At 70.2% G+C, this 56,828-nt stretch carries 49 protein-coding genes and 4 pseudogenes (2 of these 53 only partly in view); 21 read left to right on the top strand and 32 right to left on the bottom strand.

Annotated elements, in window-relative coordinates; genetic code table 11:
* The 4 genes from ACGFYQ_RS34600 to ACGFYQ_RS34615 all read left to right on the top strand — a co-directional run.
* Positions 1-246, top strand: partial view of a VOC family protein gene (locus ACGFYQ_RS34600; RefSeq protein WP_393750172.1) — the 3' portion only. Its footprint begins 162 nt before the window's first position; the window shows 246 of its 408 coding nt (coding positions 163-408); the start codon falls outside the window, past its left edge; its stop codon occupies positions 244-246.
* A gap of 94 nt (positions 247-340) precedes the next feature.
* Positions 341-571 (top strand): DUF6296 family protein, encoded by a 231-nt coding sequence (locus tag ACGFYQ_RS34605; protein ID WP_393750173.1) that lies wholly within the window; start codon positions 341-343, stop codon positions 569-571.
* Between the two features lie 184 nt (positions 572-755).
* Positions 756-1,376, top strand: coding sequence for an L-threonylcarbamoyladenylate synthase (locus ACGFYQ_RS34610; RefSeq protein WP_393750174.1), 621 nt, complete (start codon positions 756-758; stop codon positions 1,374-1,376).
* Between the two features lie 13 nt (positions 1,377-1,389).
* Entirely contained in the window at positions 1,390-1,908 is a 519-nt protein-coding gene (locus ACGFYQ_RS34615) for a MepB family protein (RefSeq protein WP_393750175.1), read from the top strand.
* A 20-nt stretch (positions 1,909-1,928) separates the two neighbouring features.
* On the opposite strand, the gene ACGFYQ_RS34620 is transcribed toward ACGFYQ_RS34615, so the two are convergent.
* The 7 genes from ACGFYQ_RS34620 to ACGFYQ_RS34650 form a co-directional block, all read right to left on the bottom strand.
* Positions 1,929-3,410, bottom strand: coding sequence for a UDP-N-acetylmuramoyl-L-alanyl-D-glutamate--2,6-diaminopimelate ligase (locus ACGFYQ_RS34620; protein WP_393750176.1), 1,482 nt, complete (start codon positions 3,408-3,410; stop codon positions 1,929-1,931).
* A 213-nt stretch (positions 3,411-3,623) separates the two neighbouring features.
* Entirely contained in the window at positions 3,624-3,752 is a 129-nt protein-coding gene (locus ACGFYQ_RS34625; RefSeq protein ID WP_393750177.1) for a hypothetical protein, read from the bottom strand.
* A 99-nt stretch (positions 3,753-3,851) separates the two neighbouring features.
* Entirely contained in the window at positions 3,852-5,027 is a 1,176-nt protein-coding gene (locus tag ACGFYQ_RS34630; RefSeq protein ID WP_393750178.1) for a hypothetical protein, read from the bottom strand.
* 133 nt (positions 5,028-5,160) lie between these two features.
* On the bottom strand, positions 5,161-5,421 hold the full coding sequence (locus ACGFYQ_RS34635; protein ID WP_393750179.1) for a hypothetical protein: 261 nt from the start codon (positions 5,419-5,421) through the stop codon (positions 5,161-5,163).
* Between the two features lie 167 nt (positions 5,422-5,588).
* Positions 5,589-6,257, bottom strand: a complete 669-nt coding sequence (locus ACGFYQ_RS34640) for an alpha/beta fold hydrolase (protein WP_393750180.1) — start codon at positions 6,255-6,257, stop codon at positions 5,589-5,591.
* Entirely contained in the window at positions 6,254-8,233 is a 1,980-nt protein-coding gene (locus tag ACGFYQ_RS34645; protein ID WP_393750181.1) for a helix-turn-helix domain-containing protein, read from the bottom strand. The genes ACGFYQ_RS34640 and ACGFYQ_RS34645 overlap by 4 nt, the downstream gene beginning before the upstream one ends.
* Before the next feature lie 39 nt (positions 8,234-8,272).
* Complete coding sequence (locus ACGFYQ_RS34650) at positions 8,273-9,667, bottom strand: MFS transporter (RefSeq protein WP_393750182.1); 1,395 nt, start codon at positions 9,665-9,667, stop codon at positions 8,273-8,275.
* Positions 9,668-10,730: 1,063 nt separating this feature from the next.
* On the opposite strand from ACGFYQ_RS34650, the gene ACGFYQ_RS34655 reads away from it, so the two are divergent.
* The 4 genes and pseudogenes from ACGFYQ_RS34655 to ACGFYQ_RS34670 all read left to right on the top strand — a co-directional run.
* On the top strand, positions 10,731-11,288 hold the full coding sequence (locus ACGFYQ_RS34655; RefSeq protein ID WP_393750183.1) for an AAA family ATPase: 558 nt from the start codon (positions 10,731-10,733) through the stop codon (positions 11,286-11,288).
* A gap of 321 nt (positions 11,289-11,609) precedes the next feature.
* Positions 11,610-11,741, top strand: coding sequence for a hypothetical protein (locus tag ACGFYQ_RS34660; protein ID WP_267824546.1), 132 nt, complete (start codon positions 11,610-11,612; stop codon positions 11,739-11,741).
* Between the two features lie 74 nt (positions 11,742-11,815).
* Complete coding sequence (locus tag ACGFYQ_RS34665) at positions 11,816-12,451, top strand: VOC family protein (protein WP_393750184.1); 636 nt, start codon at positions 11,816-11,818, stop codon at positions 12,449-12,451.
* 87 nt (positions 12,452-12,538) lie between these two features.
* Positions 12,539-13,144 (top strand): annotated as a pseudogene (locus ACGFYQ_RS34670) (IS5 family transposase); the annotation flags it as partial.
* Positions 13,145-13,902: 758 nt separating this feature from the next.
* Here the strand turns inward: ACGFYQ_RS34670 and ACGFYQ_RS34675 are convergent.
* A complete protein-coding gene (locus ACGFYQ_RS34675; protein ID WP_257552307.1) occupies positions 13,903-14,529 on the bottom strand; it encodes a TetR/AcrR family transcriptional regulator in 627 nt (208 codons plus the stop codon).
* Between the two features lie 40 nt (positions 14,530-14,569).
* Between ACGFYQ_RS34675 and ACGFYQ_RS34680 the strand changes: the two genes are divergently transcribed.
* From ACGFYQ_RS34680 to ACGFYQ_RS34690, 3 genes are all read left to right on the top strand, one after another.
* Complete coding sequence (locus ACGFYQ_RS34680; RefSeq protein ID WP_393750185.1) at positions 14,570-15,301, top strand: 2-oxoglutarate/malate transporter; 732 nt, start codon at positions 14,570-14,572, stop codon at positions 15,299-15,301.
* 76 nt (positions 15,302-15,377) lie between these two features.
* The gene (locus tag ACGFYQ_RS34685; RefSeq protein ID WP_393750186.1) at positions 15,378-16,043 is read left to right on the top strand and encodes a DUF4267 domain-containing protein; all 666 of its coding nucleotides are present in this window, start codon (positions 15,378-15,380) and stop codon (positions 16,041-16,043) included.
* A 265-nt stretch (positions 16,044-16,308) separates the two neighbouring features.
* The gene (locus tag ACGFYQ_RS34690; protein ID WP_393750187.1) at positions 16,309-16,518 is read left to right on the top strand and encodes a beta-ketoacyl synthase N-terminal-like domain-containing protein; all 210 of its coding nucleotides are present in this window, start codon (positions 16,309-16,311) and stop codon (positions 16,516-16,518) included.
* Between the two features lie 31 nt (positions 16,519-16,549).
* Here ACGFYQ_RS34690 and ACGFYQ_RS34695 read toward each other — a convergent pair.
* From ACGFYQ_RS34695 to ACGFYQ_RS34705, 3 genes and pseudogenes are all read right to left on the bottom strand, one after another.
* A pseudogene (locus tag ACGFYQ_RS34695) lies at positions 16,550-17,275 on the bottom strand (DUF317 domain-containing protein); the annotation flags it as partial.
* Positions 17,276-17,532: 257 nt separating this feature from the next.
* Complete coding sequence (locus ACGFYQ_RS34700; protein ID WP_393750188.1) at positions 17,533-17,820, bottom strand: hypothetical protein; 288 nt, start codon at positions 17,818-17,820, stop codon at positions 17,533-17,535.
* Positions 17,821-17,825: 5 nt separating this feature from the next.
* Positions 17,826-18,332 carry a DUF2269 family protein gene (locus ACGFYQ_RS34705; RefSeq protein ID WP_393750189.1) on the bottom strand — a complete coding sequence of 169 codons (507 nt, stop codon included), beginning with the start codon at positions 18,330-18,332 and terminating at the stop codon, positions 17,826-17,828.
* A gap of 88 nt (positions 18,333-18,420) precedes the next feature.
* On the opposite strand from ACGFYQ_RS34705, the gene ACGFYQ_RS34710 reads away from it, so the two are divergent.
* The 5 genes from ACGFYQ_RS34710 (at position 18,421) to ACGFYQ_RS34730 (ending at position 21,462) form a co-directional block, all read left to right on the top strand.
* Entirely contained in the window at positions 18,421-18,762 is a 342-nt protein-coding gene (locus tag ACGFYQ_RS34710; protein ID WP_393750190.1) for a PadR family transcriptional regulator, read from the top strand.
* The gene (locus ACGFYQ_RS34715; protein WP_393750191.1) at positions 18,759-19,439 is read left to right on the top strand and encodes a hypothetical protein; all 681 of its coding nucleotides are present in this window, start codon (positions 18,759-18,761) and stop codon (positions 19,437-19,439) included. The genes ACGFYQ_RS34710 and ACGFYQ_RS34715 overlap by 4 nt, the downstream gene beginning before the upstream one ends.
* A gap of 516 nt (positions 19,440-19,955) precedes the next feature.
* Complete coding sequence (locus ACGFYQ_RS34720; RefSeq protein ID WP_393750192.1) at positions 19,956-20,150, top strand: hypothetical protein; 195 nt, start codon at positions 19,956-19,958, stop codon at positions 20,148-20,150.
* Between the two features lie 218 nt (positions 20,151-20,368).
* Complete coding sequence (locus tag ACGFYQ_RS34725; RefSeq protein WP_393750193.1) at positions 20,369-20,653, top strand: DUF1540 domain-containing protein; 285 nt, start codon at positions 20,369-20,371, stop codon at positions 20,651-20,653.
* Positions 20,654-20,985: 332 nt separating this feature from the next.
* Entirely contained in the window at positions 20,986-21,462 is a 477-nt protein-coding gene (locus ACGFYQ_RS34730; RefSeq protein ID WP_393750194.1) for a cupin domain-containing protein, read from the top strand.
* Positions 21,463-21,693: 231 nt separating this feature from the next.
* Here ACGFYQ_RS34730 and ACGFYQ_RS34735 read toward each other — a convergent pair whose 3' ends face one another.
* The 6 genes from ACGFYQ_RS34735 to ACGFYQ_RS34760 all read right to left on the bottom strand — a co-directional run bounded on the left by ACGFYQ_RS34735 (position 21,694) and on the right by ACGFYQ_RS34760 (position 33,390).
* Entirely contained in the window at positions 21,694-22,137 is a 444-nt protein-coding gene (locus ACGFYQ_RS34735; protein ID WP_393750195.1) for a hypothetical protein, read from the bottom strand.
* A 286-nt stretch (positions 22,138-22,423) separates the two neighbouring features.
* The gene (locus ACGFYQ_RS34740; RefSeq protein ID WP_393750196.1) at positions 22,424-26,239 is read right to left on the bottom strand and encodes a hypothetical protein; all 3,816 of its coding nucleotides are present in this window, start codon (positions 26,237-26,239) and stop codon (positions 22,424-22,426) included.
* On the bottom strand, positions 26,236-26,907 hold the full coding sequence (locus tag ACGFYQ_RS34745; RefSeq protein WP_393750197.1) for a hypothetical protein: 672 nt from the start codon (positions 26,905-26,907) through the stop codon (positions 26,236-26,238). The genes ACGFYQ_RS34740 and ACGFYQ_RS34745 overlap by 4 nt, the downstream gene beginning before the upstream one ends.
* Before the next feature lie 107 nt (positions 26,908-27,014).
* A complete protein-coding gene (locus tag ACGFYQ_RS34750) occupies positions 27,015-31,436 on the bottom strand; it encodes a hypothetical protein (protein ID WP_393750198.1) in 4,422 nt (1,473 codons plus the stop codon).
* Between the two features lie 14 nt (positions 31,437-31,450).
* The gene (locus ACGFYQ_RS34755; protein WP_393750199.1) at positions 31,451-32,044 is read right to left on the bottom strand and encodes a hypothetical protein; all 594 of its coding nucleotides are present in this window, start codon (positions 32,042-32,044) and stop codon (positions 31,451-31,453) included.
* A 5-nt stretch (positions 32,045-32,049) separates the two neighbouring features.
* The gene (locus ACGFYQ_RS34760; protein ID WP_393750200.1) at positions 32,050-33,390 is read right to left on the bottom strand and encodes a hypothetical protein; all 1,341 of its coding nucleotides are present in this window, start codon (positions 33,388-33,390) and stop codon (positions 32,050-32,052) included.
* 555 nt (positions 33,391-33,945) lie between these two features.
* On the opposite strand from ACGFYQ_RS34760, the pseudogene ACGFYQ_RS34765 reads away from it, so the two are divergent.
* Positions 33,946-34,335 (top strand): annotated as a pseudogene (locus tag ACGFYQ_RS34765) (CobW family GTP-binding protein); the annotation flags it as partial.
* Positions 34,336-34,403: 68 nt separating this feature from the next.
* Positions 34,404-35,240: pseudogene (locus ACGFYQ_RS34770) on the top strand (hypothetical protein).
* Positions 35,241-35,598: 358 nt separating this feature from the next.
* On the opposite strand, the gene ACGFYQ_RS34775 reads toward ACGFYQ_RS34770, so the two are convergent.
* The 10 genes from ACGFYQ_RS34775 to ACGFYQ_RS34820 form a co-directional block, all read right to left on the bottom strand.
* Positions 35,599-37,098: an ABC transporter ATP-binding protein gene (locus ACGFYQ_RS34775; protein WP_393750201.1), complete on the bottom strand. Its 1,500-nt coding sequence runs from the start codon at positions 37,096-37,098 to the stop codon at positions 35,599-35,601.
* Positions 37,095-37,904 (bottom strand): ABC transporter permease, encoded by an 810-nt coding sequence (locus tag ACGFYQ_RS34780; RefSeq protein WP_393750202.1) that lies wholly within the window; start codon positions 37,902-37,904, stop codon positions 37,095-37,097. The genes ACGFYQ_RS34775 and ACGFYQ_RS34780 overlap by 4 nt, the downstream gene beginning before the upstream one ends.
* Positions 37,901-38,848, bottom strand: coding sequence for an ABC transporter permease (locus tag ACGFYQ_RS34785; RefSeq protein WP_393750203.1), 948 nt, complete (start codon positions 38,846-38,848; stop codon positions 37,901-37,903). Before ACGFYQ_RS34785 ends, ACGFYQ_RS34780 begins: the two co-directional genes overlap by 4 nt.
* Positions 38,845-40,410: an ABC transporter substrate-binding protein gene (locus tag ACGFYQ_RS34790; protein WP_393750204.1), complete on the bottom strand. Its 1,566-nt coding sequence runs from the start codon at positions 40,408-40,410 to the stop codon at positions 38,845-38,847. Before ACGFYQ_RS34790 ends, ACGFYQ_RS34785 begins: the two co-directional genes overlap by 4 nt.
* Before the next feature lie 119 nt (positions 40,411-40,529).
* Positions 40,530-41,384: a class I SAM-dependent methyltransferase gene (locus tag ACGFYQ_RS34795; protein WP_393750205.1), complete on the bottom strand. Its 855-nt coding sequence runs from the start codon at positions 41,382-41,384 to the stop codon at positions 40,530-40,532.
* Complete coding sequence (locus tag ACGFYQ_RS34800) at positions 41,381-42,637, bottom strand: MFS transporter (protein ID WP_393750206.1); 1,257 nt, start codon at positions 42,635-42,637, stop codon at positions 41,381-41,383. The genes ACGFYQ_RS34795 and ACGFYQ_RS34800 overlap by 4 nt, the downstream gene beginning before the upstream one ends.
* A 14-nt stretch (positions 42,638-42,651) precedes the next feature.
* Positions 42,652-43,710 (bottom strand): dipeptide epimerase, encoded by a 1,059-nt coding sequence (locus ACGFYQ_RS34805; protein ID WP_393750207.1) that lies wholly within the window; start codon positions 43,708-43,710, stop codon positions 42,652-42,654.
* A complete protein-coding gene (locus ACGFYQ_RS34810; protein ID WP_393750208.1) occupies positions 43,707-44,828 on the bottom strand; it encodes a PLP-dependent cysteine synthase family protein in 1,122 nt (373 codons plus the stop codon). The genes ACGFYQ_RS34805 and ACGFYQ_RS34810 overlap by 4 nt, the downstream gene beginning before the upstream one ends.
* Positions 44,825-45,658: a Rossmann-like domain-containing protein gene (locus tag ACGFYQ_RS34815; protein WP_393750209.1), complete on the bottom strand. Its 834-nt coding sequence runs from the start codon at positions 45,656-45,658 to the stop codon at positions 44,825-44,827. The genes ACGFYQ_RS34810 and ACGFYQ_RS34815 overlap by 4 nt, the downstream gene beginning before the upstream one ends.
* The gene (locus tag ACGFYQ_RS34820; RefSeq protein ID WP_393750210.1) at positions 45,655-46,941 is read right to left on the bottom strand and encodes an ATP-grasp domain-containing protein; all 1,287 of its coding nucleotides are present in this window, start codon (positions 46,939-46,941) and stop codon (positions 45,655-45,657) included. Before ACGFYQ_RS34820 ends, ACGFYQ_RS34815 begins: the two co-directional genes overlap by 4 nt.
* Before the next feature lie 183 nt (positions 46,942-47,124).
* Between ACGFYQ_RS34820 and ACGFYQ_RS34825 the strand changes: the two genes are divergently transcribed.
* Positions 47,125-47,712 carry a GNAT family N-acetyltransferase gene (locus ACGFYQ_RS34825; protein ID WP_393750211.1) on the top strand — a complete coding sequence of 196 codons (588 nt, stop codon included), beginning with the start codon at positions 47,125-47,127 and terminating at the stop codon, positions 47,710-47,712.
* Positions 47,713-47,849: 137 nt separating this feature from the next.
* Here the strand turns inward: ACGFYQ_RS34825 and ACGFYQ_RS34830 are convergent, their stop codons facing one another.
* The gene (locus ACGFYQ_RS34830; protein WP_393750212.1) at positions 47,850-48,773 is read right to left on the bottom strand and encodes a helix-turn-helix transcriptional regulator; all 924 of its coding nucleotides are present in this window, start codon (positions 48,771-48,773) and stop codon (positions 47,850-47,852) included.
* A 293-nt stretch (positions 48,774-49,066) separates the two neighbouring features.
* Between ACGFYQ_RS34830 and ACGFYQ_RS34835 the strand changes: the two genes are divergently transcribed.
* Positions 49,067-49,834: an SDR family NAD(P)-dependent oxidoreductase gene (locus ACGFYQ_RS34835; protein WP_393750213.1), complete on the top strand. Its 768-nt coding sequence runs from the start codon at positions 49,067-49,069 to the stop codon at positions 49,832-49,834.
* Positions 49,835-49,903: 69 nt separating this feature from the next.
* Positions 49,904-50,755 carry an SDR family oxidoreductase gene (locus ACGFYQ_RS34840; protein ID WP_393750214.1) on the top strand — a complete coding sequence of 284 codons (852 nt, stop codon included), beginning with the start codon at positions 49,904-49,906 and terminating at the stop codon, positions 50,753-50,755.
* A gap of 393 nt (positions 50,756-51,148) precedes the next feature.
* Here ACGFYQ_RS34840 and ACGFYQ_RS34845 read toward each other — a convergent pair whose 3' ends face one another.
* The 4 genes from ACGFYQ_RS34845 to ACGFYQ_RS34860 all read right to left on the bottom strand — a co-directional run.
* On the bottom strand, positions 51,149-53,362 hold the full coding sequence (locus ACGFYQ_RS34845) for a sulfatase-like hydrolase/transferase (protein WP_393750215.1): 2,214 nt from the start codon (positions 53,360-53,362) through the stop codon (positions 51,149-51,151).
* 73 nt (positions 53,363-53,435) lie between these two features.
* Positions 53,436-54,578 (bottom strand): LLM class flavin-dependent oxidoreductase, encoded by a 1,143-nt coding sequence (locus tag ACGFYQ_RS34850; protein ID WP_393750216.1) that lies wholly within the window; start codon positions 54,576-54,578, stop codon positions 53,436-53,438.
* An 11-nt stretch (positions 54,579-54,589) separates the two neighbouring features.
* Positions 54,590-55,636: an LLM class flavin-dependent oxidoreductase gene (locus ACGFYQ_RS34855; RefSeq protein WP_393750217.1), complete on the bottom strand. Its 1,047-nt coding sequence runs from the start codon at positions 55,634-55,636 to the stop codon at positions 54,590-54,592.
* Positions 55,633-56,828, bottom strand: partial view of an NtaA/DmoA family FMN-dependent monooxygenase gene (locus ACGFYQ_RS34860; RefSeq protein ID WP_393750218.1) — the 3' portion only. Its footprint extends 187 nt past the window's final position; only the last 1,196 of its 1,383 coding nucleotides appear in the window; the start codon falls outside the window, past its right edge; the stop codon is at positions 55,633-55,635. The genes ACGFYQ_RS34855 and ACGFYQ_RS34860 overlap by 4 nt, the downstream gene beginning before the upstream one ends.

The following is a 56,828-nucleotide window of genomic DNA, read 5'->3' on the forward strand; positions in this document are numbered from 1 at the left end:
ACGATCGACTACTACGAGAAGCGCGACGAGCCGATCCAGTCGCAGCACTACGCGTTCCTCGTGCCCGTCGCGCAGTTCGACGCCATGATCGCCCGGCTGGAGGCGGTCGGCATCACCTATTACGCCGATCCGAGCCACACCGAACCCGGCCGGATCAACCGCCTCTTCGGCGGTCGCGGCGCTTACTTCGACGACCCGGACGGCCACAACATGGAGATCATGACGCGGCCCTACGCGCGCCCGTAGGGAGGCTGCTCACTCCCTGTGACCGCACGCCGATGCGGTCTCGGCGCTCGGCCCGCATGATGAAGCTGCGGGGCGGGCTGCCGAAGGGAGCGAAATGCACGCGGAGCGGTACGAGCTGGTGATCCCCGACGGCGTCGAGGACGGTCAGGACGTGGTGGTCGTGACCCGTACGGACCGCAGCGGCCCCGGCGGGCATCCCGTCTACTCCGACGAGACCGGCATCGTCCAGGCGGAGATCAGTGACCAGGGCGAGGTCCGCATGCTCCCGTCGAGCAGCCAGCAAGTACCCGCCCACGGGGTCCAGGCCCGCCCGCTGCCGGACTGACGGGGCACGACGCCCCGGGCCCGGACCGGTGTCCTCGCGGGCTCAGCCCGTGAGGACACCGGAGAGCGAGGTGACCGGGCCGCAGCAGCGCCCCCCCACCTGGTGAAACGGGGTAGGGGACGCCGGCTCCATGGCCGTCGGGCCGCGGCTCGGACCCGCCGTCCGATCCCTGTACGCTCGGTGGATGGCGAAGTACTTCGACGTGCACCCCGAAAATCCCCAGCCGCGCACCATCGGCAATGTCGCGGACAGCATCCGCTCCGGCGCGCTCGTCGCGTACCCCACGGACTCGTGCTTCGCACTCGGCTGCCAGGTGGGCAACCGCGACGGCATGGCCCGGATCCGGTCGATCCGGAATCTCGACGACCGGCACCACTTCACCCTCGTGTGCCAGAACTTCGCGCAGCTGGGTCAGTTCGTGCACCTCGACAACGACGTGTTCCGTGCGATCAAGGCGGCCACGCCGGGCCCGTACACCTTCATCCTCCGCGCGACGGGCGAGGTACCGCGCCAGCTGCTCCACCCGAAGAAGAAGACGGTCGGAGTCCGGATTCCCGACCACGTCGTCACTCAGGCCCTGCTCGCCGAACTCGGTGAGCCCCTGCTCTCCAGCACCCTGCTGCTGCCCGACGAGGACGAGCCCATGACGCAGGGCTGGGAGATCAAGGAACGGCTCGAGCACCTGGTGGACGCCGTTCTCGACTCGGGTGACTGCGGAACCAAGCCCACCACCGTCATCGACTACTCCAGCGGCGAGGCCGAGATCGTACGCCCGGGGGCGGGCGACACCTCGCGCTTCGAGTAGACCGGGTGACGGGATGACGACGATGAACGCTCCGGCCCACAGCGATTTCCTTGCGGCGAAGGCGCTCGTCTACGACCCCTGCGGGTTCAGCTGCTCGCCGCCGGTCCCCGAACCCGAGTCCGCCGCGTACGCCGCCTGCGAGTTCACCCTTGACGGCCGCTCCGTCCGGTTCCGCGCGGCCAGGACGACGCCCACCAAGGTCGGCCAGTTCGTCACCGTGTGGAAGAGGTCTCCGGGCGGTCCGATCCAGCCCTTCGACGCGGCGGATCCCATCGACCTCTTCGTCATCGGCACGCACGACCAGGATCATTCCGGCCAGTTCGTCTTCCCGCCGGAGGTGCTGCGCCGACGAGGCGTCGTCTCCACGGACGGCATCGGCGGGAAGCGGGCCTTCCGCGTCTACCCGCCCTGGGTGACCACCGCCAACCGCCAGGCCGGCGCCGCCCAGGCATGGCAGCTGGACCACTTCCTGAGTCTCGACGGGCCCGTGGAGACGGCCCGCGCCCGGGAGCTGTACCGGGCCCGTCACTGACCTCCGCGACCGGACGGCGGCTACGCCTGCGCGAGTTCGCGCACGGTCGCCATGTCGCTGAAGGGAATCAGCTCTTCGCCGACGATCTGGTGCGGCTCGCTCCCCTTGCCTGCGATCAGCACCGTGTCGTCGGGGCCCGCGACGGACAGCGCGAAGGCGATCGCCTGCCGGCGGTCGGGGAAGCGTTCGAAGGGCGTACCGGTCTCCACGAGGCCGGGGGTGATCTGGTCGAGGATCGCCTCGGGGTCCTCGTTGCGGGGATTGTCCGAGGTGAGGACGCACAGGTCGGACCTGGTCCCGGCGATGCTTCCCATTTCGGCGCGCTTGGTGGTGTCCCGGTCCCCGCCGCAGCCGAAGACGGTGATGACCCGGCCGCAGGCGAAGCCCCGGATCGTGGTCAGCACCTTGTTCAGGGAGTCCGGTGAGTGCGCGTAATCGACGATCACCGAGGTGCCGAGGGGGGTCCGGAAGCGCTCGAACCGGCCGGGGACGGGCGGCATCCGGTCCAGGGCGGCGACGAGGGGGCCCAGCTCGTGGCCCAGGCGGTGGCAGGCCGCCAGGGTGCCCAGCGCGTTGGCCACCGAGAACCGGCCCGGGACGGGGATCGAGGCCGGATACGCGCGCCCGCCGTGGTGCAGGGTGAACCGCGTGCCGGAGGCACTCACGACGAGGTCGGTGGCCCGGTAGTCCGCCGGGGCGTCCAGGGCGTACGTGGTCACCGCGCCCGGCATCATCGCGGGGATCCGGGCGCCCACCGGGTCGTCCACGTTCACCACCGCGTGCCGGCACAGGCCCTGGAACAGGCGCAGCTTGGCATCCCGGTAGTTCGCCATCGTGCCGTGGTCGTCCAGATGGTCCTGCGTCAGGTTGGTGAAGACTCCGACGTCGATGAAGGTCCGGTCCACGCGGTGGTTCAGCAGCGCCATCGACGTGGCCTCGAGCACCACGCTGCCGGTCCCGCGGTCGCGCATGTATCCCAAGAGGTATTGGAGGTCCGGCGATTCGGGCGTCGTCAGCACGGATCGCGGCATCGGGATGAGCTCGTCGCCGATCCGGCTGCCCGCCGTCCCGATCACCCCCACCTTGGCCCCCTCCGAGATCCGCAGGACGGACTCGACCATGTACGACACCGACGTCTTGCCGTTGGTACCGGTGATCGCCACCATGTCCATCTGCCGGCCCGGTTCGCCGAAGTAGCGGGAGGCCACGACCCCGGCGGCCGTCCGGGCGCTCGGCACCCGCACGGCGCACGCGTCGGCGGGCCACGTCGGCACGGGGCTGTCCGGTTCGCCGCCGTCGACGAGCACCGCGGCGGCGCCCCGTGCGAGGGCGGCGGGGACCGAGCCGGGACCACCCTCCTCGTGACCCGGCACGGCGATGAACACCGACCCCGGCATCACCCGTTCCACGTCGAAGGTGACTCCCGCGGTGATCGGTGTCTTCTCCGGGTCACCCCGGAGAACGTGGTGCTCCTGCCCGGCCAGCAACTCGCTCAGCTTCACAATGATCCCTTCGAGGCGGCTCGGCCCCGATCGTGCGGGCCGCGGCCGGGCGGCGGTCTCCGACGGCACGCCGGGGACCGCGGTGGTACATGAGCCGGAGCCGGAACCGGACGTGGCGGCTCGTCGCGGCGGGAAAAGGCCCTGCCGGACGTACGAGATACGAGAAGAGCGGCGGACCGGCAGCGGAGACCGGTACGGACCCGCGGGAAATCGCTAGCCGTGGCCGTGCAGAGCGATACGGCGCGTCTCGGGCGCCTCGACCTCGGCCGGGGCCGAGGTCGAGGGGCGCAGCGCGGAGGCGGCCCGCGGCGGGCACTGCCTCGACCTACGTGTGCGACCCATGGGCCGAGTGTACGGCTGGCAAGGCGGTCCGAAATCCACCCGGCGGTCGCGAGCCTCGGTGACGGCTGGACGGTCGGGGACCGGTCCCGGCCTGTGGTATCAGTGCTCGTAGTTCGTGAGGACGCAGCCCTCGACCTGGGACTTCTCCAGTCGGTAGCCCGCCGGGGCGCTGAAGCCGGGCTCACAGTTCAAGGAGAGGAACTGCAACTGGTAGAGGCCGTGCCGGATCTCCCGGCTGTTGGTCTCCACCGCGATGTTCTCGCCGACGAGGAGCCTGCTGGCGGTGGCCTTGAGCCGGCCGTCGTCCTTCAGATCGGCCTGCTGGGCGGCCTTCGCCTTGAGCTGGAGGGTCTTCATGTCACGGACGACATCCAGCCAGTTCAGGTTGTGGGCCCGCCGCTCCCCCGCCGCCTCGCCGCACACGGCGCGTTCCTTGACGCCCCATCCGAGCTGGTCCCCGACAACGACCGGCAGGTAGTCGATCGACTGGACGGCGACGGCATCGGGAGCGGTGGACATGTTCGTGCAGTCGACGGTGTGCGGGTGGACCAGCTTCTTCAGCTCGTCGAGGCTGCCGGCCCGGGGCAGGCCGAGGCTGCCCTGCGCCGGCTGGCCCGGCTTCTCGGACTCCCGGCCCGCGGCGGCCGGGTCGTCCTGCGGGGTTTCGAAGTTCGGGCTGCCGCTGCCGTCCGTGCTCCCGACGAAGTCGCTGAGCACGCAGCCGTCGACCAGTGCCTTCTCCTTTTTGTACCCCTTGGGCACGCCGAAGGTCGGGTTGCAGGTGAGGATGCGCAGGTCGGACCGGGCGAGGGCGAGGGCCGTCTTGGTCTCGGTCGGGGTGACGGCGTAGTTCTTGCCGACGAACACCCGGCTGTTCAGGCCGTACGTCGCCTTGCCGGCCGCGATCTGGTCCATGACCCGCTGCTTGTAGCCGGCCTGGAACTCCTTCATGTCCGAGGCCATGTAGAAGATGATCTCGCCGTGCTCGACGCGGTCGCTGCACACTCCCCGCTCGGTCACGGACCATTTCCCGACCGTCGTGAGGTCGGTCAGTGGCAGCCGGCTGTCGTCCGGCTGCGTGCCCATGTTCTCGCACGACGCGTACCGCTGGACGTACTTCTGCGCTTCGGCCAGCGATGCCGGCGGCGCTTCCGGGGCGCCGGCGATGCCTGTCGGTACGACATCCGCCGCGCCGGGCTCGGCGTCCTCGCACGCGGCGAGTGCGGGGAGGGAAGCGAGGAGGGCGGTCACGGCGAGTATCCGCTTGATGCGCATGTGCTGCTTTCGTGGCGATGGGCACGCAGAGGGCGTCTGGCGTGCACATGCTAGGCCGCGGCACCGAAGTCGATCAAAGCCGGCGGACCGGGCGACGGTCTCATGTCCCCTGGCGGTGAACGGCGTTCTCCGCTCAGCGGCGGAGCGCCGCCTCCGCTCCCGCGATGACGGTGCCGACCGAGCAGGTGAGCATGACGGCTCGCAACCTGCCGGCGTTACCGCAGGTGAGGGCGGACTGGAGCCGGTCCAGCAGCCCTTCCTGACCGGGCTCCGGCACGGCGTCCGGAGCGTCGGCGCCGAGCGGGCAGCGGGCGCAGTGGGCTCGGTCACCGTCGGTGTCGTCGAGCCAGTAGGCGCCGTCGAGCACCGCGTACGTCTCGTGGATGGCTTCCATGCCCCTGCAACTGCCGCGGGTACGCGTCGGGCACGACCCGGCCGACGGTCGCAACCGAATCGGTATCAGCCCACTGCCCGAGCGCCCCTGCTCGCCGGGAATCCGGTAGGTGTCGGCCGCGCCGTCGGCCACCGCCACGCGGCGGCCGCGAGTCGGCCCGGGCATGGTCAGGCGGCAGCGGTCAGGACCTTCAGGAGCTCGTCGGGGGCGTCCCGCATCACGTTGTGGCCGGAGGCCACGGCATGGGTGCGCCACGCCGGGTCGCCCTGCAGCCGTTCGTACAGCTGGGTGAAGGGGGACGGTCCGTCCCATCCGGTGGCGTAGACGTAGTCCCTGCTGCGGTAGCGGTCCAGACCTCCCTCCAGGCGGACCGACTGGAGAAGGGAGGCCAGGGGGTGCGGGGTGGCGCGGGGGTCGAAGAAGGGCAGCGGCGCGCTGGTGTAGCCCGTGGCGCCCACCCCGTCGAGGTACCAGGCGCGCTCGTGGTCGGTGACCAGGGACCAGCACGAGTCGCCGTCCTCGGGGACCACGGCGTCGATGTAGACCAGGCCGGACACCCGCTCGGGCACGCGGTCGGCGGCGCCGGTGATGACCATGCCGCCGTAGCTGTGTCCGACCAGCACGGCGTCGGTGATCTGCTGGTCCGTCAGGAGATTGACCACGTCGTCGATGTGGGTGTCGAGGTTGACCGAGGCGGTGAGCAGGTGCCTGCGGTCCCCCACTCCGGTGAGGGTCAGGGGGTAGGCCTGGTGGCCCTGGTCGCGCAGCTGCCGTGCCAGGGGTTCGAAGGTCCACGCGCCGTGCCAGGCGCCGGGTATGAGTACGAAGGTGGTCATCGTGATCCTCCGGTGTGTGTCCAGCCGTGACGGTGAGGACGGTCTTGCCGGAAGGCTATGCCCTGTCCGGTGCGGGCCGCCGACACCTGGTCGATGCGCAGGGCCAGTTGGAGTTCCAGTGCCCGCTCCGGGAGCTGCCAGTCCCGTCCGAGCAGGCGGCCGATGCGGTCCAGGCGCTGCACCACCGTGTTGACGTGTACGTGGAGTTCCGCGCTGGTCCTGGCCTGGCTCATGCCGAGCGCGAAGTAGGTCCGCAGGGTGCGGGTGAGGTCGGTGCCGCGCTTCGCGTCGTATTCGAGCAGCGGGCCCAGGGTCTGGTGTACGTAGCCGCCCAGGTCCGTCTGGTCGCCGAGCAGTATGCCGACGAAGCCCAGGTCGGCCAGGGCGGCTCCGGTCCCCCGGTTGCCGAGGGCGTGCAGGGCGGCCAGGCAGCGCCGCGCTTCCGCGTACGCGTCGGCGAAGTCGGGCGGACCGCTCACCGGGCGGCCCGCCGCCCCGACGGTGACCGGTACGGCCACGGCCTGGCCCAGCTCCGCGGCGAGCGAGGCCGCGCTCGTACTGGGGTCCTCCGAGGGGCAGATGAGGACCACGTCGTCGTGGTGCTGCCCGGCCAGCCCCTTGCGCGCCTGCGCGGTACGGGCGGCCGCGGCCAGCAGCCGCGGGCGGGGGACGGCGTCCGCGTGGAGGACGAACACCGCGTGCGGCTGGCCGAGGCTGACGCCGAGCCGGCGGGCGCGGGCCGACAGACCGGCGGGGTCGGCCGCTCGGTTGAGGAGGTCGCCCAGCAGTTCGCCGCGCACGCGGTCCTCCGTCTCGGCGACCGACCGGCGCAGGAGCAGGAGCAGGGCGGTGACGACGCTGGCCCGTTCGAAGAGCCGGCGGTCCTCGTCGGTGAGGTCTGGGCGGCCGGTGAGGGCGATGCTGCCGAGGATTTCGTGTCCGGCGAGGACCGCGCACACCCAGGTGCCCTGCACGGGAACGGCGCGGCCACCGGCCCGGGACGTGGCCACGGCCTGGGGTGGCGGGGGCTGCGGGTCCGCGCCCGCCCGGGCGAGTTCGGTTCCGTCCGCGTCGTGGATGAGCATGCCGCCCTGCAGGACGGCGCCGATGGCGGTGGCCACGTCGGTGATGCCCGCTCCGCGCAGGACCAGGTCGGTCAGCCGGTCGTGGGCGTCCTCGGCCCGCCTCATGGCCTGGTTGTGGGCTTCGATCGTCTGGGAGGCCGCGTTCAGGTCGACGAGTGCGGTACGCGTCTCCTCCAGGAGCCGGGCGCTGTCGATGGCGATGGCGGCGTGGTCGGCGAGGGAGGCGAGCAGGGCGACCTCGTCCGGTGTGAAGGTACGGGCGGTGCGGTCGGCCGCGTAGAGGACGCCGATCACCCGGGTGCCCAGGCGCAGCGGGACGCCGAGGATGGCCCGTAGTCCCTCTTCGGCGACGGCGCTGTCGATGGCTGCGGTGTGCTTGAAGCGCGGGTCGTCGCGGTAGTCCCCGGTGGTGTACGGGCGGGCCGTCTCGGCGACCAGCCCGCCCAGGCCCTCCCCCATGCCCAGTCGTACCTGCTGGAAGGCGGCGGAGACCGAGCCGTCGGTCACCCGCATGTAGGTGTCGCCGGCCTCGTCGTCGTTGAGGGACAGGTAGGTGACGTCCGTGCCGAGCAGGAGCTTGGCCCGGTGGACGATGGCCCGCAGGACGGCGTCCGGGTCGCGCAGCGCCGCGAGGTCGCCGGCGGTGTCGAAGAGGGCCGCCAGTTCGGCTTCCCGCCGGCGGTGCTGGCTGAGGGTGCGGCGGATGGCGAGCGCCACCCGGGTGGCCTCGGTGATCGCCTGCGTCCGCGACGCGGAGAGGCCCGCCTGCCGGGCCGCTTCGGCCGGCTGCGCGAAGTCCTCGGCCGGTGCGCCCCGCGCCAGCAGGTCCAGCAGCTGGCGCAGGGCGGTCCATGCCTCGCCGTCGCCGGGGCTCTTCGCGGTGGTCGGCATGTCGGGCTTCTCCGTGCTGCTGGACGCGGGGCGGTACGGCTAGATCCTGTCGGCGGGCACCGAATCGGCGCCGGCCTGGCGGTGGCCGGGAACCCCAACGGGGGTCGGGCTGTACGACCGGGCCAGGCTACGCCCGCGGGTCTCCTTTGCCGCGAGGACGGTCGCGCTCGTGATCACCGCCGCCGCGGCGAGGTAGACCGAGATCGGCAGGGAGGAGTCGTAGTCGTCGAGCAGGGCCACCGCGATGATCGGGGCGAGGGCGCCACCGATGATCGAGGCGAGCTGGGAGCCCATCGAGGCACCGGAGTAGCGGACCTCGGTGTCGAACATCTCGGAGATGAAGGCCGCCTGCGGTCCGTACATCGCGCCGTGGAAGAGCAGCCCGATGGTGACGGCGGCGGCGATGACCGGGAAGGACCTGGAGTCGAGCATCGCGAAGAACGCGAACGCCCAGCCGGTCATGCCGATGGACCCGATGAGTGTCACCGGCCGGCGGCCGATCCGGTCGGACAGGGCTCCCCATGCCGGGATGGTGACGAAGTGGACGGCGGAGCCGATCAGCACGGCGTTCAGGCCGTCGCTCTTGGACAGTCCCAGGTGGGTGGTGACGTAGACGAGCAGGAAGGCCGTGAGGATGTAGTAGGAGATGTTCTCGCCGAGGCGGGTGCCGACCGCGGTGAGGACTCCTCGCCAGTTCGTACGGAACACCTCCACCACGGGCGGCTTCTCCCTGGCGCCGGCGGCGGCCTGTTCGGCGGCTTTGGCCTGGGCTTCGAGGAAGAGCGGGGATTCGGAGACCGACACCCGGATCCACAGGCCGATCACCACCAGCACACCGGAGAGCAGGAACGGGATCCGCCAGCCCCAGGCGAGGAAGGCCTCGTCGGACTGGACGGCGGCCAGCAGGGCGAGGACGCCGGTGGCGAGGAGGTTGCCGCCGGGGGCGCCGGCCTGGGGCCAGGAGGCCCAGAAGCCGCGGTTCTTGTCGTCGCCGTGCTCGGAGACCAGCAGGACCGCGCCGCCCCACTCGCCGCCGAGGGCGAATCCCTGGACCAGGCGCAGCAGGGTGAGCAGGACCGGTGCGCCGACGCCGATGCTCGCGTGGGTCGGGAGCAGGCCCATGGCGAAGGTGGCGCCGCCCATCATGAGGAGGCTGAGTACCAGGAGCTTCTTCCGGCCGATCTTGTCCCCGTAGTGGCCGAAGACCAGGCCGCCGAGCGGGCGGGCCGCGAAGCCGATCGCGTACGTGAGGAAGGCGAGGAGCGTGCCGACCAGCGGCTCGCTGCTGGGGAAGAACAGCTTGTTGAAGACGAGCGCGGCGGCGGAGCCGTAGAGGAAGAAGTCGTACCACTCGATGGTGGTGCCGATGAGGCTGGCGCTGATGATTCGCGCGATGCCCGACCGGGCCGGCGCAGCCGTTGCGGGGGAGACCATGTGCACCACTTCCAGGTGGTCGCGGGGGACGTTCCGTGTCGGCACAACGTAGAAGTCCGCTGGTCAGCGGCATATGTGGTCGACCATCACAATCAGGCAACCACTCATGTGCCGGGCGACCACACCGCGGGAGCGAAGCCGCCCGGCGTCCTTGACGGAGGGCCGACAGGCCCTGCCGGAATTGCAGAGTTGCGCCTGATTTGGATGTGTGGTGCTGGTTCGGTGCTGACCCGAAATCCCACGTCAGCACCCCTCATCACCGATCCCGTGCTGGTTCGGTGCTGACTACGGAGCGTTGAGTGCGGCCCGATTGTGGGCGAGGGGCGCAAAACGGGTGGGCAGAGAAGCCGAGAACCACTCTTGCCTCACAGGCCTGCTTCCTGAACAAGCCTCAGCCCTGACCCGTGTCCGGCTCGAGCGAGACGGTCGCCTGGGCACCTTGGACATGGCGACCTTGCCCGGACGAGGGGCCGGCCACGCTCGGCGCGGACGAGACTGCCTGCGACGGGGCCGCCTTGCCGGGCCGACGCGACCGGACCTCCTATTCCATCCGCCGGGGAAGTCCTTGACCTCCAGGCCGCGCTCACCGCGTGGCTCCGACTGCAGCCCCGGGGCTCAGTTGGCTGATCCCCAACGACCGCCGGTCCGTCCGCCTGCTCGGCCTGCAAGGTGTGTCGCGTCCGCACCCTGGCCGAACTCGCCCGCGTGCTGCGCCCTGACGGCCGGATCATCATCTCCACCAGCCACCCCACCGCCGACTGGCTCGCCGACGGCGGCAGCTTCGACGCCCGGCGAGCAGAGGAAAACTGGTCCAATGGCATGACTCACCGCTACTGGCGCCAGCTCCTCCAGGCATGGGTGCGAGTTCTCCGCAGCCGGACTCGCTATCGACCGCCTCGTCGAACACCGACCCGCCGCCTCAATGCCCCACCAGCACCCGGCCGATTACGAGAACCTGAGCCGACAGCCCGGGTTCATCGCCTGCCAGCTCATCAAGACCCCGGCCCGGTCCCTCGCCTGACCAGGCGCCGACGTACCGGCTCACCCCTCGGGAGCTCAGCAAATGCCAACACGGCCGACCCTCGTGGTGGTCAGCGGTCCACCCGCCAGCGGAAAGACCACCCTCGCGCACAGCCTCGCCCACGAACTCGGCTGCCCCGCGATCATCCGTGACGAGATCAAGCAGGGGATGGTCCTAAGTACCGCGGCGGCCTACCAGCCCGGCACGGACGACCCCCTCAACATCCCTGCCATGCACGCCTTCTTCGGCACCCTCAGCGTGCTCCTCGAGGCCGGCGTCACCGTCGTCGCCGAGGCCGCCTACCAGGACCGGCTCTGGCGCCCCGGCCTCGTACCCCTAACAAAGATCGCCGACCTCCGAATCATCCGGTGCACCACGCCAACACCAACCATCATCGAGCGCATGACCGAACGCGCTGACTCGGACAGGCATCGCGCCGCCCACGGCGACCGCCAGCTCCTCACCGACATCGCCGTCGGTGCCTACAGCCCCGAAGGGTTCGTCGACATCTCCCTCGACGCGCCTACCCTGCTCGTGAACACGTCCGACGGCTACGAGCCAGCGATCTCACAGCTCATGGAGTTCATTCGAACTCCATGAGCTCGCGGGCTTCCAAGCTCTCCAGCGCAGGAGGTCCAGACGATCAGGGGCGACCGGCTCGCGTCAGTCGCCCCTTGAGTCCGCCAGCGAACCGCCGCGACCTGCACTGACGGCATCCCAGCCGCTGAGAGGGAGACTCGTGGCGCCGCCGGTACGCGGGGCGTAGACCTGTGGCGAACTGGAGGTAGTTCGAGGCGGTGTCGAGGCTCGCTACGCCAAGGCCGACGTCCGCTCCGAGTACGTCACGGGCATGACCATCGTCCTCGAGCCTGTCTCTTGGAAGTGCGGTGCGCATGGTGCTGCATGCCGGATCGAAATCCTGTGGCAGCAGCGCTCGCCCCGCAGCGCCTGATCGAGCGGGTCGTGGGCCTCGACGAGGCGGCAGCGCTGCTGCCTGGCTTCGACCGGGCCTCTCCCGCCGGGATGACGATGATCGATCCGCTCCACGGCTGAATCCACGGCGGACGCGGCCGGGGCGGCGGGCGTGGCGTCGGGATTTGTACGGGTTGTCGGGTGATGATGGCGCAGTGCGACTTGATCACGTGTCCTATGCGGTGGCCCGCGACAGCTTCGTCTCGACCGTTCAGTGGATCGGATCGGCCCTCGGCGCCGGGTTCGTCGACGGGGGCGTGCACCCGCGATTCGGCACCCGCAATTTCATTCTCCCGCTGAGCGGCGGCACCTACGTCGAGGTCGTCACCACACTCGACCACCCCGCCGCCGACCGCGCACCCTTCGGCCAGGCGGTCGCGCGCCGCGCCGCCGAGGGCGGCGGCTGGCTCGGTTGGGTGGTCTCCGTCAACGACATCGCCCCGGTCGAGGCCCGCCTCGGCCGCACCTCGGCCGAGGGCCACCGTGTCCGCCCCGACGGGTTCGACCTGAGGTGGAAGCAGATCGGCCTGCTGGAACTGCTGGAGGACCCGCAACTGCCCTACTTCCTTCAGTGGTTGGTCCCCATCGAGGAGCGCCCGAGCGCCGGCCCGCGCACCTCCACCACCATCCACGGGGTCTCCATCGCCGGCGACGCCGCCTCCATCGCCGAATTCCTCGGCGAACCGGCCGACCACCCCCTCGACCAGATCGACGTCACCTGGGTCGAGGATGAGGAACCGGGCCTGGTCTCGGTCGAGTTCGCCACCGCCCACGGCCCGGTCACGATCTGACCAGGGCCCGACTGCCCCGCGGGAGCAGCCGGCTGGGGTCTCCTGGCTAGCGCGTGTCTCTTTGATGGGTTGGTCAGTTGATCGGATGTGTCTGCCCGATTAGTGATCACTGATGCGATGTGGTGCCGGATCGAGCCGCTGATGCCGGCCGATCCGGTCCGTGAACATCCTGACCGCCGTGCTGGCGGCCGCGGACGCCGGTGACGACATCGGCTGGACCGTCTCGGTCGACTCCACCGTCGTCCGCGCCCACCAGCATTCCGCCGGAGCACGCAAAATGGGGCCGAAGGCCGCAGCTAGCCCGCCGACCACGCCCTCGGACGCTCACGCGGCGGCCTGAGCACCAAGGTCCACCTGGCCGCCGACGACCGTGCACGGCCCCTGGCCCTGACCGTCACCGCGGGCCACGCCGGCGACGCACCCGCCTTCGAAGCGGTCATGGCCCGCATCCGCGTGCCACGAAGCGGGCCCGGCAGGCCCCGAACCCGGCCGTTGGCCGTGCTCGCGGACCGGGCCTACTCCTCCCGTGCCATCCGGTCCCACCTGCGACGACGCGGGATCCGCGCGGTCATCCCGCAGCCGTCCGACCAGATCGGCCACCGCCTGCGGCGAGGACGCCGAGGCGGCCGCCCGCCCGGCTTCGACGCCGAGATCTACAAGCAGCGGAACAGCGTCGAACGCTGCATCAACCGCGAACACGGAGGGGTGAACACCGTCGGCCGACCGGTCGAGACCCCCAACGGCGTGCGCACGGAACCCGTCCGCTACCTGGAGATCGACGGTGCGCCGGAAGGCCGGGTCGGCGTCGTTGCCGACTTGGACCCGGAATGCCAGCACACCCGTCACCTCGACCATCCCAACGGCGCCCAGGACCTCGTCGAGGCGGTGCTGTGCGTACCTGACGGACAACTCCCCCTGGTTCATGAGCGGTACGAGCGGTATATGAGCCGGCCGATCTCCGCAGAGGGGCCGGTTACCCTCGTGACCGAGGCCGACCTCCCGGATCTGCTGCCGGGTGAGCTCGCGCCCGCGCTCCCGGCGTTTGTCGCCTGCACAGTTGCCGTCCCTGACATCGCTCGGGTGCGTGCGCTGCTTGCAGAGAACGGGCTGCCCGTACGCGAGACGGCCCGAGGGGAGATTTTCGTTCCGGCCAGCAGCCCTGGGCGCAGCTCTGATCTTCCGGGAGATCTGAGAGGGGGCATGGGGGCATTGGGTTCCCGAAGGTACGCCTCGTGGTCAGGGGACGTCAGAGCTGCATGGTTCCGCCTCGCCTCGGCCTGGTGCGGCTGAGGAATCAGCATGAGCAGGTCTGTCCACCCCCTGAGCAGGGGGTGGGGAGTTTCAAGGTTCTGGCCGTTCTTCCGTGACGGCTACGCCAGAGACGGCCCTGCATCCAGGCCAGGCATTCGGGGGCGCCAGGCGGGGTGAAGACGGAGGTGTTCGGCGTATGTCTAACTCAGAAGCTCGCGGACCAGCGCCTGGCCCCACCACTCCTCGATACGACCGGGTAGCCAGCCACGTTCGGTGGTGAGTGTGGTGTAGACGTCGATGTTGCAGATGGCTGCGTAGATGTCGACGGCAGACCCCAGGTCCAGGTCGCGTCGAAGGGTGCCGTCCGGCCAGGACGAGAAGACCTGAACCCGGGTTTCGTCGCCCCGTTCGCGGCCGTCACGGTAAGCCGTGGCGAGCTTGGGTTCGCTGCGGCCCGCTTCGCGGATCAGCATGATGACGTCGCCCGCGCGCTCGAACAGCCGCCGGTCGTAGGCGGCCATCGCCGCTAGCTGACGCCCAGGGTCCGCCGCTGCGGCCTCCAACTCCGCGAGCATCTGCGGCGCGTCGGCGGACAGGTCGGCCGAATCGGCCACGGCCCGGGTCAGCCCGGTCTTGTTTCCGTACGTCGCGTAGACCGTGGGCACGGAGACTCCCGCCTCGCGCGCCACGTCGCGCACGGTCGTGCCCGCCCAGCCCTGGGTGTCGAAGAGCCGGCGTGCAGCGCGGGCGATCTCGGCCCGGGTCTCCAGCGCCTGCGTCGTCCGACGCAGTGAGTCATAGCGACGTCGGTCCTGCTCCGCACTCATGCCTTGCCCTCTCCAGGTTTACGCTGCTTATAATCAATATATGACACGTCAATCCAAGTTGGCCAACATCGGCTTCTCCTGGATCGGTGGCATGGCCGCCTTAGGCTTCGCCGCCATGATCACCCTCAGCAACGTGATGATGGTGCCCGCCGGGCTGCCCCTCACCGGCGCAGAGATCGGAAAGGTCACCGAGTTCTTCGCTGAGGAAGGCACCGCTGTCGGCATCGGCTCCGCACTCGCCCCCGCCGCCTGGATCCTGGCCACCTTGTTCGGCGCCAGTGCGCTCGTCGCGCTGCGGAGGTCCGAGCGCGACCGCGGCGAAGCGTGGTCGCTGCTCGGACTCGCCGGACTGGCCCTGCAGAACGTCACCTTCGCCGGGGTCATCGCGACCCGCCTCGCCCTGACCTCGACAGCCCCGCACGACCCCTCCGCGACCACGGCACTCTGGGCCTTGCACGATGCGGTGTTCACCCTCAACGGAACCTTTCTGGCGCTCGCCCTCCTCGGCCTGTCCGTCGGCGGCCTGCGCACCGGCGTGATCCGGCCGTGGCACGGCACCTTGGGGCTGCTCGCCGCCGCACTGCAGTTCAGTTCCGCCACCCTCGCCCACTGGGTGATCGGCAACGGCGGGGCCTTGGGCCTCCTCGGCCTCGCCGGCTGGCTGTTGTGGGTCGTCTGGATCGTCGCGTACGGCATCACCCTGATCCGGCACAGTCCGGGCACCCCGGTCCGGAGGTCCCCCAGTGGCCAAACCAGTGCGGCCCCTGCCTGACCGCACGAGCGAGCAGTTGCCGGACAACGCAGGAAGGCACGGACCCACAGGCCCCGCTCTCCCTCTCGGAGGATCCATGAAGAGGCGTCACATCACCACTGCCCTTGCCGCACTGACCGGCGTCGCAGTTCTGTTCCTCGGGCTCAATTTCCTGCTCAACCCTGACGGTGCACCCGCCGGATTCGGCATCACCCCCTGGCCACAGGGGAACGCCGACGGCTACTTCGTCGTGAAGGGCGTACGCGATATCGCCGTGGCATCCACCGTGTTCCTGCTGCTCACGCTCGGGCAGCGGCGAATCCTCGGCTGGGTGGTCCTCATCGACGCCATCATTCCGCTCGGTGACGCGCTTGCGGTCGTCACCCATGGCGGCACGTTCACCACAGCGCTGAGTGTTCACGTATCGGCGGCCGCCATCGTCGTACTCACCGCCATCATGCTTGTTGTGGCCCATCCACTCGGCGACGTCGGTGATGGGGATGTTGTGCCTGAGGCAGTTCGAGGCGAAGAAGTGACGGAGGCTGTAGATGACCATCCTTTCGGGTATGTCGAGTTCGCCGCGTCTCTTGAGCCGCTGCCACTGGCTGGAGGAGATACGGCTGGAAGGGACGGCCGGAGTCCTGGGGATGGCGCAGTAGGTAGCCGTCGGTGGTGCCGTGCTTTTCGGCGTACCACTCGATGGCGCTCTTCGTCCGTTGGGGAAGCGGGACGTCGCGGTACTCGCCGAGCTTGCGGTGCTTGAGGCGGTCGTACGTCTTGGTCGACTGGTTGACCTGCTCGGTGACGCGGTAGACGCCGTCGGCAACGATGCTGTTGACGTTGACCGCGGCGGCCTCGCCATTGCGTAGGCCGCAGCCGCTCATGAGATCCACCACGAGTCGGAAGGTGTCGTCCCCGGCCCTGCGCAGGGCCTGGAGCTGGGCAGGGGAGGGGATGACGGCACGCTTGGGGTCGTACTGGGGTGGCTTGACGCCCAGGAGGGGATTGTCGTCGAAGAGCCCCAGACGATGTGCGTCGAGGAGTGTCGACTTCAGTTTGTCGTAGGCATTCGACTGGGCGATGATGTGGCGTCGTTCGACGCGGGGTACTTCGGGATCTCTCCGAAGGAGGCCTCGCGGATCGATCCCCAGCAGCGACTGCTGCTTGAGTGCGCGGTCGAGGTACGGCGTGGAGCTGGGGCTGCCGAAGGGGCTGGCCGTGCGCGAGTTCGAAGGTGATGTCCTGGATGAGCGACGCGGGGGCATGTGTCGAGAGATGAATGGCCCAGGTGGGTCTGTCGGCACTGTCACCGCCCCAGAGGGTCCAGGCGGGCAGGACGCTCCCCTGCTTCACGAATCTGTCGAAGCGGAGGCCTGCCCCGCTGGCGGTGGGCGCCGTCCAGTCGACCAGCCGGGTTCCGACCGTCAGGGGCCAGCCGACGTCTTCCAGAGGCCTGGCGGCCTCGGCTAGGTCTTCGTCCTTGACAGGGGCGGTGGTACCCGGCCCCCAGGCGTGTTCGGAGGTGAGGCTGTAGAGGAGTGCGCGTAGGACATAGACGGGGGTGGTGGGGGTGGCGGTGGCGTACCAGAGGCGTTCCCCCACGGGCGACTCGTAGGCGGCGACCGTCCAGGTGTTGTCTCCGTGAACGGCTTCGTGGAGGAACTCGACGCGCAGGGTGAGGGATTCGTGGCTGGCGATGGTGGTCTCGTCGTGGGGCCGGTACTTCGCCCATTCCCCGTTGGCGGCGAGGAAGTCCTTCAACAGGGCTTCGTGGTCGCCAGGACCGGCGCCATGCACGGGCACCATCTTCGACAGCACCTCGGCGGGTGTCGCTGCCTGGGTCGTCGCGGGCACCGGCGTTTCGGCGTGGGGCGAGGCGAGGGCCTCGGCGGCGGCACGCTCGATGCGGGTCAGGGGGGCCGGTCCTGGACGTACGGCCACGGTGTACTGGTGGTGGAAGTCGGCTACAGCCTCGGACTCGGAGTTGTAGTCCATCGTTTCCTGGCGAACGTAGTCCTCGCCGTGGAGGTGGACGCTCTTGCCGTCCTGGTAGGTGCCGACCGCGACGGTCGTCCAGCCGTCGTGGGCGTGGAGGTGTTCCTCGCGGTTCGCATGTCTCACGAGACGTGGACTTCCGGTCGTGGGGTGGGGTGTGGTTCACCCGTTTCGGGGCACCGAGGGAAGTCGTCAGCCTGCGTCTGAGCAGCCCGCCGGGAGAGGGGTTTCCCGCGCTGTCTGTGATCGTTTCCCAGTCATCTGTCGGCGCCGGGCAGTCTGTCGGGTGAGGAGGCGGGTGGCTGCTGCCCCAGCAGGCGCAGCGCGAGGAGCCCTCCGATGCCGGGAATGAAGGCACACCCCTTGGTTCCCGGCCGCGCGAGGGCGGGAGTGAGGAAGACGGCGACGATAGTGGCCAGATAGGCCGTGCCGTGGAGCGGACCGCCCAGCGACGTGATCACCCCGGTGTGCACGGTGAACAGGTTGAGCAGCAAGAGCGTGAGGGATCCGGCTTCAACTGCGGCCGCGATGCGTAGGGTTCGCATGCTGATCAGGCTCCCGTCGTGGAGCCGGGGCGGACGATCATCAGGACGACGACGGCTGCCCACAGCAAGTTGAACATCCCCGTGGTCATGGAGAGGCGCGCCGCCGCCGACCGCAGCTCCGGCATGGCGTGCGTGGCCACGCCGGTGCCTGTCCCTCCTGCGCCGGATGCGTCCGCGGGTTGGGCGAGCAGTCGGGCCTGCCCGGGCAGGACCACCGTGAGCAGCAGGGCCGCGGCGGCAGCCGTGAGCGCGATCGACGTCAGCAGCCAGGCGTCGGTCAGGACGCCCATCCGGGCGCCGGTGGCGACGCCGAGGACCGGGACGGCGGTGCCGACGACCGTGTACCCGCGGCAGATCTTGTGCAGGAACGCGGTGATCTGGCCGTTGGCCTCCTGTGCGTCGCTGCTGGCCGGCAGCCTGGCGTAGCGGGGGAACATCGAAGCTGCGATGGTGATCGGCCCGATCGCCAGGATCGCGGCCAGGACGTGCAGCGAGAGCAGCAGCTTGGTCACAGGGGTCCTTTCATGGATTGGCTGCCAATAGATTGGCTATCGATCTATAAGTAGCACAGGGAGAGTCACTTAGGTAGGCTGCCTGACTATGAAGACGGATGCGGTACGCGGCCACCTGGACGGACTGCTGCTGTCCGTACTGGAATCCGGCCCCCTGCACGGCTACGCGATCATCACTGCGGTCGAGGAGCGCAGCGGGGGCGTACTAGAGCTGCGCAAGGGCACCATTTACCCCGCCCTCAACCGGCTCGAGCGGATCGGACTGCTGAGCAGCGCATGGGAGTCGGTGGGCGAACGACGTCGGCGCTGCTACGAACTCACCGACGCCGGACGGCGCAGCCTGGCCGCCGAGCGGACCCACTGGCGGGAGTTCATCGCAGCGATCGGCTCGGTGCTGGAACCCGCGCCGGCCCCCGGACACGCCACGTGAAGGCGCCCGAGACCCGTGCCGGCGACCCCATCGAAGCCCACCTCGCGGACCTGACGGCCACCCTGCACGGCCCGGCCCGACTCAAGACCCAGATGGTGGACGAACTGCGCGAAGGCCTCCTGGACACCGCGCGGGAACTGTCGCCCGATGCCGAACCCGACCGGGACGCCGCCCGCCAAGCCATCCGCCAGTTCGGCACCGTGGCCGAGCTCGCGCCCAGCTTCCAGCATGAACTGACCATCACCCAGGCCCGTCACACCGCGCGCACCGTCATGTTGATCATCCCGTGCGTGCTGGTGTGCTGGTACCTGGTCGAGCTCGCCACCCGCGCGGCGGACCGCCGGCTGCCGGACCCGCTCCAGGTGGCCGCAGCCCACCTCGGCGGCCTCGCAGCGCTCACCGCGTTGCTCGCGGCCGTGTGCCTCTCCGTCACCGGCACACTGGCCCGCCGACTGCCCCTCCCGCAACGACTGCCGCTCGTGGTCGCCTGGACGGGAACCACCGCGGCAGTCGCCCTCGGGCTGAGCGCGCTGACCCTCATCACTGCCGCGGTACTGGCCACCAACTGGCCACTGACCGCGGCCGCCTGTCTGATCACCATCGCCCTCCACGCGCGCATCGCCGCCTCTGCACGCGCGTGCCGCCACTGCGCCCGCCTGCCTGTCACCGCCCCCTGACGAACGGGAGGCCGCGGAGCCCGCGACCTGAGCGACGTATGTGTCGACCGAGCCGACCGCGTCCTCGGGGATGTAGAGGGTGCGGGCCTTGCCGTATTTAGCGCAGGCTTGAACCGTGAACTGGGCCGCCTGGCCAGGGGGATTGACCCCGATGCCGAGCTCAGGCAGCAGCACCGTTGCCCACTCCTGCCAGCGGGCCCCCGAGCCCAGGGCCACGTCGGAGCCCGCGCGGTTGCGGCGTGGTGCCCAGCCGCGAAAGGTCCGGTCGACCTGGGAGTCCGGCCGTTGCCCGCCCAGGCCGACGTCGCGGAAGTAGCGGTACTGATCCAGCAGCCCAGACTCCTTGCCCCAGGCCGACGAGCCGATGGGCCGTTCCTGCAACAGGGTCCGGACCCTCTTGAACGCCACCAGATCCGACTCGGTGGCCGCCAGAACATCGCGGCCGCGGCCCTCCTGGTGCCCAGCGAATCGGGCCACAAGTTCGGCACAAGCCGCAACGCGAAGATCCAATTCAATGTGTCCGAGGTTCAGACGTGGATCGGGCAGCAGAAGTTGCCCAGTGCCGCGTTCCGCGAGCAGCACTCGGACGTCGAGGTCGACGAACACCTGGTCCCCGACGAAGCCATCCCGGCCCTGACCAGGGCCTCCGACCGGGCCGACCTGCTCGTCCTGGGCTCCCGCGGACGTGGCGGCTTCCACGGCCCCGCGTGACGAACCCCACCGGGACGGAGCCACACGGTCACCGGCATCCCGCCCGTGCCATCAACCGGTGAAGCTTCCCACACGATCCTCCGATCGGCGGAGGTCCAGTCGCCGACGGCCCCGTCGGCGGCGTTGCTCGGCCCGTCGGCCCCATGCTCGGGTCGGCGGCCGCTCGTCGCACGACGCAGCGGGGAACGGATCACCCCCACACGAGGAGAAGACTCGCCATGGAAATGCCCCTTGTGAAGCAATGCTCGATCGAGGCCTGCGCGTACAACCGGGACAGCACCTGCCACGCCCTGGCCATCACCGTAGGCGACACCGTCAAGGCACACTGCGACACCTTCTTCAGCTCCACCGCCAAGGGCGGAGACCCCTCCAGCACCGGCCGCGTCGGCGCATGCAAGGTGGCCAATTGTCGCCACAACGTCCAGTTCGAATGCCGCGCCCCCGGCATCACCGTCGGCTACCAGCAGAGCGAGGTCGACTGCCTCACCTTCGCACCCGCCTGAGACATGTCAGGTCGATCAGGTTCACAGCCAGATGGCGATGGCGTATTTCTGGCCGTAGCTGCACGCTCATGGCGGGTATGAGCGTGCAGCGGCCTGCGGCTGGAGTCCTGATTGGTCCGCCATCGTTCTGTTCGCCGGCTTCCTGTTGGTGGTGATGTTCGACTACACGACCGGACGCACGTTGGAATGTGGCAGCGGGCCGCGGCCGTTTGTGCGGTAGCGACGCGCGTGCTTGTGGCCAGAAGAGCCCAGGGCTCTGAGATTGTTGACGTGGGCTGGCGCAAGACCGCGACCGTGTACCGCGTACCGCCTTCGTTGACCGGGAGAGAAGTATGACCATCAAGGACATCGGGCCGGAACCTCAATGCTTCGACCTTGAGAAGGCGACACTCGAGAACACGGACTATCGCGCGGTCGCCTGGTCTGGGAAGTACCTTCAGTTGACCCTCATGTCGATCCCGGTGGGTGAGGACATCGGCTTGGAGGCGCACCCGGAGACTGACCAGTTCCTACGACTCGACGCAGGCCGGGGCCGCGTCCAGATGGGCCGCACGAAGGATCGACTCGACTTCGACCGGGAGGTCGAGGATGGCTGGGCGATCTTCGTGCCCGCCGGCACTTGGCACAACGTCACCAACATCGGTGACGAGACCCTGCAGCTCTACGCCGTATACGCGCCGGTCCACCACGCGTCGGGCAAGATCCATGCGACAGCCGCCGACGCGGAGCGCGACGAGGACTCAGGCAAGGACGAGCCGCCAAGCTGGTCGGTCCAGCCTGCCCAGCAGCCATCGGACGAGCACGCCTGACCAGCGAGGGCTTATCGCGACAGTAGATATGGCCTCTGACCTGGCCTTTCGGGCTGCTGGAGTGACCGTTGTGCGAGTCCTGCTGCACCCGTATTGACCGCTGATGACCGCTCGTTGGGGCACGGGCCCCGTCGGTGGAGCTGACCGAGGGCGCATTTTCCCGCTCGGCGGGCTGGACAGCAGGCAGGGACGGTGCGCCACTGAGGGCCCTTCACACACGCAAGGGATTCGTCAGGGCCGGAGGCGGGCAACGGTGTCGCGGGCCGCGTCGATGGCCCCGGCGCGGGCGGCCTGTCGGTCGTCGTCGCTGCGGGTGTACGCGAGCGAGACGACCAGGTTGCTGCGGCGGAAGGTGACCTGCGCGGTGATGCTCGTGCCGGGCGTCGGGGGCCGGAAGCGGAGGAACGCCACGTCGCCGAGGCCGGGCAGATCTTCCACCGTGTCCTTCTCCCAGCCCAGTTCGTCGTTGGCGCGCATTTCCCGCATGTCCTCGCGAGCCAGGTCGACGGTGAGGCGGGACGCGGAGAGGTGGACGCCGGCCCGGTACTTGGGCCGGGCGTTCGGGATGTTCGGGCCCGTGCTGGGCCTGGCGACCGTCCGCGGCCCCGTACTGGCCGGGGTGCTGATCGACGCCGACCTCTTCGGCGCCGGCTGGCGCATGATCTTCGCCGTCAACCTGCCGCTGGGGCTCCTCGCCCTGATCGGCGGCTGGAAGTTCCTCCCCGAGTCGCGTTACGCGGTCCCGCCCCGCCTCGACCTCGTGGGTGTCGCACTGGCCTCCGCAGCCGCACTGCTGGTGATCTTCCCGCTGGTCCAGGGCCGTGAACTGGGCTGGCTCGCCTGGACGTTCGCCTCCATGACGGCCAGCATCGCCGCCCCGGCGGGCGATAGAGCGGACTGCTCCAACCTTGCGGGGCGACCGCGCCCTGGTCGCGGAGATGGAGCGTGGCGCGCCGCGGGGTCAGTGCCGTCCGGGGCATGGCGGGTCGAAGGGCAATTGCGGAATGTACCTGTGCCAGACCTCGGGTGTCAGCACGTTCCCGGTCGCCCGGCACACATAGTCGGCGGCGGTCTGGGTCGACAACGGCAGGATGCGCACCGTGCGCTCCCCGACGCCGAGGAAAAGGAAGTCGCCGTCCGGAGAGAACGCCACCGCGTTGACCCAATTGAGGATGCCAGTCACCGGCAGTCCGTGAGCCCGCGCGCGGCCCCGGTCGCGAACATCCCACAGACGGAGAGTCGCGTCGAAACTTCCGCTGGCCAAGGTGTGCCCGTCCGGGCTGAAAGCCAGGGTGTAGACGGTGTCCGCGTGGCCGGTCAGGGGCGGGCCCGCGGGCGTCGGGTGGGTGCGGCGGGTGAGGTCCCACAGTCTGATCTTGCCGTCATTACCGGTGGCGGCGAGGGTAAGACCGTCCGGGCTGAAAGCAACTGATGTGAGCGGGTCCGCACTGGCGCGCAGTGGTGCACCCAGCGCACTGGGGTGCGCAGGCTTCGAGATGTCCCACAGACGGAGTGTGCCGTTCTCCGCCGCAGCGGCGAGCGTGCGGCCGTCCGCACTGATGGCCAGGCGGGTGATCGAGCCTGCGTGGCTGTCCAACGGCACTCCGAGGGATGCGGGCTGTGACGGATCGGAGACGTCCCACAGCCGGACCGTGCCGTCGCCGTTGCCGCCTGCCAGGGTGCGCCCGTCCGGAGTGAACGCGACGACCAGGAAGTTCCCCTCTGAGACCTGGAGCGGCCCGCTCAGCGGCTCGGGCCTGGCCGGCACGGTGACGTTCCACAGCCGGATGTCCTGTCCGGCCGCGACGGCCAGTGCCTTCCCGTCGGGGCCTCTGAAGGCGACCCAGTTGACGTATCCTGTGCGGCCACGGATCAACGCGCTGACCGGGCGGGGATCAGCCGGATCCTTGACATCCCAAAGACGGACGGTGTTGTCCTCGGAGCCTGAGGCCAGCAGATGTCCGTCGCTGCTCACGGCCACGGTGTCGACATAACCGGTGTGTCCGTTGAGGATCGTGCGCGGGATCGTCCAGAGCCGGACGGTGTGATCTGCGCCCGCACTGGCCAGCATGGTGCCCTTCGGGTCGAAGTCCAGCGCCAGCACGTGTCCGGTGTGGCCCTTCAGCGGCGGTGTGAGATCCCAGACGGCGTCCGGAGCCGTCACGTTCTCGAGCTGGATGCTGTTGTCGTCCCCGCCGTAGGCCATGAGGTGCCCGCTGCCGGAGAAGGCAACGGTGTTGACGATGTTGTTGCTGTACCGGCCGTCGAGCGGGGTTGGCTTGGTGGGTTGCCTGACGTCCCACAGGTGGGCTTGCTGGTCGCTCCCGGCCGCGGCCAGTGTGCGACCGTCCGGACTGAAGGCGACCGCCTGGGCGTGACCAGGGACCCCGGCCTGGTAGGAAATACTGCCGGGCGCCTGGCCGAGGGCTGGATGCCGCCGGTCCGCCACCTGCCACAACCGCACCGCCGCATCGCTCCCGCCGGCCGCCAGCCGCTTGCCGTCCGGGCTGAAGGCAACCCCGTTCACGTCATCCGCGGAGCCGGCGAGCGGCTTGGTGAAGGGCTGGGGGTGCTCGGGGTCGGTGGTGTCCCACAGGTGGATGCGGCCGGCGTGGCCCGCCGCGGCCAGGGTGTGTCCGTCCGGGCTGAAGGCGAGCGTCTTCAGAGCGCCGGTACCGCCACGAGCGATGACACCGCGGCCAGCCGGGTGGAGGGGATCGCGTACGTCCCAGAGGCGGACTGCGCCGTCGTCGCCGGTGCCGGCGAGGAGGTGTCCACCGGGGCTGAAGGCGAGCGCCCGTATCGCGTCCCGGGGGCCGCGCAGCGGGGCGCCCAGCGGGCCCGGGGGGATCCTGGTGCTCCACAGGCGGATCGTGCCGTCGCTGCCCGCGCTGGCCAGAAGGCGTCCGTCCGGGCTGAAGTCCACGGCGTTCACCCGATCCGTGTGACCGGTCAGCACGGTGGCCAGCGGCATGTTCTGGGCGCTGAGCAGGTTGGTTTCCGTCGACGGGGCCGGCGACATCCGGTGCGCCACCAGATCCAGCTGGACGGCCAGCGACGCGTCAGTCGCGCGCAGCTGGTTGGCCTCGGCCCGGATCTGGCCGAGGATCGCGGTGTTGCGCTGCTGGATCGCGAAGACTGCGGAGACCGCGGCGAGTACGGCCAGCGCGGTCAGTCCGGCGATGACCACCTGGCGGATCCGGCGCGCGTGGAGCCGCTGCCGTACCGAGGCGGCCAAGAACTCGGACACGACCGGTTCCAGTGCATCCGTGACCTCGTCCTCGGCCAGAGCGCAGGCCTCGTCCAGTCTGCCGCTTCGGTACAGCAGCCCCGGGTCACGGCCGGCCCCCTGCCAGGCGGTGGCCGCCTCCTCCAGCCGCTGGCGGACCATGTACCGGGCGCGGTGGGCCTCGATCCACTGGCGCAGGCGCGGCCAGGCCCGCAGCAGCACCTCGTGGGTGATGGTGACCGTGTCCTTGTCGCGGGTTAGCAGCCGTCCCTGGGTGAACGTCTCGATGACTTCGGCGGCTTCGTCGGAGCGTGCCCCGTGGCTCAGCAGTTCGGCGTACCGCACTGGGCGACGCGTATCCTCGGTGCCGTCGCCGAATTTGACCAGCCGCAGGAACACGGACTGCGCCGTCTCCTGGGCCTGCGGATGCAGCCGGTCGAAGCAGCGATCTGCTTCGTCGGTCACGCTGTGCGCGATGCCGCCGGTGGACTCGTAGCCATCCACGGTGAGGACGTGTCCCGCCCGGCGCAGCCAGGTGGCCCTCAGCGCATGGGCGAGCAGGGGAAGACGCCCGATCTCGTACGCACCGGGTTCATCCGTTCCCGCGTGCCCGTCACCCGGCCCGGGTGGGCCAAGGTCACGCAACAGGACCTGTACGAGGCCCGGTTCGATGTCCAGCCCGACCGAGCGGGCGGGGTGGAGGATCGCCTCGCGCACCCCGGCCCGGGACAGCGGTCCCACCATCACCTGGTTGCGTTCCACGGCGTCGAGGAGCCCCTGATGGGCGGCACACTGGGTGTAGAAGTCCGAGCGCAGGCCCAAGACGACCGAGCCGACAGCCGGTTCGCCGTCAGTGCCCATGTCCGCGATGCCCAGGACCGCGTCCAGGAACTGTCGCCGCTCCCCCTCGTCGGTACACAGTGTGAACAGTTCCTCCAACTGGTCTACGACCAGCACCAAATGGCGTTCCGCGCCGGTCCTGCCGCCATCTGCTGCAAGCGCGCGGCGCAGTACGGCGGGCCGCCACACCGGACCGTCCGGCTTATTGCCGGGTACACCCCTGCTCCCGCACGTCACCTCCGGCAGGCGGGCGTTGAGCACCGCCATCGGATGCGCAGTGGGGGTCAGGCACAAGCGGGGCCAGCGCCTCGAACCCGGCAGGGCACCACGCGCAACCTCGGACAGAAGTCCCGCTCGGAGCAGGGAGGACTTCCCGGCCCCGGAGGGCGCGACGACGACCAGAGCCCCGCCCACCGCGAGGCTGGCATCCAACCGGACCAGCAGCTTGGCCACCAGTGCATCCCGGCCGAAGAACCACTGGGCCTGCTCGGCGCTGAAGGCGGCCAGGCCGGGATACGGGCACTCCTGGGAAGCCGCATCGGTGAGCACTCGACGGGCCGTGCGTACCCCGTCCTCGTAGTGCAGGTGCAGGTCCCGTTCCGACAGATACAGATCCCGGCGCGCCTGGTAGATCCTTGCCCGGTCCGAGGCGTGGGCCTCAAGGCGGATCTCCTCTCCATGCCCGGGCTGTCTGTCAGTGGGGTTCATGGCCCGGAGATGTTCTGGTCGCGCCCGGCCTGGTACACCCGACCGCGTCCGGATGCCTTGGCCCGGAACTCCTGCCTTCCGGTTCGGATGCCGTTCTCGTGGCCCAAGAGCGGGGCGATCTCCTCGTCGACCAGCCGCCGCAGGTCGTCCACCAACGCGGCGTCCTCCCACAGCAGTGCGGTCAAGCGGGCCTCCCAGGCCGCGATGAGGGGCGATTCCACGTCCTCCTCACGGCGGGCCGTCAGTAGGCGGTCTCGGGACTCTGCGAGCGCCGCGTCCACCCGGTCTGCCTGATTCGGACGTATACGACGCCACCAGGAAACGATGGCCGCCCGTGCCTGCTGCCATGCCTCGGTGGTCATCGCCCCCACCATGGCAGTGGCCGCAGACGCTACGATCGCATCCATCGCCATAAATCCCATTATGCCCTTTTGCGTCAACATGCTCAGCTTGGGCATGCCGGGGATTCTGTTGATACCTAAAAGGCCACCATCCCGCTCTGCCAGCCCCAAGCCAAAGACCGGCGTCATCACCGTCTTTCCGCACCAAGATCCGGACCATCTGCGGACCATTCGACAGGCCGAAACGCCCGTCACCACCATTGCCGCAGGTCGAAACCGCTGAGAAACCTGTACCGCCAGCAGACGAAAAACGTTCTCGTCAGTCACTCACCCAAGAAGCTCGGCTTGGAGCCCAACGTGTCGCCTGATGTGGGGAAAGGCCCCGTCAGGCGCACCTTGTGGGGCCACGAGAGCAGCGATTAAGACGAGCGATGTCACGGCCACGCCCAGATGAAGCACACCTCATGGACACTTCGGGCCATGGTGCTCAGTTCGTCGGGGGTGCACATCGCCCCGATGACCGGGGCTTCCGTGGCGAGGGTTCTGAGCATGTCCGACCGACCTCGGCCGGCGAGCCTGCGCAACCGCTTTGACAGCGCGGCTCGGATCGCGGTGCCGTGCCGACCTGCCAGCCCGTCTAGATCGATGCGGTGCCGGGCGAGAACGAGAAGGCCCTCGCAGACGATGTCGGCACCGGATCGAGAACAGACGGCGCCGATGAGCTCCTCGCTTGTGTCGCGGTTGCCCCGCAGGGTCGCCGCGATCGCGGCGACCATTCGCATGGCGTCCTTGTCGTCAAGTTGCCCAAGGCGGTCAATTGCCCACTTGTGCCACTCACGGAGCGTCTCCGCGTCCGCGTATCCGGCAAGCAGGCACAGACTCGCTCCGGCAGCCATGGGGTCACGGAACCCTGTGGCGGTGTGCCAGGCGAAGGCCGCCCACGACGGGTCGGCAGAGTTGTCCAGGTGGTCCTGGCTACCGAACAGGGCCCAGAAGCGAGCGAACGGAACCTTCAGCGTGCGCACAGCACCCAGCAGTTCGTCTCTGAGGTCACCAGTCAGCAGGGGCAGCAGCTCCGTAATCGCGTCGGCCCTTTCGATCTCCGGGAGTTCCAGAACCCGCTCTACGAGCCGCCGCTTGGCCTCCGGGGTGAGCTTCGGCGCAAGGGCGGCAAGGAAGTGCACACGATCACCGCGCACCACTCTGACTACATCCCTGAGCTGCTTGTCCCGTACGGTGTCGGCCATCTGGTTACTGAACACGTTGTGCCGGGTCCTTGAGTACCGCCCATCGGACCCGACAGGTGCTCTCAGATCGTCCAGACAGAGCTCGAAGACCCTTCGGCCCACGGTTTCGTCGAGCAGGAGTTCAGGCCCGTCGAGCAATGCGATGTGCTCCAGGTGCCCGTCCTGTCGGTCCTGCTCCAGAAGCGGGAGGATCTCCATGAGACCCTCGAGCCGCTCCGCGGAAGGCATCGGCTCGCGAAGGAGCTGGACCAATGTGTGGTCGACGATCGCGCGGTGGTTCTCCGGCTCCAGCATCTGTGCCATGGCTTCGAGCGCGTGCGTACGCGCCAGGACCGGCGCCTTCATCAGCAATTGCGCCAGAATGCGTCCGAGGTTGACCGAGAAGAGCGGGCGCAGGATGATGCGGACGAGGAACCGGCGCCGTTCGTCGTCGTCACCACGGGTCAGACCGGTCTCGATCTCGTCCCGGTCTCCGATTCCCAAGAGGCTCCGGTACTGGTGGAGTTCTTCCGGGCTCAGGGCTGCGAGCTCATCGGGGTCGAGCAGAAATCCGCCGGTGTGCCGGGGAAACCGGTGTGCGACGAACTCTGTTGCCGGGGCCGCCCGGCTCGACGTCGACTCACGAACATAGGGCAGCAGATCCACGAGGATGTCGAGGCGGCTGGTATCCACCGCGATGAACTCCACGGCCGAGACCGTAGCGGAAGCGAGGAGCGGTTCGCGGCGTTCCGGTGGTAGAAGCGGTAGCAGCCGGGCCGGCAGCCATGAGCGTGGCCCGGAGTTGGAGAAGTCGCAGGCCAACCTGACTGCCTCTGCCATCCGGTCGTCGTCGAGTTTCGGCCCGACCACCGCGATCAGCTCGGAAAGCTTGACCTCCCGCAGCACTTTGAACTCCGGAATCGGCTGGGTGATCACGGTCCCTTCCAGGGGGACGGGCGGCTGCTCGTCATCGGACAGGTCCTGGTACGAGCGGTAGAGCGCCGAGGCGTGATCGAACAGGTCTCGGGCCAGCGAGTCGTCCCCGTGCTCCGCCAGCAGCTGGAAGATGCTTTCGCGGGGCTCCCACGGCATATCCTTCGCCGCTTCGAAGGCCTGCCGCGCCAAGGGTCCGCGCAGCCTGGACGCGAGTACCTCCACGGCTGCGGCGTGGGGGTACTCGAAGCGCCAGTCCCAGCCCCAGATCTCCGCATCGCCCACCGACAGGCGGCGCGGCAGTTCCTGCGTCGCATACCAGGCGGCCGGCACCCAGTCGTCGGTGAACCGCGTCCCGACGGCCATAAGAGCGAAGGCTCGCCAGCTGTAGGTGGCGTCATCGTTGACGACCGGCAGGTCGATGATCTCCGCGGCGACCTCCGCCGGGATCGGACCCTCCGTTCCGCCCAGCAGGACCAGTAGCAGGTCGAGCCGATTATTGGCGTTCATACGGTGGATGTGGGACATCTCGCCGCCGTCGAGCGACGCCGTGTCGAATGGCCGCCCGGCCCTGCGCAGCCCGAGGAGGATCGCTTCGGCCAGGTCTGCCCCGGTGTCCATGCGGAACATCGCCGTGCGCGTCCACTCTTCAACTTGGTGTCGCGCCTCGCTCCCCGGCGGCAGCATGTCCGCGAACTCGCCGAGCAGCCAGGTGATCTCGCGAGCATCTGACGCCGCGCCCAGCGAGGCCACCGCCTGCGCAGCCTGTTCAGCGCACAAGTGGGGACCGAGCAGACGCAGACCGATCCGGCGCACCTCCGAGTCGTCGATTGCAAGGATGTTCTCAAACGCCTGCCGGACCTGCGTGGCGGTCAGATGGGGCAGCACCGTGGCCAATGCGTCCAGCCGCGGGATCGTGCGTATGTCTTGGGGTATGCCCCGCCCCATCGTGGTGTACCAATAGGCGCTGCGCCGCTGCTCCGCCGGGAGGGTGAGCGCCAAATCGAGTGTGGGTTGGAAGTCCGCGTCCCGCAGTTGTTCTGCCGGGACTCCGTCCCACGCTGCACTTGGATGGACCCGTTCATGCAACAGCGCACATCGGAGCAGCAGGCCCTTCACCTTTCGGACCGCTGCTGTAGCGTCAAACAGATCCGGGTGTTCCGTGAGGAGTTCGAGCAGGGCCATCTGCCCGGGGAGCTCGTTCGGGAGGTAGACGGCTTCGACCAAGGCGCGCACCGCTTCGTCGGACAGCTGCTGGGCAGAAAGCAGGCAGGCAACGACCGCCGGAGCTCCAGCCCGCTGCGCGAACGCAGCGAAGGCCTGACGGCTGCCGTCATCCTCTGATTCCATGGCCCTGTCGGCGGCAGGTTGACCCTCCTGCCGCTCGCGATGGTGCCGGTCTCGTGTTGCAGAATCGCTCCCTGAAAGCCAAGCCTGATCGAACCACCGCAACATCAGTGTGTGCAGGGTCTCGCTCCGCACGTGATCGCCGACCGCGTCCGCCTCATCGCTGCTGGCCGGATGTGTGGGAATGCGCGGATCGGGCGTCCCGACCGCCAGCCTCCGATAGAAGCGGCGCAAGAGGCCGTGTCGGCCCGCTGCGCGGATGGATGCGCCTGAAGGCGCCGGGCTGGGGGCCGAGTTCGCCGCGTCACGCGGATGCTTCAGCCCGTACGTGGAGGCAAGGAGCGAGCGCGTGACAGCGTCGTCGATATCTGCAAGCAGGGCGCTTAGTCGCTTCAGGACCTGTCCGCGGCCCGGGTGGTCGGTCAGCAGGGGCGCGAGCTTCGCCAGGGCTTGACTCGTCCGGCCCAGGCGCTGGTCGGGGGCGATCAGCGAGCTGGCCATATCTCTGCGGAGCTGATCGACAAGCGGCTCGGGCGTGTCCTGCGGTGGCCGCTGCTCCTCCGGATGCTCTGCCTCGTCCCGAACCAGCTGGGTCAGGTCGTCCAGCAGGGCGTCGGCCACTCGCGCCACCAGCCGTGGGCGGCGTATTTCGGGGACGTCACACAGAAGGCCAGCCGTCTCGGCGGCCTCGATGTACTCCGGTTCCATGCCGGGCGGTGGTGTGAAGGCCCTGGGCATGCGCCAGCCCACGATGCGTGCCGTGTCCTCGATGCGCGCCGCGATCGCCGTCCGGCCCTCGGCGTCGAGCAGATGAATCCCGCGCAGGAGCGAATGAGCCGGGAGGTCATCGACAGGCCGGGTCGCCAGTTCGATCAGCCTTTCCCGAATAGCCTTGCATGTGGGTTCGTCGAACTGTGCGGCGGCGAGCAGCCCGTAGTACGCCTCGGCCTGGCCGCCGGGTGAGGAACCCCTGGCGATGGTGGACAGAGCCCTTTCCACCGACCAGTGCCCAGTGGTCACGGCGGCGACGAGCAGCCCCGCCGGAATCTCGTCGGCCGCCGTGAGCGTTGCGCGCACCAGCGCGAGACGCACGAGTTCGGCGATCGGTTGTGGGACTGCCTCCGGCTTGTCCGCCGGCGTCTCGTCGACGGCATCCCAGGCGATGCCAATGTCGCTCTGGTAACCGTCCCATCGTGGGTCGGCCAAGCTGACGCGGCGCCGTAGTCGCCGGTCGTCGTGGAACAGCCGCAGGAGGCGGTCCACTCTGCCCGCGGCGCGGAGATGGGTGGGCAGTGCGTCGAGGGCCAGCCGCTCCATCTCGGCCCGGACCGCCGTGTGGTCGGTATTCATCTGGCTCCCCCGAATTATGCGCTGGGCTGCTCGGCGGCGCGGACGGACCGCTCCAGAGTCTGCAGATCGCCGTCGAGCACGAGTAAGGGGCGTCCGGCTCCGGTTCGTAGCCACCGGCGGCCGTTGGCATCGGTGAACGCGACCGCGCAGCGGACCAGGGACGGGTGGGGCGGCTGCGCAGCGCCGTCTCCGAGCGAGACGATCAGTTCGGCCTTCTGCCGCGGACCCAGCAGCACGACGGCCGGCTCGGCCTCGACCCTGGGAATGTAGAGTGCGTCGCCTTGGTCGGCCCAGAACAGCAGCGGAGCCGGGTCTCGGAGGGGCTCGTCGCTGTCGTTCCGGATGACGAATTCCACCCGCGTGCCGCTCCCTCGGACCCGGAACACCATGCCGATGAGCCGGGCTTGATTGGCTTCCGCGGCACGTCGTTCGGTAGCTGCTCGTTCCCCGTCGATGCGCCGCAGCCTGATCTCGCGCAGCAGGCCCACCGCAAGCAATACGGTGGCGACGGCGGATCCGACTCCGGCGATCCAGTCGGGAACGGTTCCGTAGTCCACGGCTGTGGCCAAAGCCGGAATCGGGGCGGCGACGCCATTGACTTCGAGCATCCCGCTCAGTCCTCTTCTCCGTATTCTTCCTCCCACAGCACGTCGGAAATGACCCCGTTGACTCCGGTGAGGGTCAGACCGGCGCTGGCGATGGTGTCCCGCTTGTGCAGGAAGTCACGAAAGCTGGTGTGGTAGATGCTGAAGCGTGGGCCGTCGGGATCCGCGTCCCTGCGCAAAAACTGCTGCCATTCGGTCAGCACTTCCTGGATGGCGATCGCGTCCACACCCGCTTGGACCTCGCGCATCACACGAGCCAGCAGGGCTATCGACACCGGACGGGTCAGCTCGCACAGGACGTAGACGATCCAGACCTTCGTCCGCGGGGACGACTTTGTCGCCATGCCCATCAGCCGCCAGTGGCTCTCGTAGTAGTTCTTCAGGCCGTGGGGCAGCTGCTGGATGTCGAGGCTCTGGTAGAGGCCGTTGCTCAACTCGGGCAGCACGTGCCGCAGGTACATGAAGTTGCCCTCGCTCTTCTCGGCGAGGACGCCCACGAACCGGGGTAGGGGGATGTTCCGTTCGGCCAGCCAGGACCGCAGTGCGGGGCGGGAACTCATACGCGTCAGGTACTCGCCGATGTCGACCATCGTGGAGTCCAGGTGGTGGGCGAGGTCGTACGGGCGGCTCGCCGTCTCGATCCGGAGCGACACCTCCGCCCGACGGCTGCTGACAACGAAGTAGACGCCCTTGGGGAGCCGCGGTGGCAGGAACAGTACGTTCCCGGCTGTGTCATCCGTGGGACGTTCAGCCTCATCCAGGGCATCCACCGCAATGACCAGAGGCACGTCGTCGGGGAGCGCGGCACGGGCCTCCTTGAGCATGCGGCCGATGGTCTCTCCGTAGCGACTGGAGTCTCCCGTGTCGACCGGACCCGCGATGCCGTACCTGGCCGTCAGTTGGACACCAAGGTTGTCGACGAACTGACGAGGGGTGTTGACGCCCTGGCTCCGCACATTGAAGTGGGCGACGCATCCCGTGCGACGCACGTACTCGGCCATGATCGTCGTCTTGCCGTCGCCGGGATCGCCTAGGAGTTGAAAGTAGCCGCAGCTGTTGGCCTCGATGAAGGAGTTGATGGCGTCGAAGACGCGATCACGCCCGACGAAGTCCGTTGTCTTTTCCTCGACCAGGTCTGCGTGCTGGCTGCAGACGCCCATCGGGATGGCCAATGTGCGTAGGATCTCCGCGAGTTGGGTGCCAAACTCCTCGTATCGCCGCACCGGGAGGAAGCCGGTCGTGACGTCGCCGAGCCCGCCTGCGTCGAACTCGCTGGGAGCCAGGAGCAGCGGCTGGGCTGAGGCAGCCCCTAGCCGATGCCGCTCGCCGGCCCGTCGGATGGCATCCAACAGCTGCGGTTCCTGTAAGGCCTCAGCTGAGAGGACAGCGAGGAAGTGCGTGGCGGAATCATGGTCCGGCCGGGGCGCCATCGAGACTCCCCGTACCCGGAGCGCCGCTGTCAGCCGGTCCGCGAGCACGCAGTCCTCGCGGGAACGGGGCGAGTACGCGATGAAAACGTGAGGTTGTGCTGTCACGGCCCTCCGCTCGACATGACGTTGCCAGATTCTATTCGTTCTGGCCCTGCCTGTAGGGGACTTCAGACATTGCGCCCCACCCTTACGAGCGCACCGGGGAGTGGGTCCGCAACGCGATGTGAGGGGACTGAGGGTCCCTCCTGAGCTGTATGTCGAGCTCAGCCATGTACTTCGCGGCAGCGCTCGCCTACGGGAGCCCAGCGTGCAGCAAGAGCCTTGGTCCAGAGCTCCCGTGGCGTACCACCTCAGGTGGACGTGACCGGTTGTGGCACGGCGGCCGGTCGCTCGTGCGGTCGCGAAGGACTGGGAGCGGTAGGAGCCCGCCGTTTTCGAGATCTGCAGGGAACCTGCGCCCCGAGGGCTGAACCGATGGCACGCCCGGCCAACACCCCGCTCCCGGTCACCGTCCTGTCCGGATTCCTCGGAGCCGGCAAGACCACCCTGCTCAACCACGTACTGGGCAACCGCGAGGGCCTGCGCGTCGCGGTCATCGTCAACGACATGAGCGAGGTCAACATCGACGCCGCGCTCGTCCGCGGCGGAGAGGCCGCACTGTCGCGCACCGAGGAGCGGCTGGTCGAAATGACCAACGGGTGCATGGAGGAGGTCGACCGGCTGGCCCGCGAGGGACGCTTCGACTACCTGCTCATCGAGTCCAGCGGGATTTCCGAGCCGATGCCCGTGGCGGCCACGTTCTCGTTCCCGCGCGACGACGGCGCCACCCTGGGCGACCTCGCCCGCCGGATGACCCTGCGCACGCACGACCCGGTCGCCCATCGGCACGTCGACTTCCGCGAAGAGCGCCGACCCCTCCTCCCGTCGAACACCTGCTGCGCGCCGTGCCGGGCAGTGTCGCCCAGCACCACGATCTGTCCTCGGCTGCCGGCGGCAACGTGCTTCGCACGCTGCGCGATTCCGGGGGCGAGATGTCCGCCGACGAGACTCCGCTGGTCAACGACTGCGCCTGCTGCGCGCTGCGCGAGGACCTCGTCCCCGAGCTGGAGCGGCCGGCCGCCGACGGCTTGACCCGCCTGGCCGTGGTGGAACTCTGGGACTCGGTCGAGCCCGGGGTGATGGCCGAGGTCGTGGCCGCCCATACCGGTGACGTGCTGGAACTCACCAACGTGATCAACGCCGTCGACCCCGCGCTCGTCCTGCCCTGCCTCGGCAACGGGGACGACCTCGCCGAGGCCGGACTCGCCGCCGCGGCCACCGACCAGCGGACCGTCGGGGACACCTGGGCCCGCCAGCTCGAATACGCGCCGGTCCTCGCGATCGCCGACAGCGGGGAGGCCGACGACGAGGACCGCGCCCTGCTCGCCCAGCTGCACCCGACGGCCCTCCAGGTGCCCACCGGCTCCAGTGAACTCACCCGCTTGGCGTTCGCCGGCTTCGACGTGGAAACGGCCGCCGCCCAGCACCCCGCCTGCGCGCTCCTCCCCCAGGAGGCCGACGAGGCCGGAGTCGCCACCCTTGTGTGGCAGCGCCGCCCGGCCGTTCCACCCCGAGCGGCTCTACCAGGCCCTGGAGGACGCCTCGACCGCGACGGGCTCGAACAGCTCCTGGAGTCCTGCCTCCTGACCCAAGCCGAGTACACGGCCGGGCGTGAAGCGTGGAAGCAGCTCCCCGCCGCCTTCGGTCCGTTGCTCGACTCCGTTTCCTGACCCCTCCGTCCCCTTCACCGACACCCCGTAGCCCCGTACCCGGAGGAACACCCATGGCCCGTGCGCCCCTCCGCCGCCGCCCCCGGTCGTCTGGCAGGCTGATCAGCATGGCGATCCCCGAGTCCCCCGGTTCCTCCAGGCGGCCGGGCCCGACGTGCTGACCGCCGGTTTGAGGCGGCAACTGACCCGACTGCCGGGTGGCCGTGGCCAACACGGGCGGTGCGGTGATCGCGGCCGATTTCCCGATGCCACCGGTCAGCGCACGCGAGGTGGCCCCGGTCGCGGAACGGCTCATCGGCGCCGTATCTCCCCGTGGGGTCCCGCCCTCCACTTGGTGACCAAGCGCCGTCCGGCGCCTTCAGCATCTGGGCGCGCGGTCCGGCAGCGCCGTCAGCGAGGCGGACAGCAGCTCCTTGGTGATCGTGTGCCGCGGCATCTCGATCAGGTGATCGGCCGGGCCGGCCTCGACGATCCGCCCTGCGTCGAGGACCGCGATCCGGTCCGCGAGGACTCCGGCGGCGGCGAGGTCGTGGGTGATGAACACCAGGCTGAGTTCGTTGTTTTCCCCGAGCCGGGCGAGGGAGTCGAGGATGGTGGTCCGGGTGGTCGCGTCGAGGCCGGAGGTGATCTCGTCGCAGATGAGGACGTGTGGCCCGGCCAGCAGGGCCCGGGCCAGCGCTGCTCGCTGGAGTTCGCCGCCGGAGAGCTCTCCGGGGCGGCGTCCGGCAAGGCTCTCGGTGAGGCCGAACTCACCGAGGGTGTTCAGGGCCGTACGCCGCGCGTCCCTCGGTACGGCTCCGCGGAGCCGTACCGCGCTGCGGGCGACCTGGTCCAGGACCGGCCGGTGCTCGTCGAAGGCCGCCTTCGCGTCCTGGAACACGTACTGGACGGCGGCCAGTTCGGCGCGAGTGCGGGAACGGAGACTTCGCGGCAGCGGCGTCCTGTCGAGCAGGACCGTGCCCTCGTACGCGCGATGCAGCCCGGCCAGGCAGCGTCCGAGGGTGGTCTTGCCGCTGCCGGAACGGCCGACGAGCGCCAGGCACTCCCCTGCCGCGAGCGAGACCTCGATGTCGCTCAGCACCTCGGCGGCTCCCTGAGTGGCGCGGTGCCGTGCGGTCAGATTCCGCGTCTCCAGACGCTTCGGACCGCGCGGGCGGGGTGTTCGCGCAACCCGCGGCTTCTCCGGTACGAGACCCTCCAGGACGGATGACGCGGGTCCGCGGTCCACGACCTTCCCGGCCCGCATCACCACGACCTCGTCGGCCAGCTCCCGTACGACGTCCAGGTCGTGGCTGAGCAGGATGACGGCGATGCCCTGTGCGGCGACGGCGGCCAGCTCCGCCACGATGCCCTGTTTGGTGAGGACGTCCTGGCCGGTGGTGGGTTCGTCGGCGACGATGACCCGGGCGCCCAGCAGCAGTGCCTGGGCCAGGACGACTCTCTGCTGCTGTCCGCCGGAGAGTTGGTGCGGGAAGCGGCGCAGCACGGCCTCTGGATCCGGGAGTTGAGCGAGCCGCAAGGCCTCTTCGGCACGGCGCCGGCGTTCGAGCCGGTCTCCTCCGTGGCGGGCGGCGATGTCGGTGAGGAGCGCGCCCACTCGACGGGCGGGGTTGAGGACCGAAGCCGGGTGCTGGGGGATGTATCCGACCGGGCCGGCGGGTGTGTGGACCTCGCCGTCGACGACGGCGTCTGCCGGGTACTCGCCCAGGAGGGCGAGCCCCGTGGTGGTCTTGCCGCTGCCGGACGGGCCGATGACGGCGGTGATCCTGCCCGCGTGCGCGGCGAGGCTCACGCCGTCCACGATCGCCCGCCCGCCGATCTCCACGCGCAGGTCCCGTACCTCTGCGACGAGGGTCATCGCCTCGCTCCCTTCCGGGGGGTGTGCCGTTGGAGGGCGGCATCGAACAGGAGGTTGGTGCCCATCGACAGGGCCGCGATGAGCAGGGCGGGCACGACCACGGCCCACGGCTGGAGGAAGAGTCCGGTGCGGTTGCGGTCGACCATCACCGCCCAGTCGGCGGCGTCCGGCTGAACGCCCACGCCGAGGAAGGCGGCGGTCGCGACCAGGTAGAGGGCTCCGGTAAGCCGGATCCCGGCGTCGGCGGCGAGGGTGCGGCGCATGGAACGGGCCACGTAGCCAATGGCCGTCCGCCACCAGGACTCGCCCTGCATGCGCAGCGCTTCGACGGCCGGCCGGGAGGAGATCTCGACGCCCGCCGCGTGCACGACGCGGGCTGCGTCGGGTACGGCTGCCAGGCCGACCAGGACGGTCAGTCCGGCGGGTCCTGGCGTGAGGGTGGCCGCAACGAGCAACACCAGCAGGAGCGAGGGGACTGCGATGACCACGTCCAGGGGCCGCATCAGTGCCTCCTCCAGCCAGGTGCGGCGGGTGAGAGCCGCGGTGAGGCCCAGGGGGACGGCGACGAGGTAGGCGAGGGCGGTGGCCGCGATCGCCACGAGAACGACGGAGCGACCACCGAGGAGCACCTGTTGCCAGACGTCTCTGCCGCTGAAGTCGGTGCCGAGCCAGTGCCCGTCGCCGGAGGCGAAGGAGACCGAGCGGGGGCCGGCCGGGCCTGCCACGAACGGGCCGACCAGTGCGAGGAGGACGGGCAGGACGATCAGTCCGAGTGCGACGAGGGACCTCGTCGGCTTGTGTTTCACGCCGCCACCTCGGACCGGGGTGCGAAACGGCGGGCGGCCAGGTCCGCGGCAAGGTTGACCAGGACGGTGACGATGCCGAAGATCACGGCCATGCCCTGCACGACCGGGAGGTCACGGGCGGCGACGGCCTCGATGAGTACGGTGCCGAGGCCCGGGATCACGAACAGGGCCTCCACGACGATCACTCCGCTGAGGAGCCAGTCGCAGGTGCGGGCCAGTTGCTGGGCGGCGGGAGCGAGCGCGTTCGGCAGGGCATGGGTCCAGGTGATCCGGCCGCCGGAAACCCCGTAGCGGCGGGCCTGGGCGACGTACGGCGAGGCCATCGCGTCGATCATCCCGGCGCGCACGAGGCGGCTGATGGTGCACACGGGCCGCGACAGCAGGACGACGACGGGCAGGATCAGGACGGCGGGCTCCGTAAAGGGATCGGCGCCGACGGCGGTGGGCGGCAGCCAGCCCAGCCACAGCCCGAAGAGCGTGGCGAGCAGGATCCCGACGGCGAATTCCGGTACGGCGTGCACGGCGAGGGTCAGGGCGCTGACGGTCCGGTCCAGCGGGCCGCCCTCGCGGCGGGCGGCCAGGACGCCGAGCCCCACGGAGAGCGGAATGAGCAGGGCCACGGTGGTCACGGCGAGGAGGAGAGTGGGGCCGAGTCCGGCGGCCAGGTAGCCGGTGACGGGCCGTCCGCTGACCAGGGAGGTGCCGAGGTCGCCGTGCAGGAGGCCGGCGACCCAGTCGGCGAGGCGTTCCGCGGCGGGCCGGTGCAGGCCCATCGTCTCGCGCATGCGTGCGATGCGGGCGGGATCGGGCTGGTCCCCGGCGAGGGCGACGGCCGCGTCGCCGGGCAGCGCCTCGGTGAGGGCGAAGATGAACAGGACGACGGCCGCCGTCTGCCCCAGGCCGAGGAGCAGGCGGCGGCCGATCCATGAGAGGTGCGGTGTCACGCGAGCCAGATCTTGTCGAAGCGGGCCCAGTCGAGGGTGTTGGCGGGGGCCTGCTTCGACACTCCGTGCACCGTGGGCGCGGTGGCGATGATCCAGTCGGCGAAGCCCCAGATCAGGAAGCCGCCCTCGTCGTACAGCCGGCGCTGCATCCGCTCGTAGAGGGCGCCGCGCTGCGTGACGTCGCGGGTGGACTGGGCCTGCTGGTAGAGGTCGTCGAAGTCCTTCTGCTGCCACTTGGTGGCGTTGGTGGTGGAGCCGGTCAGCAGCCGCTGCGAGATGTGGGACTCGATGGGCATGGCGCCCGAGCGGTAGGAGGCGAAGGTGCCGTTGTTCAGGATGTCCTTCCAGTAGGTGTCCTTGTTGCCGACCTTGATCTCGACGGTGACTCCGGCCTTGGCGGCCTGCTCCTTGAAGATGCCGGCGGCCTCGACGAAGCCGGTGGCGGCGGGGGCGGTGTCGAGGGTGACCTTGAGGCCCTCGGCCCCGGCCTCCTTGAGCAGGGCACGGGCCTTGTCGAGGTCCTGGGTGCGCTGCGGGAGGCCGGCGGGGTAGTACTGGTAGCCCTTGCCGAACAGGTCGTTGCCGATCTCGCCGGCGCCGGAGAGGGCGCCGTCGACGAGTTCCCTGCGGTCGGCGATGAGGAAGAAGGCCTGGCGGACCCGGGGATCGTTGAACGGCGGTCGGTCCGTCTTCATGACGAAGCCCTGCATGGCACTGCCCGGGAGGCGGACGATCTCGATCTTCCCCTTGCCCTCGTGGGTGCGGGCGGTGGCCGGGTTCAGCTCGTGGGCGTACTCGACCTGACCGCCGAGCAGGGCGCTGACGCGTGCCGACTCCTCGCCGGCGACGACGAATTCGAGCTCGTCCAGGTGGGGGGCTCCCTCCCAGTAGGCGTCGTTGCGCTTGACGACGAGGGAGCTGCCCGGCGTGAAGGAGACGAAGCCGAACGGTCCGGAGCCGATGGGCTTGTCGAAGGCGGAGGCGTCCTTGGGCACGATGTACGCGCCGAACGCGGCGAGGACGTTGGGGAATTCGGCGTACGGGCGCTTGAGCTTGAACTCGACGGTGGAGGCGTCCACCGCCCGGCTCGCGTCGAGGTCGATCGGCTCCAGGGACGCCTTGGCCCGGAAGGTGCCCTTGGGGTCCGCGATCCTGCGGTAGCTGTAGAGGACGTCTTCCGCGGTGACCGGCCTGCCGTCGTGGAAGGCGGCCTTGCGCAGGGTGATGCGCCAGGTGTCGAGGGCCTCGTTGGGCTCCCAGCGCTCGGCGAGCCTGGGGACGGCGGCGAGGTCGGCGCCGAAGTCGGCGAGCTTGTCGAACAGGGCCTTGGCGCGGGCGGCGTCCACGAACAGGTTGGCGGCGTGCGGGTCGAGGGTCTCGTTGGCGCCACCACCGGCGAAGGCGGCACGCAGCCGGCCGCCCGCCTTGGGAGCTCCCTCGGCGGCGTTCTTGGCGTCCGGGGTGGCGGCGCCGGTGCCGCAGGCGGCGGTGAAGGCGAGGGCGGTGGCGCCCGTGGCGATGAGGAAGCCTCTGCGGGCGAGGCTGGAGCGGGCGTCGTTCATGCGGTGGTGTCTCCGTTGCTGGGGTGGGGTGTTAGGGGGTGCGTCCCGGATCTCCGTGGGAGAAGGAGCGGGCTCTGGCGCGTGCGATCGCAAGGCGCCGGAGGGTCCTGGTGGCGGAGCTACCCGGACGTTCCGGCAACGCGGCGAGCGTGCGTGCCAGAGCCCGCGACGCCGCGGAGATCCGGGACGCACCCCCCTAGCCGGGCGATGAGGTGGAGGCGGTCGGAACTCGTGGTCCCGTGCGGCGCCTCGCCCTCGCTCCACGGCGGTTCGGTGCGCGGGCCGGGTCCGTCGTGCAGCGCGAGGACCTCGAACCCGGCGGTGGCGAGGAAGTACCGCAGCTCCTGCGGGAAGAGGAGCCTCCAGGCGGAGAGCTGCTCGTCCGGAAGGGAGCCGTCGTCGGCGGTCCAGGTCCTCCGGCGGCGCAGGAGTTGTGCGCCGTGATCGATCCACAGGGTGGTGTGGGAGGTGTACGTGGTGCCGCGCCAGGCGAAGGAGGCGGTGCGCGGGCCGTCGAGGAGTTCGGTGTTGCCGAGGAAGAAGGCTCCGTTGCGCATTTCGGCGACGAGGAGCCCACCGGGGGTGAGGTGGGCGCGGCAGCGGGCCAGGAAGGCGGTGAGGTCCTGGTTGGTGTGGCAGTAGAGCAGGGCGCTGTCCAGGCAGACGATCGCGTCGAAGGTGACTCCGAGGTCGAAGTCGCGCATGTCGGCCAGGTGGTAGCCGGGCCCGGGGTGGTGCGTGCCCGCGTGGGCCAGCATGGCTTGCGAGGTGTCGATGCCGGTGACTTCGCGCCCGGCCCGGTGGTGCAGCCAGGCGGCGTCGCGGCCGGTGCCGCACCCGACGTCGAGCACGCGGGGTCCGGCTCCGTGGCGGGCCAGTACCTCCTCGGTCCACCGGGCGGCGAGCCGTTCGGGGTCGGGGAAGCGTTCCTCGTAGAGCGCGGGGTGGTCGGTGAGCAGGTTGCCGCTGGTCATCGGGACTCGCTTCGGGGGCGTGCGGGGGCACGAGGGGGCAGGGGGTCCGGGGCCCGGTCGGCGGGCAGGGCCTGTCTTCGGTGCAGGTGCACCACGGCCGCGGCCGAGGTCAGACCGAGGGCGAGGCAGCAGCCGTAGGGCAGCCAGGTCAGGCCGGTGTGGCCGGCGGTGTCCATGGACCAGCCGATGGCCGCGCTGCCGGCAGCCGCCGCGACGCCGGAGACCGCGTAGAAGAGGCCGTAGAACGTGCCGGTCAGGCTCCCGCGCCCGAAGGCCGGTATCAGCTCCATCACGAAGGGCTGGGCGACCATCACACCGAGGTGCAGCAGCAGGGCCCCGGCGAGCACCGGCAGGAGGCGCAGTGGGTGCGCGGTGGCGGTGCCCGCGACGAGCATCGGGGGCAGGAATCCGAGGCCCATGACGCCCACGCCGGTGGCGATCCAGCGCCCCCTGCTCCCCCGAGCCTTCAGGGCGCGGGTGATACGCAGCTGGAACAGCAGGTTGGCAACGGTCCCGGCGAGGAACAGCAGGCCGACCGAGCCGCCCCAGCCGGAGGCATCGGTCGCCGCACGGGGCAGCAGCAGGTACAGCTGGTTCTCCAGGCCGTACATGCCGACCATGGCGAGGGAGAACGCCAGGAATCGACGGTTGCCCGCGGCCTCGCGCCAGTCGGCGAGGACACCGGTGTCGGGGGCCGGTACCTCACGGGCCGGCAGGACCAGCAGCTGAGCGAGGGTCAGGGCGGCGAACACCCCGGCCCCGGTGACGGCGGCCGCCCGGAAGTCCACGAGCAGCAGCAGGGTTCCGAGCAGCGGGCCGAGCAGCGCCCCGGTGGTGGCGAAGACGTTGAACAGCGCGAACGCTTCCGCCTTGCGCTCCCCGGCCTCCTGGGCGACGTACGTCCGCACGGCGGGGTTGAACAGGGCCCCCGCCAGCCCGCTGAGTATGGACGCGGCGATCAGCAACGGCAGGCTGTCGCCGAGGGCGAACAAGCCGAATCCCACCGTGCGCAGGGCGCAGCCCGCGATGATCACCCCGCGTGCACCGAGCCGGTCGGCGGCCGAGCCGCCGATCAGGAACATTCCCTGCTGGCTGAGGTTGCGCAGGCCGAGGACGACACCGACGACGGCGGCCGAGAGCCCCAGGTCGTCGGAGAGATGGGTGGCGAGGTACGGGATGAGCAGGTAGAAGCCGGTGTTGACGCCGAGCTGGTTGACCAGGAGGAGGCGTACGGCGAGCGGGAAGTCTCGCATCGAACTGAGGATCTTCACCGTACGACCGCCATGTGAGTACGGCGGACGCCGAGTCCGGCCCGGTCGGCGGCCCGTACGGTGCCGTCCGTGCCGCCGATGCCGGTCCAGGGGTCGTCGGCGAGCAGCAGGTGTCCGTCGAGGTCGACCCAGCGGGCCCGGTCGGCGAGGTGCACGGCGGGGGCGATGCCGAGGGAGCTGGCGGTGAGGCAGCCGAGCATGAGGTCGGTACCGCTGCCTCGCAGAGCGTCGTGGATGCGCAGGGCGGCCCGCACCCCACCGCACTTGGCGAGCTTGACGTTGACGCCGTGGACCAGTCCGGCGAGCGCGACGGCGTCCTCGTGGGAGACGGCGTCCTCGTCGGCGATGACGGGCACCGGTGACTCCTTGGCCACGCGGGCGAGCGCGTCGTGGTTACCGGGCGGGATGGGCTGCTCCACGGCGGTGACGCCGAGGTCGGCGAAGCGTGGGAGCAGGTCGAGGGCTTGGCGTTCGGTCCACGCTCCGTTGGCGTCGAGCAGCAGGCTCGCCTCGGGGGCGCCGGTGCGTACGGCTTCCACGCGCGCAAGGTCCTCGGCCGGATCGGGGGATCCCGCTTTGACCTTGAGGGCGGTGAAGCCGCTCATGGCGAGCCGGGCTGCCTGTGCGGCGGCCGGTACGGGCGTGGTGATGCCGATCGTACGGGTGGTCTGCGCGGCCGGTGCGGTGTGTGTACCCAGTAGCTGGTGGGCGGGCCGGCCGGCCCTCTTGCCGACCAGGTCGAGCAGGGCCGCCTCCAGTCCGGCGAGCACACCGGCCGGCAGCTCCGGCAAGCCGGGCAGCGAGTCGGCCACGTGTTCGCCCCACGCGGTCTCCGGGTCGGGGAGACGTTCGACGGCGGGGCGCGCCGTGGTGAGGTGCCGGACGATGCGAGCGGTGGGCAGGCCGAGGTAGTCGCTGCTGACCACCTCGCCCCAGCCGGTCAGGCCGCCGTGTTCGATCGCGACCCAGACCGCGTCGCGGCGGGCCATCACCGAGCGGGAGATGCGCAGCGGCTCGGCCAGTTCGAGCTCGGTGGTGTGCCAGGTGAGTCTCATGCGGCACCTCCCCGCGTCGGTGCGGGCAGGTGCGGCCGGGTGGCCGCGAGCGGGTCGACGACGGTGCGGCAGCGGGTCCAGCCGACGGCCTCGGTCGCGTGCGGATGTGCGATCTCCAGCGGGCGAAGGGCGAGTTCGGCCCGGTCGAGGCCGTGGGCGTGGCAGAACTCGTCGTCGTAGACGGTGCCGAGGTAGCGGTGCGGCCCGTCGGGGAAGACCGTTGCGACGACCGCGCCCGCTTCCACGCGGGCGGCCCAGGCGGAGACGAGGGCGACGGCGCCGGTGCTCCAGCCGCCGCTGACGAAGCTGGTACGGGCGAGCCTGCGGCAGGCGTCGACCGCTTCGGCCGGGCCCACCCAGTGGACCTCGTCGAAGGCGTGGTGAGCGACGTTGCGCGGGTGGATGCTGCTGCCGAGCCCCCGCATGAGGCGGGGGCGAGCGGGCTGGCCGAAGATGGCGGAGCCGACCGAGTCGACGCCGATCACCCTCAGGCGCGGCCAGCGGCGACGCAGCGGGCCGATGAGCCCGGCACTGTGGCCGCCGGTGCCGACGCTGCACACCAGGACGTCCAGGTGGTCGAGCTGCCCGCAGAGTTCGCCGGCCATGGAGAGGTATCCGGCCGCGTTGTCGGGGTTGTTGTACTGGTCGGGCCAGTAGGCATCCGGGATCCGGGCCAGGACCTCGCGGAGCCGGGCGATCCGGGCGGCCTGCCAGCCGCCCTCGGGGGCGGGCCGCTCCACCAGCTCCAGCTGTGCGCCGTACGCGCATAGCAACTGCCGCATGGACGGTTCGAGTTCGCGGTCTCCGACGAGGACAACGGGATGACCGAGGGCCTGTCCGGCGAAGGCGAGACCGATACCCAGGGTTCCGGAGGTGGATTCGACCACGGTGGCGCCCGGGCGGAGTTCGCCGCGCTGTCGCGCGCCGCGCAGCATGGACACGGCGGACCGCGCCTTCATCCCGCCGGCGCCGAGGCATTCGAGCTTGGCCCAGAAGCCAGGGTGGGCGTAGGGCAGTTCCGTACGGATCCGCGCGAGCGGGGTGCGGCCGACGAGCGTCAGCAGCTCCGGGTTCGTGCTGTGGACCGGCGGGCGGTAGAGCGGGGGTGCGAGGGTCACCGGATGCCTCCGTAGCGGTGGATGACTCCCGGGCCGCCGTCGAGCCAGAAGAAGGGGTAGGGCTCGGCGGACACGGCGCTGACCCCGGCGCCCACGAAGCGTGGAAGGACCGCGCTGCCGGTCTGCGCGAACATGACCAGGGGCTTGCCGGTGGCTGTGGCATGGTCGAGCAGCGGCTGGAAGCTTCCGTTCCCGAGGGTCATTCCGGAGGCGAGGATCGCATCGCAGTGCTCCAGTTCCGCGAGGGCATCGGCCTGTACGGGCTCGCCCCACTCGGTGGTGCCGCCCTTGAGGTCGCAGGGCACGTAACCGGCGCCGCGCTTGCGCAGCTGTTCCAGCAGGGAGTTGACCACGCCGATGACGAGGACCCGGCGGATCCCGGTCACCGGCAGCAGATCGACCACGGCGCGAGCACGGGCTCTGGACCGGTGCAGGGAGCTGCCGGCCGGCAGGGCGTAAGGGCGGGCGCCGTGGTCGGGAGTGTGGGGGCGTACACGGCTCAGGTACGCGTCGAGCGCGGCGACCCGCACGGGAAGAATCGGGTGATCGAGGAGTTCGGCCACCGACGCTCCGACACAGTCTTCGAGTGCCGCCGCCGGCAGCGCTCCCGGCTCCACGGCGCAGGAACCGACAGCCGCGTCCAGGCGCAGGCTGAGCACCTCGTTGCGGTATCCGCTGCTGCGGCCTGCGTGCCGGACCGCCTGGGCTGTGGTGAAGGCGAGCGCGATGCGTTCCCGGGCGGGGTCGGGTCCGTAACTCCCGGTGCGGACCGCCTCGATGAGCTGGTCGACCGTGCGTACGGCGGGCTCGTGCAGGGCGGGCGCGGTCATGCGGGCACCGCCGACGGCAGCTCGGCACCCTGCTCCTCGAAAGTGGGGTGCAGGTACGCGATGAGCCGCTCGGCGGCCTCGCGGGCCCCGCTGCCCCGGGTGTCGGCCGTCATGACGTGGCCGAGGTACTCGTTGTTGCTGGTCGCGGCACGTACGGCACGGCCCGGCTCGGCGAGGGAGAGTTCCAGCACCCCGGGCTGCGCCCGGACCTCGTCGGCGCCCTGGATGCCGGTGAGGGTGCCGGTGGTGTCGGGGAGCAGGAAGGCGATGGCGGCGCTGTGCACGCCGGTCGGGCGCGGCGTGAGCTCAGGCATGCGGCCGAGGGCGACGTCCACGCAGGCGGCGGCGAGGTCGATGCCCGTCACGTGCCGGACGAGTTCGGTGATCCGGTTGCCGGCGGGCCGGGGGTTGACCTCGACCACCTTGGGACCCTCGGGCGTCAGTTTGATCTCGGTGTGGCAGACCACGTGGTCCAAGCCGAGGGCTTTCACCGCGGCCAGAGCCGTGTCGACCGCTTCCCGCTCCGACTCCGGCGCGATGCCCGCCGGGAACATGTGACCGGTCTCGATGAAGGCGGGCGCCCCGCCGATGCTCTTGTCCGTGACACCGACCACGCCCGTGACACCACCGAAGGAGACGGTCTCGACGCTGACCTCGGGGCCGGTGAGCAGTTCTTCGAGGAGGACGGAGGGCGTACGGTCCTGCCCGCGCGCGTTGACCGGGAACTCGGCCAGCGCACGGCAGGCGAGTTCCAACTCCCGCTCGTCGCGGACCTCACGGACCAGCATGCCGGCGCACAGGTCCACGGGCTTGACCACCAGGGGATAGCCGATCTCCCGGGCGGCGGCCGCGGCCCGCGCCGTGTCGGCACAGAGTGCGAAACGGGGGCCCGGCACCCCGGCCCCGACCAGTACCCGGCGGGTCAGGTCTTTGCGGCAGGCTCCCTCGACGGCTTCGACGGTCGGGCCGGGCAGTCCCAGCCGGTCGGCGATCCGGGCCACGGCCGGCAGGTAGTAGTCGCAGGAGGAGACGACCCCGTCGAAGGCGAGCACCGCGTGCAGGCGTTCCAGGTGGGGCAGGAGCTCATCCATGTCGTTGGTGTCCGCGGTGATGATGTTGCGCGCGGCCAGCAGCGGGTGCGGGCCGTCGGATCCGGCGCCGCGCAGGTAGTGGTGAAGGTCCCGGGTGACGAAGGTGAACTCGTGCCCGCCTTCTCCGATCGCCCTGGGCAGCAGCCTGCTCATCGACCCCACCCAGCTCTCGACAACCAGCAGATGTGCCAAGGGACTTCCTCTCACCATGCCGCCACGACCGTGGGGCATACCTGCGAAGCGGGCCGCCTGACGGGAGGCGTCCGCACCGAACCGAGGAGGAAGCTACCTGAAATCGTTTTCATTTCCAATAGGGCGGATTTCCGGTAGCCTGCCGCTCACGAGACCGGAGCGCCGGAAGGGAACCACCGAGCCATGAGAGACCTGACGCAGAGGCAAGAGATCGGGCCGTACGTGGTTCGGCACGCCAGGCCCGAGGACGTACCCGGCGCACGGAGCGTCATGCTCGACACGTTCTACCGGGAGTTCGACTACGGGTACGTACCTCAGTGGCACGACGACGTCGTCGACATCGCCGGCACCTACCTCACGCACTCACGCCACGCCCTCGTCGTGGCGGTCCTGGGCGAAGAGGTGGTCGGCACCACCGCACTGAACTCCCGCGGCCCCGCACACCCGCCGCACCCGCGCCGGCTCACCGAGCGCTACCCCTCCGGGCGCACGGCGCAGCTCCTGCGGGTGTACGTACGCCCGGACCACCGCAGGCACGGACTGGCGCGCGCCATGGTCAGGACAGCCTGCGAGTTCGCCGCCGGCGTCCCCGGCTACGACACTATCTACCTGCACACCAACGTCGACATCCCGGGCGCGGAAGCCTTCTGGCGCAGCATGGCCGACGAGGTCTGCGACGCCCGTACGACCGGCGAGCACGGCGGCTACGGGACCGTCCACTTCGAGATCCCGATCCCCGTGGCGGCCACCGCCGGCCAGCTCGACGGCTGACCAGGCCGAGCAGATGGACGCCGCCCGGGCCACCGGTTGACCTTCTTCCCCGTCGCCCCGGCTCGCACCCTGACGGCCGGGGCGATGCCCGTCCGCCACCGCGGAGACCCGTACGCGTACTCGGTCGGCCTGTGGGATCAGGGTGCGTCGTGCCTCGTCCAGGAGTGCCGCACCTGCCGGCCGGGCGTGGTGTTTCGTTCGGGGGAACGGAGCGCGCTGACGGAGGCGCCGTTCCAGCTCGCGAGTATGGAAAGGGCTTCGGCGGAGGGGGAGGCGGGCTCGGGGGTCAGGATGACGAGGGACTGGTCCGGGTCGCCCTCGACGGCCAGGGTCACGTAGTCGAGGGTGAGCTCCCCGACCAGCGGGTGGACCAGGTGTTTGGTGCCGGTGGTGTGAGCGAGGACGTCGTGGTCGGCCCACATGCGGCGGAAGATGTCACTGTGCACAGACAACTCGCCGACCAATTCGGTGAGTTGGGGGTCATCAGCGTGGCGTCCGGCGTACAGGTGCAGCGTGGCCACGCACTCGCCGGCGGCCTTCTCCCAGTTGGCGTACAGCGCGTGGGCGGCCTCGTCGAGGAAGACGAAGCGGGCGAAGTTTCGCTCGTGGCGGGGCCGCGCCTCGAAGTCGGCGAAGAGGGCGTAGCCGAGCCGGTTGGCGGCCAGGACGTCCATGCGCCGGCCCATGACCATCGCGGGGACGGCGAGCGCGTCCAGGGCCCGGTACACGGTGGGGTTGACCCTTTGCGGGGCGAGCGGCCGCTTGCGGCGGGGGCGGGCAGTGCCGGGCTGGGCGAGATCGAAGAGGTGAGCGCGTTCGGTGTCGTCCAGGTGCAGGGCTCGGGCAACGGCGTCCAGGACGGTCTCGGAGACACCTTGGGTGCGGCCGCGTTCCAGGCGGATGTAGTAGTCGACGCTGACCCCGGCGAGCTGGGCGACTTCCTCGCGGCGCAGCCCCGGTACCCGGCGGGCGCCCGGGTGCGGGGGGAGCCCGGCCTGTTCGGGGGTGATCCGGGCCCGGCGGGTGCGCAGGAACTCGCGGATCTCGGTGCTGCGGTCCATGACTCCACCGTACGGCCGCCCCGGGCCGGTCGGGTCCTGGAAAGGGGTACTGCCAGACCCCCGGATGAGTGGTGCCTTTTACGGGCGCCCGGACGGGGCCTGCGGGTGGTTGTCTGGATAGCGGGTCGATTGAAGCCCTTTCGAGAAGAACGCGCAGTACGGGCGGGGCAACGCCGCCACCACCGGGATCACCTGGCATTGCCGACTCGTCGGGCCTCATCCGGCCTCGTCCGGCATGCGATGTGACACCTCTTGCCGCCTGCGCAGTACGTCCACAGAAGAGGACCACCGTCATGGCATCGAAACTCACCGGCACCGTCGCGCTCGTCACGGGCGCGAGCAGCGGTATCGGCGCCGCCACCGCCCGTCGGCTCGCCGAGCAGGGGGCGAGCGTCGCGCTCGTGGCCCGCCGCAAGGACCGGCTGGCCGACCTGGCTGCCGAGATCGAGCGGGCGGGCGGCACCACGCTGGCGGTGGAGGCGGACATCACCGACCGCGCGCAGGCCGAGGCCGCCGTCCAGCAGGCCGTCGAGCGGTTCGGGCGCCTGGACACGCTGGTCAACAACGCCGGTCTGATGCTGCTCGGCCCCGTCGTCGGCGCCGACCCCGACGAGTGGGAGCGCATGATCGCCGTCAACGTGCGGGGGCTGCTCTACACCACCCGCGCTGCCCTCCCGCACCTGCTCAAGGCCGCCGAGGGAGGGCCCCGTCGGGTCGCCGACATCGTCAACATCAGCTCGATCGCGGGCCGCGTGGCCTGGAGCGGCTACGGCGTCTACAACCTGACCAAGTTCGGCGTGAACGGCTTCACCGAGTCGCTGCGCCAGGAGGTCACCCGGCGGCACGTGCGGGTCGGCGTCCTGGAACCGGGCGGCGTGGACACCGAGCTGGGCTCGCACAACGACCACAAGCCCGAGGTCCGCGAAGCGATCGGCACCTTCTACGAGCAGACCGAGGTCCTGGCCCCCGAGGACATCGCCGACGGCGTCGCCTACATGGTCACCCGGCCCCGGCACGCCGCCGTCGGCGAGCTGTGGATCATGCCCACCGACCAGGCCTGACACCCGCCACACACCATCCCCCTCCATCCCGCGAGGTGCCGGACCGCGGCGCCCGGAAGGAACCCCCTCATGAGCAAGGTCATCTTCGTCACCGGTGCCGGACGCGGTCTGGGTACGGACATCGCCCGCGAAGCACTCAAGGCGGGCCACCAGGTCGTCGCCACCGGCCGCCGCCCCGAACAGGTCGAGAAGACCCTCGGCGGCCCGCGAGACAACCTGCTGGTCACCAAGCTGGACATCACCAGCCCGGACGACGCTCAGGCGGCGGTAAAGGCGGCCGTCGACCGCTTCGGCCGCATCGACGTCCTGATCAACAACGCCGGGAACTTCTTCGCCGGCTACTTCGAAGAGATCACCCCCGACCACATGCGCCAGCAGATCGAGACCAACCTCTTCGGTCCGATGAACGTCACCCGCGCCATCCTGCCCGTCATGCGGGGGCAGCGCGCCGGCCACGTCATCACCCTCTCCTCCTCCGCCGGGCTGATCGGCCAGGAGTTCTGCGTCGCGTACGCCGCCTCCAAGTTCGGCGTCGAGGGCTGGATGGAATCGCTGCGCTACGACGTCGAGCCGTACAACATCCACACCACGGTCGTGGAGCCCGGGTTCTTCCGCACCGAGCTGCTCGTCGACGGCTCCACCATCTGGCCCGAGCCGACCATCGACGACTACGCCGAGCGCACCACCGCCACCATCGCGGCCTGGAAGAGCATGAACGGCCGGCAGACCGGCGACCCCGCCAAGCTCGCCCAGGCCCTGCTGACCATCGCCGACCAGGAGAAGCCGCTGCAGCGCTTCGTCGCCGGCGCCGACGCCATCGACGCCGTCAAGACCAAGGCCCAGGAACTCCTCGCCCAGGCCGAAGCCTCCCGCGAGCTGGGCGGCAACCTCGGCCACGACGACACCGCCCCCACGGCCTGATCCTCATGCGGCGGGGCCCAGGGGCCGGCAAGGAGCAGGATCATGCGTGCAGTCTGCTTCGCCCCGGCGGGCCCCGGCGGGGTGCGCCTTGGCGAAGCCAGACGGGACTTTGACGACACGACCCAGGGGGCGGGAGCGGCCGGTACTTCGGCCGTGCGCGGATCGTGCAGGGCGCCGTGGTTCTTCCGGAACGTGCCCGGCCCGGTGCCGAACTCCCGCTAGCCGGGGAACCGGCCCACCCTGGCGACCAAGCCCCCTGTCGGCACACCCTCGACGGTCCTGACCCGGCCTGATCTGCAAGACGCCCCTGTTCCTCCAGTGCGACTTCGTGCGCCGCTCCGTCCAGGCCCCCGAACCCGACAACCGGACCTGGCTCGAAAGAGGCGCTCCGGCTCAGAGCACTGTTACCCGGGCAAGGGCCCAGGAGGTGTGGTCGAACGCCGTATTGGCGTTGGCGTCCTCGACGACCAGGTGCAGCAGCTTCACCCCGCGCACGTCGAGATCAACCGGCACGGGACCGCCCGCGCCGGTCAGCTTGCCGCTGGTGAACAGCACCTTGCCGTCGCCCCGCACCGAGGCCTTCGTCGCGCCGGTGGCGGCCTGGTTCGTCGAGAAGTCGTCGATGCCGACGAGCGCGGTGAAGCGGTCCGCCGTTCCGCCGAGGTGGTAGACGATCTCGGAGGGTGCATGGACGCCGAGGCCCTTCGCGTACGTCACTCCGCCGAAGGAGATCGGCGTGCCGTCCCCGGCCGCCTTTCGCCCGTTGGACCGGTCGCGTTCCACCGGGCCCCAGCCGTTGGTGGCCGACACCCACTCGAGATCGCTCAGATAGGCGTCGGCGACCGGCGCGGGCGGCACCGTGGAGACCCGTTCCGTGGCGGAGTAGCGCAGCGGCCCGGTCGGTGACTCCGCGGTTCCGTCGACGGTCAGTGGCCACTGCGTGCCGGCGGCGGCCGTCGCGGGCGGGGTGACGCGCCAGGTCGTGGTCAGCGTGGCGCCGGTGGCCAGCAGGTCCTGGCCGGTCGCGGTGGTCGCCCGGACCTGCCAGCCTGCCGGGGCGTGCAGCGCGAGGAGTGCGCGGGTCCAGGGCTTGCCCGACCCGTTGCCCAGGGTCGCGGTGACCGTGAAGTCCTGACCGGGCACGGCCGGCCCCTGGATCTGCGCGCGGACTCCGAAGGGCTTGCGGACGCACGTGTCCACCCACGAGGAACGCATGAGGGCGACCAGGCCGGTCACCACGGACGGGTTGACGTCGGCGACGTTGCGCTGCTCACCGAGGTCGGAGGCGAGGTCGTACAGCTCGACCTGCCACTCCGCATCGGGCAGTGCGTGGTCCCTGACGGGCGCGAACCGCACGGCCTTCCAGTTGTCCTTGCGTACCGCCTCGGCGAGCCAGGTGGCGCGGCCGTCGTCCTGGGTGTTGGCGCGGCTGGTGACGCCGCGTTCGTCCCGGTACCAGTACAGGTGGTTGTGGCGTGCGGCGTCCGGGCTTCCGGCGAGCAGCGGGGCGGCCGACAGTCCGTCGATGTCCGTGGGGGCGGGTGCGCCGCCTAGTTCCGCCAGGGTGGGCAGCACATCGGTGAGCGAGGTCGGACGGTCGCTGGTACCCGCGCCGATCCGGCCCGGGGACCAGGCGATCAGCGGGACGCGGATGCCGCCCTCGTAGAGGTTGCGCTTGTAGCCGCGCAGCGGGCCGTTCGCGTCGAACAGGTCGGGGTTGACCCCGCCTTCCTCGTGCGGGCCGTTGTCGCTGGTGACGAGGACGACGGTGTTCTCGGCGATGCCGAGCGCGCGGAGCCGATCGGTGACCTTCCCGACGAGCGTGTCGAAGTAGGTGATCTGGGCGGCGTGGCCCTTGTTCTGCTGGGTCCAGGTACGGGAGGCGTACGCGCCGACGTCGGGGATGTCGCTCGGTGCGTGCGGCACGGTCGGCGTGAGGAAGAGCAGGAAGGGTTCGGCGGCGTGGTCGTCGATGAAGTCCAGCGCGCGCTGCTCGATGAGGTCGGGTGCGTAGGCGCCCTTCGCGCCGTCCGCGTTGGCGGCGATCGTCTCCTTCGCGGCGTTGTGCCACAGGTACTGCGGGTAGTACTCGTGCGCGTGCCCGTGGTCGATGTATCCGTAGAACTCCTCGAAACCACGGGAGTTGGGGTGGCTGGGCTGGTCACCTTCCTCCGGTCCGAAGCCCCATTTTCCGATCACCGCGGTCCGGTAGCCGCGGGCGCGCAGCACTTCGGCGAAGGTGGTGTCACCGGCCTTCAGCGCACCGGGGGCGCCGTTCGGATTGGCCCGGACGGCGGAGTGGCCGGTGTGCAGGCCGGTCAGCAGCGAGCAGCGGGACGGGGCGCAGACCGCGGCCGTCGAGTACGCGTCGGTGAACCTCAGGCCCTCGGCGGCGAGCCGGTCGATCCGCGGCGTGGTGATCAGCTTCTGGCCGTACGCGCCGAGGTCGCCGTAGCCGAGGTCGTCGGCAAGGATCACAACGAGGTTCGGAGTCGCCGTGCCGGCGGTCGTTGCGGCCTGGGCTGCCTGGGCCTCCGGTGCGGCGGGGAGGGAGGCGAGGCCGAGGGCGGCCGCGGATCCGGCGAGGAAGTGGCGGCGGGTGGGCATGGGGGCTCCTTGGCTCTCGCGGATTGGAATTCGATCATGCGGAGAGCACCGCTTGTTGGCCATGCACATGGCATTAAGAGCGTGTGACAGCTCGGCCGGCGCCTGGCCGGCGCTGCCACTCCTCGGCCAGCAGACGGTAGGAGCGGACCCGGTCCGCGTGGTTGTGCGTGATGGTGGTGATCAGCAACTCGTCGGCCCCAGTGGCCTCTTGGAGCCGCTCCAGGTGGTCCGCCACGGTCCGCGCGGAGCCGACGAACTGGGTGTCCACCCGGTCGGCGACGAGTTCCCGGTCCGCGTCCGTCCAGGGCAGGGCACGCGCCTCGGCAGGCGTGGGGAAGGGGATGGCACCTTCGGCGGTACGGATGCTGCGCACCCAGGGCGCGTATCCGGTGGCCAGTTCGCGGGCGGTCGCGTCGTCCTCGGCGACGACGACGTCGGCGGACACCGTCACGTACGGCCGGTCCAACTCGGCGGACGGCTTGAAGGCGGCCCGGTAGCCCTCGGCCGCCTCCAGCACCGAAGCAGGGCTGACGTGGTAATTGGCCGCGAACCGGAGCCCGTTGCGGCCCGCGGTCTCCGCGCTGACTCCGCCGCTGCTGCCCAGGATCCACACCTGTACGTCGGCCCCCTCGCCCGGGACGGCATGTGCCTCCACGCCCTCCGGGGAGCGGTAGTCCCCCCGCAGCAGCGCGAGGACGTCGTCGACCTGCTCGGCGTAGTCCTGCGGCTGGGCGCCGGGCAGGTTCAGCAACCTCTGCTGGAGGGCGATCCGCGGATGGCCCAGCAGGTGCGTGAAGGAGAACCGGGCCGGGATGCGCAGCCCGTTCGGGGTGTACCCCTCGAACGGAGGGACCTGCGAAGTCCGCTGCTGCGGACGGCCCGCCGAGCGGCCCAGGCCCAGGTCCAGGCGCCCGGGGTGCAGCGCGTCGATGAGGCCGAACTCCTCGACCGTGGACAGCGCGGTGCGGTGTCCGAGCTGGACGGCGCCGGAGCCGAGCCGGATGGTCGAGGTCGCGGAGGCGGTCAGGGCCAGCACGACCGCCGGCGAGGTCCCGGCGACCCCCGGATTGAGGTGGTGCTCGGCGAACCAGTAGCGGGCGTAGCCGAACGCCTCCGTCTGCCGTGCGAGGTCGATACTGTGGTGCAGGGCCTCGGCGGCGGTGGAACCGGACGAGACCGGGACGAGGTCGAGGACCCCGAGGGGGATGCCGGACATGGCCGGGCTCCTTACAGGTCGGGGAAGGAAGGGGCGGGGATCTCGCGGCGCAACACCGGCGCGATCTGGGACTGGAAGAGTTCGAGGGAGGCGCGGTGCTCCGCGGGCGTGAGCCCGCCCGGCTCCGCCTGCAGGTGCAGGACCGTGTGGCCGAACGCCTCGTGGTAGCGGTGGACCTTCTCGATCACCTGCTGGGGGCTGCCGACCAGTGCCGAACTCCGCTCGACGAAGTCCTCCAGGGTCGGGAAGACGGGATCCAGACCCTGCTGCTTGTGGAAGGCGAGATACCGCGCGAACGCCGGCCGGTACGCCGCCACCGCCTGCTGCGAGGTGGGGGCCGCGTGGTAGCCGGCCGTGCCCGCCCCCACGACCGCGTGCGCCGGATCGTGTCCGTAGTGCTCCCAGCGCTCCCGGTAGTGGCGGATCAGTTCGGCGTACGGGCCGATCGGGTGGGTGACGTTCGCAGAGAACAGCGGGTCTCCGTAGCGCGCCGCGAGGTCGACGGACTCCCGGCTGGTCGCACTGCCGTGCCAGACCCGCAGGGCCGGCTGGAGGGGCCTCGGCAGCACCTCGGCGCCGGCCAGCGCGGGGCGGAAGCGCGGCTCGGCGCTCACCTTGTCCTCGCGCCAGATCCGCCGGAACAGCTCGTAGCCCTCGGCGTTGCGCTCCCACTGGTCCTCGGGGGTCACGTGGAACAGCTCGCGCTGGGCCGTGCCGTTGCCCTTGCCGATCATCAGCTCCAGGCGGCCGTCGGAGAGGTGGTCGAGCGTCGCGTAGTCCTCGTACGCCCGCACCGGGTCCAGCAGGCTCAGCGTGGTCACGGCGGTGAACAGCCGGATCCGGCGGGTCAGCGCGGCGATGTGGCTGAGCACCACGGGCGGCGAGGACGACAGGAACGGCCGCTCGTGGCGCTCGCCGACCCCGAAGCCGTCGAAGCCGAGCTCCTCCGCGAGCAGCGCGGCGGCGACCACCTCGCGGAAGCGCTCACGGGTGGGTGTGGGGGCGCCCGTCACCGGATCCGCGGAGTCCGTGATCAGGGTGATGGCCAGGAACTTCACGAGGCCGCGACCTGCCGGGCCGCCGCTTCGGCGCCGGGCACGGCGAGACCGAGGTGGTCGCGCAGGGTGGCGCCCTCGTACTCGGCGCGGAAGACACCACGCTCCTGGAGCAGCGGGACGACGGTGTCCGCGAATCCGTCCAGCCCGCCCGGCGTGATGTGGGGGACCAGGATGAACCCGTCGGCCGCGTCCGCCTGCACCAGATCGTTGATCGCCTCGGCGACCGTGGCGGCGGAGCCGACGAAGGTCTGGCGGGACGTGGTCGCGATGACGAGCTCGCGGATCGACAGCTTCTTGGCCTCGGCGAGCTCGCGCCACTGAAGGGCGGTGTCGAGCGGGTCGCGGAACTGGCGCACGCTCGCCCGGCCGAGGGCGATCGTGTTCTCGCCGACCACCGGGTCGACGTCGGGCAGCGGGCCGTCCGGGTCGTAGGCGGACAGGTCGCGGTTCCACACGTGCTCCAGGTACTTGATCGCGGTCTGCCCGCTGACCTGGAGGCGGCGAACCTCGTGGGCGATCTCCTGCGCCTCGGCGTCGGTGTCGCCGAGGACGAAGGTGGCCGCGGGCAGGATCTTCAACTGGTCCGGGGAACGTCCGTACTTGGGAAGGCGGCCCTTGACGTCGGCGTAGAACTCCCGGCCCTCGTCGAGCGTCCCGTACCGGCCGAAGATCGCGTCGGCGCTGGAGGCGGCGAACTCGCGGCCCTCGGCGGAGTCGCCCGCCTGGAAGATCACCGGCCGGCCCTGCGGGCTGCGCGGCACGTTGAACCGGCCCTCGATGTCGAAGTGCCGCCCGTGGTGGGTGAAGGCCCCGGCGCGGGCGTCGCGCAGGAAGGTGCCCGAAGCGGGGTCGGCCACGATCTCCGTGCCGTCCCAGGAGTCGAACAGCTCGGTGGCGGTTGTCAGGAACTCCTTCGCGCGGGAGTAGCGCTCCTCGCGCGGCAGGAACCCGCCGCGCCGGAAGTTCTCGCCGGTGAAGGCGTCCCAGGAGGTGACGACGTTCCACGCGGCCCTGCCCTCGGAAAGGTGGTCCAGCGAGGCGAACTGGCGGGCCACCTCGTAGGGCTCGTTGAAGGTGGAGTTGATGGTGCCGGTCAGCCCGAGACGCTCGGTGACGCCCGCCAGGGCGGCGAGCACCGTGAAGGTGTCGGGACGTCCGACCACGTCCAAGTCGCATATCTCTCCCCCCTGTT

The sequence above is a fragment of the Streptomyces sp. NPDC048258 genome (assembly GCF_043201995.1).
Classification (GTDB): domain Bacteria; phylum Actinomycetota; class Actinomycetes; order Streptomycetales; family Streptomycetaceae; genus Streptomyces.

Coding starts and splice junctions, on each gene's coding strand:
- ACGFYQ_RS34605 (WP_393750173.1), top strand. CDS start 341: ATGCACGCGGAGCGGTACGAGCTGGTGATCCCCGACGGCGTCGAGGAC.
- ACGFYQ_RS34610 (WP_393750174.1), top strand. CDS start 756: ATGGCGAAGTACTTCGACGTGCACCCCGAAAATCCCCAGCCGCGCACC.
- ACGFYQ_RS34615 (WP_393750175.1), top strand. CDS start 1,390: ATGACGACGATGAACGCTCCGGCCCACAGCGATTTCCTTGCGGCGAAG.
- ACGFYQ_RS34625 (WP_393750177.1), bottom strand. CDS start 3,752: ATGGGTCGCACACGTAGGTCGAGGCAGTGCCCGCCGCGGGCCGCCTCC.
- ACGFYQ_RS34630 (WP_393750178.1), bottom strand. CDS start 5,027: ATGCGCATCAAGCGGATACTCGCCGTGACCGCCCTCCTCGCTTCCCTC.
- ACGFYQ_RS34635 (WP_393750179.1), bottom strand. CDS start 5,421: ATGGAAGCCATCCACGAGACGTACGCGGTGCTCGACGGCGCCTACTGG.
- ACGFYQ_RS34640 (WP_393750180.1), bottom strand. CDS start 6,257: ATGACCACCTTCGTACTCATACCCGGCGCCTGGCACGGCGCGTGGACC.
- ACGFYQ_RS34645 (WP_393750181.1), bottom strand. CDS start 8,233: ATGCCGACCACCGCGAAGAGCCCCGGCGACGGCGAGGCATGGACCGCC.
- ACGFYQ_RS34650 (WP_393750182.1), bottom strand. CDS start 9,667: ATGGTCTCCCCCGCAACGGCTGCGCCGGCCCGGTCGGGCATCGCGCGA.
- ACGFYQ_RS34655 (WP_393750183.1), top strand. CDS start 10,731: ATGCCAACACGGCCGACCCTCGTGGTGGTCAGCGGTCCACCCGCCAGC.
- ACGFYQ_RS34675 (WP_257552307.1), bottom strand. CDS start 14,529: ATGAGTGCGGAGCAGGACCGACGTCGCTATGACTCACTGCGTCGGACG.
- ACGFYQ_RS34680 (WP_393750185.1), top strand. CDS start 14,570: ATGACACGTCAATCCAAGTTGGCCAACATCGGCTTCTCCTGGATCGGT.
- ACGFYQ_RS34685 (WP_393750186.1), top strand. CDS start 15,378: ATGAAGAGGCGTCACATCACCACTGCCCTTGCCGCACTGACCGGCGTC.
- ACGFYQ_RS34690 (WP_393750187.1), top strand. CDS start 16,309: ATGTGCGTCGAGGAGTGTCGACTTCAGTTTGTCGTAGGCATTCGACTG.
- ACGFYQ_RS34700 (WP_393750188.1), bottom strand. CDS start 17,820: ATGCGAACCCTACGCATCGCGGCCGCAGTTGAAGCCGGATCCCTCACG.
- ACGFYQ_RS34710 (WP_393750190.1), top strand. CDS start 18,421: ATGAAGACGGATGCGGTACGCGGCCACCTGGACGGACTGCTGCTGTCC.
- ACGFYQ_RS34725 (WP_393750193.1), top strand. CDS start 20,369: ATGGAAATGCCCCTTGTGAAGCAATGCTCGATCGAGGCCTGCGCGTAC.
- ACGFYQ_RS34730 (WP_393750194.1), top strand. CDS start 20,986: ATGACCATCAAGGACATCGGGCCGGAACCTCAATGCTTCGACCTTGAG.
- ACGFYQ_RS34740 (WP_393750196.1), bottom strand. CDS start 26,239: ATGAACCCCACTGACAGACAGCCCGGGCATGGAGAGGAGATCCGCCTT.
- ACGFYQ_RS34750 (WP_393750198.1), bottom strand. CDS start 31,436: ATGAATACCGACCACACGGCGGTCCGGGCCGAGATGGAGCGGCTGGCC.
- ACGFYQ_RS34755 (WP_393750199.1), bottom strand. CDS start 32,044: ATGCTCGAAGTCAATGGCGTCGCCGCCCCGATTCCGGCTTTGGCCACA.
- ACGFYQ_RS34775 (WP_393750201.1), bottom strand. CDS start 37,098: ATGACCCTCGTCGCAGAGGTACGGGACCTGCGCGTGGAGATCGGCGGG.
- ACGFYQ_RS34790 (WP_393750204.1), bottom strand. CDS start 40,410: ATGAACGACGCCCGCTCCAGCCTCGCCCGCAGAGGCTTCCTCATCGCC.
- ACGFYQ_RS34795 (WP_393750205.1), bottom strand. CDS start 41,384: ATGACCAGCGGCAACCTGCTCACCGACCACCCCGCGCTCTACGAGGAA.
- ACGFYQ_RS34800 (WP_393750206.1), bottom strand. CDS start 42,637: ATGCGAGACTTCCCGCTCGCCGTACGCCTCCTCCTGGTCAACCAGCTC.
- ACGFYQ_RS34805 (WP_393750207.1), bottom strand. CDS start 43,710: ATGAGACTCACCTGGCACACCACCGAGCTCGAACTGGCCGAGCCGCTG.
- ACGFYQ_RS34815 (WP_393750209.1), bottom strand. CDS start 45,658: ATGACCGCGCCCGCCCTGCACGAGCCCGCCGTACGCACGGTCGACCAG.
- ACGFYQ_RS34825 (WP_393750211.1), top strand. CDS start 47,125: ATGAGAGACCTGACGCAGAGGCAAGAGATCGGGCCGTACGTGGTTCGG.
- ACGFYQ_RS34830 (WP_393750212.1), bottom strand. CDS start 48,773: ATGGACCGCAGCACCGAGATCCGCGAGTTCCTGCGCACCCGCCGGGCC.
- ACGFYQ_RS34835 (WP_393750213.1), top strand. CDS start 49,067: ATGGCATCGAAACTCACCGGCACCGTCGCGCTCGTCACGGGCGCGAGC.
- ACGFYQ_RS34840 (WP_393750214.1), top strand. CDS start 49,904: ATGAGCAAGGTCATCTTCGTCACCGGTGCCGGACGCGGTCTGGGTACG.
- ACGFYQ_RS34845 (WP_393750215.1), bottom strand. CDS start 53,362: ATGCCCACCCGCCGCCACTTCCTCGCCGGATCCGCGGCCGCCCTCGGC.
- ACGFYQ_RS34850 (WP_393750216.1), bottom strand. CDS start 54,578: ATGTCCGGCATCCCCCTCGGGGTCCTCGACCTCGTCCCGGTCTCGTCC.